59 protein-coding genes, 1 rRNA gene and 2 riboswitches (1 of these 62 cut by a window edge) are annotated in these 57,250 nt (G+C 44.0%); of the genes, 51 read left to right on the top strand and 9 right to left on the bottom strand.

Annotated features, from left to right (window positions below):
• From U2P91_RS10550 to U2P91_RS10485, 14 genes are all read left to right on the top strand, one after another.
• Window positions 1-1,189, top strand: partial view of a hypothetical protein gene (locus U2P91_RS10550; RefSeq protein ID WP_111888541.1) — the 3' portion only. Its footprint begins 176 nt before the window's first position; only the last 1,189 of its 1,365 coding nucleotides appear in the window; its start codon lies beyond the left edge, outside the window; it ends in the stop codon at window positions 1,187-1,189.
• A 268-nt stretch (window positions 1,190-1,457) separates the two neighbouring features.
• Window positions 1,458-1,751, top strand: coding sequence for a metal-sensing transcriptional repressor (locus U2P91_RS10545; protein WP_242988709.1), 294 nt, complete (start codon window positions 1,458-1,460; stop codon window positions 1,749-1,751).
• A 31-nt stretch (window positions 1,752-1,782) separates the two neighbouring features.
• Complete coding sequence (locus tag U2P91_RS10540; RefSeq protein WP_111888540.1) at window positions 1,783-2,739, top strand: M14 family metallopeptidase; 957 nt, start codon at window positions 1,783-1,785, stop codon at window positions 2,737-2,739.
• Between the two features lie 116 nt (window positions 2,740-2,855).
• The gene (locus U2P91_RS10535) at window positions 2,856-3,803 is read left to right on the top strand and encodes a LysR family transcriptional regulator (RefSeq protein ID WP_111888539.1); all 948 of its coding nucleotides are present in this window, start codon (window positions 2,856-2,858) and stop codon (window positions 3,801-3,803) included.
• A 141-nt stretch (window positions 3,804-3,944) separates the two neighbouring features.
• A complete protein-coding gene (nikB, locus tag U2P91_RS10530; protein ID WP_111888538.1) occupies window positions 3,945-4,883 on the top strand; it encodes a nickel ABC transporter permease in 939 nt (312 codons plus the stop codon).
• 3 nt (window positions 4,884-4,886) lie between these two features.
• Complete coding sequence (gene nikC, locus U2P91_RS10525) at window positions 4,887-5,774, top strand: nickel transporter permease (RefSeq protein ID WP_111888537.1); 888 nt, start codon at window positions 4,887-4,889, stop codon at window positions 5,772-5,774.
• Entirely contained in the window at window positions 5,771-7,327 is a 1,557-nt protein-coding gene (locus U2P91_RS10520) for an ABC transporter substrate-binding protein (RefSeq protein WP_111888536.1), read from the top strand. The genes nikC and U2P91_RS10520 overlap by 4 nt, the downstream gene beginning before the upstream one ends.
• A 69-nt stretch (window positions 7,328-7,396) precedes the next feature.
• Window positions 7,397-8,182: an ABC transporter ATP-binding protein gene (locus U2P91_RS10515; protein WP_111888535.1), complete on the top strand. Its 786-nt coding sequence runs from the start codon at window positions 7,397-7,399 to the stop codon at window positions 8,180-8,182.
• 3 nt (window positions 8,183-8,185) lie between these two features.
• Complete coding sequence (locus U2P91_RS10510) at window positions 8,186-8,941, top strand: ABC transporter ATP-binding protein (protein ID WP_322519601.1); 756 nt, start codon at window positions 8,186-8,188, stop codon at window positions 8,939-8,941.
• A 177-nt stretch (window positions 8,942-9,118) separates the two neighbouring features.
• A riboswitch (cobalamin riboswitch) is annotated at window positions 9,119-9,314 on the top strand.
• Between the two features lie 212 nt (window positions 9,315-9,526).
• Window positions 9,527-11,122 carry a nickel ABC transporter substrate-binding protein gene (nikA, locus tag U2P91_RS10505; protein ID WP_111888533.1) on the top strand — a complete coding sequence of 532 codons (1,596 nt, stop codon included), beginning with the start codon at window positions 9,527-9,529 and terminating at the stop codon, window positions 11,120-11,122.
• 40 nt (window positions 11,123-11,162) lie between these two features.
• Entirely contained in the window at window positions 11,163-12,089 is a 927-nt protein-coding gene (opp1B, locus tag U2P91_RS10500) for a nickel/cobalt ABC transporter permease (RefSeq protein ID WP_111888532.1), read from the top strand.
• A 1-nt stretch (window position 12,090) separates the two neighbouring features.
• Window positions 12,091-12,987: a nickel/cobalt ABC transporter permease gene (gene opp1C, locus U2P91_RS10495; protein ID WP_111888531.1), complete on the top strand. Its 897-nt coding sequence runs from the start codon at window positions 12,091-12,093 to the stop codon at window positions 12,985-12,987.
• Window positions 12,984-13,817 (top strand): ABC transporter ATP-binding protein, encoded by an 834-nt coding sequence (locus U2P91_RS10490; protein ID WP_111888530.1) that lies wholly within the window; start codon window positions 12,984-12,986, stop codon window positions 13,815-13,817. The genes opp1C and U2P91_RS10490 overlap by 4 nt, the downstream gene beginning before the upstream one ends.
• On the top strand, window positions 13,810-14,574 hold the full coding sequence (locus tag U2P91_RS10485) for an ABC transporter ATP-binding protein (RefSeq protein ID WP_111888529.1): 765 nt from the start codon (window positions 13,810-13,812) through the stop codon (window positions 14,572-14,574). Before U2P91_RS10490 ends, U2P91_RS10485 begins: the two co-directional genes overlap by 8 nt.
• Window positions 14,575-14,634: 60 nt before the next feature.
• Here the strand turns inward: U2P91_RS10485 and U2P91_RS10480 are convergent, their stop codons facing one another.
• Entirely contained in the window at window positions 14,635-15,438 is an 804-nt protein-coding gene (locus U2P91_RS10480; protein WP_111888528.1) for an HAD-IIA family hydrolase, read from the bottom strand.
• Window positions 15,439-15,658: 220 nt separating this feature from the next.
• Between U2P91_RS10480 and U2P91_RS10475 the strand changes: the two genes are divergently transcribed.
• From U2P91_RS10475 to U2P91_RS10455, 5 genes are all read left to right on the top strand, one after another.
• On the top strand, window positions 15,659-15,943 hold the full coding sequence (locus U2P91_RS10475) for a hypothetical protein (RefSeq protein WP_111888527.1): 285 nt from the start codon (window positions 15,659-15,661) through the stop codon (window positions 15,941-15,943).
• Between the two features lie 158 nt (window positions 15,944-16,101).
• Entirely contained in the window at window positions 16,102-16,296 is a 195-nt protein-coding gene (thiS, locus tag U2P91_RS10470) for a sulfur carrier protein ThiS (RefSeq protein ID WP_111888526.1), read from the top strand.
• Window positions 16,297-16,377: 81 nt separating this feature from the next.
• Window positions 16,378-17,142, top strand: a complete 765-nt coding sequence (locus U2P91_RS10465) for a thiazole synthase (protein ID WP_111888525.1) — start codon at window positions 16,378-16,380, stop codon at window positions 17,140-17,142.
• 1 nt (window position 17,143) lies between these two features.
• Window positions 17,144-18,298, top strand: coding sequence for a 2-iminoacetate synthase ThiH (gene thiH, locus U2P91_RS10460; protein ID WP_111888524.1), 1,155 nt, complete (start codon window positions 17,144-17,146; stop codon window positions 18,296-18,298).
• Between the two features lie 72 nt (window positions 18,299-18,370).
• Window positions 18,371-18,955 carry a thiamine phosphate synthase gene (locus tag U2P91_RS10455; protein ID WP_111888523.1) on the top strand — a complete coding sequence of 195 codons (585 nt, stop codon included), beginning with the start codon at window positions 18,371-18,373 and terminating at the stop codon, window positions 18,953-18,955.
• Between the two features lie 65 nt (window positions 18,956-19,020).
• On the opposite strand, the gene U2P91_RS10450 is transcribed toward U2P91_RS10455, so the two are convergent.
• The 3 genes from U2P91_RS10450 to U2P91_RS10440 all read right to left on the bottom strand — a co-directional run bounded on the left by U2P91_RS10450 (window position 19,021) and on the right by U2P91_RS10440 (window position 21,858).
• Entirely contained in the window at window positions 19,021-20,763 is a 1,743-nt protein-coding gene (locus U2P91_RS10450; protein WP_322519600.1) for a putative bifunctional diguanylate cyclase/phosphodiesterase, read from the bottom strand.
• Between the two features lie 9 nt (window positions 20,764-20,772).
• Window positions 20,773-21,090 carry a hypothetical protein gene (locus U2P91_RS10445; protein WP_111888521.1) on the bottom strand — a complete coding sequence of 106 codons (318 nt, stop codon included), beginning with the start codon at window positions 21,088-21,090 and terminating at the stop codon, window positions 20,773-20,775.
• 123 nt (window positions 21,091-21,213) lie between these two features.
• Window positions 21,214-21,858: a cache domain-containing protein gene (locus U2P91_RS10440; RefSeq protein ID WP_162624509.1), complete on the bottom strand. Its 645-nt coding sequence runs from the start codon at window positions 21,856-21,858 to the stop codon at window positions 21,214-21,216.
• 159 nt (window positions 21,859-22,017) lie between these two features.
• Window positions 22,018-22,133, top strand: a riboswitch (FMN riboswitch).
• A 173-nt stretch (window positions 22,134-22,306) separates the two neighbouring features.
• On the opposite strand from U2P91_RS10440, the gene ribD reads away from it, so the two are divergent.
• The 4 genes from ribD (at window position 22,307) to ribE (ending at window position 25,909) form a co-directional block, all read left to right on the top strand.
• The gene (ribD, locus tag U2P91_RS10435; protein WP_242988708.1) at window positions 22,307-23,374 is read left to right on the top strand and encodes a bifunctional diaminohydroxyphosphoribosylaminopyrimidine deaminase/5-amino-6-(5-phosphoribosylamino)uracil reductase RibD; all 1,068 of its coding nucleotides are present in this window, start codon (window positions 22,307-22,309) and stop codon (window positions 23,372-23,374) included.
• 4 nt (window positions 23,375-23,378) lie between these two features.
• Window positions 23,379-24,041, top strand: coding sequence for a riboflavin synthase (locus U2P91_RS10430; RefSeq protein ID WP_111888518.1), 663 nt, complete (start codon window positions 23,379-23,381; stop codon window positions 24,039-24,041).
• 26 nt (window positions 24,042-24,067) lie between these two features.
• A complete protein-coding gene (locus tag U2P91_RS10425) occupies window positions 24,068-25,270 on the top strand; it encodes a bifunctional 3,4-dihydroxy-2-butanone-4-phosphate synthase/GTP cyclohydrolase II (RefSeq protein ID WP_111888517.1) in 1,203 nt (400 codons plus the stop codon).
• Window positions 25,271-25,441: 171 nt separating this feature from the next.
• The gene (gene ribE, locus U2P91_RS10420; RefSeq protein ID WP_111888516.1) at window positions 25,442-25,909 is read left to right on the top strand and encodes a 6,7-dimethyl-8-ribityllumazine synthase; all 468 of its coding nucleotides are present in this window, start codon (window positions 25,442-25,444) and stop codon (window positions 25,907-25,909) included.
• Between the two features lie 45 nt (window positions 25,910-25,954).
• Here ribE and U2P91_RS10415 read toward each other — a convergent pair whose 3' ends face one another.
• Both U2P91_RS10415 and U2P91_RS10410 read right to left on the bottom strand, forming a co-directional pair.
• Window positions 25,955-26,584, bottom strand: a complete 630-nt coding sequence (locus U2P91_RS10415; RefSeq protein WP_111888515.1) for a DUF975 family protein — start codon at window positions 26,582-26,584, stop codon at window positions 25,955-25,957.
• Between the two features lie 83 nt (window positions 26,585-26,667).
• Entirely contained in the window at window positions 26,668-27,042 is a 375-nt protein-coding gene (locus U2P91_RS10410) for a hypothetical protein (RefSeq protein WP_111888514.1), read from the bottom strand.
• Between the two features lie 109 nt (window positions 27,043-27,151).
• On the opposite strand from U2P91_RS10410, the gene U2P91_RS10405 reads away from it, so the two are divergent.
• The 13 genes from U2P91_RS10405 (at window position 27,152) to U2P91_RS10345 (ending at window position 41,071) form a co-directional block, all read left to right on the top strand.
• Window positions 27,152-27,412, top strand: a complete 261-nt coding sequence (locus U2P91_RS10405; protein ID WP_242988493.1) for a DUF1653 domain-containing protein — start codon at window positions 27,152-27,154, stop codon at window positions 27,410-27,412.
• On the top strand, window positions 27,402-28,667 hold the full coding sequence (locus U2P91_RS10400) for a Sapep family Mn(2+)-dependent dipeptidase (RefSeq protein WP_111888513.1): 1,266 nt from the start codon (window positions 27,402-27,404) through the stop codon (window positions 28,665-28,667). The genes U2P91_RS10405 and U2P91_RS10400 overlap by 11 nt, the downstream gene beginning before the upstream one ends.
• Before the next feature lie 55 nt (window positions 28,668-28,722).
• Window positions 28,723-29,988, top strand: a complete 1,266-nt coding sequence (locus U2P91_RS10395) for a Sapep family Mn(2+)-dependent dipeptidase (protein ID WP_111888512.1) — start codon at window positions 28,723-28,725, stop codon at window positions 29,986-29,988.
• A gap of 316 nt (window positions 29,989-30,304) precedes the next feature.
• Entirely contained in the window at window positions 30,305-30,991 is a 687-nt protein-coding gene (locus U2P91_RS10390; RefSeq protein WP_111888511.1) for a class I SAM-dependent methyltransferase, read from the top strand.
• A gap of 37 nt (window positions 30,992-31,028) precedes the next feature.
• Window positions 31,029-32,048 carry an ABC transporter permease gene (locus tag U2P91_RS10385; RefSeq protein ID WP_111888510.1) on the top strand — a complete coding sequence of 340 codons (1,020 nt, stop codon included), beginning with the start codon at window positions 31,029-31,031 and terminating at the stop codon, window positions 32,046-32,048.
• Window positions 32,015-32,920 (top strand): ABC transporter permease, encoded by a 906-nt coding sequence (locus U2P91_RS10380; protein WP_111888509.1) that lies wholly within the window; start codon window positions 32,015-32,017, stop codon window positions 32,918-32,920. The genes U2P91_RS10385 and U2P91_RS10380 overlap by 34 nt, the downstream gene beginning before the upstream one ends.
• A gap of 42 nt (window positions 32,921-32,962) precedes the next feature.
• On the top strand, window positions 32,963-34,549 hold the full coding sequence (locus U2P91_RS10375) for an ABC transporter substrate-binding protein (RefSeq protein WP_111888508.1): 1,587 nt from the start codon (window positions 32,963-32,965) through the stop codon (window positions 34,547-34,549).
• Window positions 34,550-34,642: 93 nt separating this feature from the next.
• Window positions 34,643-35,662: an ABC transporter ATP-binding protein gene (locus U2P91_RS10370; protein WP_111888507.1), complete on the top strand. Its 1,020-nt coding sequence runs from the start codon at window positions 34,643-34,645 to the stop codon at window positions 35,660-35,662.
• Window positions 35,659-36,582 (top strand): ATP-binding cassette domain-containing protein, encoded by a 924-nt coding sequence (locus U2P91_RS10365; protein WP_242988492.1) that lies wholly within the window; start codon window positions 35,659-35,661, stop codon window positions 36,580-36,582. The genes U2P91_RS10370 and U2P91_RS10365 overlap by 4 nt, the downstream gene beginning before the upstream one ends.
• Before the next feature lie 309 nt (window positions 36,583-36,891).
• Complete coding sequence (locus U2P91_RS10360; RefSeq protein ID WP_204355402.1) at window positions 36,892-37,830, top strand: glycosyltransferase family 2 protein; 939 nt, start codon at window positions 36,892-36,894, stop codon at window positions 37,828-37,830.
• Window positions 37,831-39,318 (top strand): hypothetical protein, encoded by a 1,488-nt coding sequence (locus tag U2P91_RS10355; RefSeq protein ID WP_111888506.1) that lies wholly within the window; start codon window positions 37,831-37,833, stop codon window positions 39,316-39,318.
• A gap of 104 nt (window positions 39,319-39,422) precedes the next feature.
• Window positions 39,423-40,400 carry a biotin--[acetyl-CoA-carboxylase] ligase gene (locus U2P91_RS10350; RefSeq protein WP_111888505.1) on the top strand — a complete coding sequence of 326 codons (978 nt, stop codon included), beginning with the start codon at window positions 39,423-39,425 and terminating at the stop codon, window positions 40,398-40,400.
• A gap of 86 nt (window positions 40,401-40,486) precedes the next feature.
• Complete coding sequence (locus U2P91_RS10345; protein WP_322519599.1) at window positions 40,487-41,071, top strand: biotin transporter BioY; 585 nt, start codon at window positions 40,487-40,489, stop codon at window positions 41,069-41,071.
• Window positions 41,072-41,143: 72 nt separating this feature from the next.
• On the opposite strand, the gene U2P91_RS10340 is transcribed toward U2P91_RS10345, so the two are convergent.
• Both U2P91_RS10340 and U2P91_RS10335 read right to left on the bottom strand, forming a co-directional pair.
• Entirely contained in the window at window positions 41,144-42,502 is a 1,359-nt protein-coding gene (locus tag U2P91_RS10340) for a sensor histidine kinase (RefSeq protein WP_322519598.1), read from the bottom strand.
• A complete protein-coding gene (locus tag U2P91_RS10335; RefSeq protein ID WP_322519597.1) occupies window positions 42,499-43,218 on the bottom strand; it encodes a response regulator transcription factor in 720 nt (239 codons plus the stop codon). The genes U2P91_RS10340 and U2P91_RS10335 overlap by 4 nt, the downstream gene beginning before the upstream one ends.
• A 227-nt stretch (window positions 43,219-43,445) precedes the next feature.
• On the opposite strand from U2P91_RS10335, the gene U2P91_RS10330 reads away from it, so the two are divergent.
• From U2P91_RS10330 to U2P91_RS10320, 3 genes are read left to right on the top strand one after another with little or no spacing between them, the layout of a single operon-like run.
• Window positions 43,446-44,360, top strand: a complete 915-nt coding sequence (locus U2P91_RS10330; protein ID WP_111888502.1) for an ABC transporter ATP-binding protein — start codon at window positions 43,446-43,448, stop codon at window positions 44,358-44,360.
• On the top strand, window positions 44,357-45,109 hold the full coding sequence (locus U2P91_RS10325) for an ABC transporter permease (RefSeq protein ID WP_322519596.1): 753 nt from the start codon (window positions 44,357-44,359) through the stop codon (window positions 45,107-45,109). Before U2P91_RS10330 ends, U2P91_RS10325 begins: the two co-directional genes overlap by 4 nt.
• Before the next feature lie 3 nt (window positions 45,110-45,112).
• Window positions 45,113-45,847, top strand: a complete 735-nt coding sequence (locus tag U2P91_RS10320; RefSeq protein WP_322519611.1) for an ABC transporter permease — start codon at window positions 45,113-45,115, stop codon at window positions 45,845-45,847.
• 127 nt (window positions 45,848-45,974) lie between these two features.
• Here the strand turns inward: U2P91_RS10320 and U2P91_RS10315 are convergent, their stop codons facing one another.
• Complete coding sequence (locus tag U2P91_RS10315; RefSeq protein ID WP_322519595.1) at window positions 45,975-47,066, bottom strand: ComEC/Rec2 family competence protein; 1,092 nt, start codon at window positions 47,064-47,066, stop codon at window positions 45,975-45,977.
• A gap of 211 nt (window positions 47,067-47,277) precedes the next feature.
• On the opposite strand from U2P91_RS10315, the gene U2P91_RS10310 reads away from it, so the two are divergent.
• The 12 genes from U2P91_RS10310 to U2P91_RS10255 all read left to right on the top strand — a co-directional run bounded on the left by U2P91_RS10310 (window position 47,278) and on the right by U2P91_RS10255 (window position 56,896).
• Window positions 47,278-48,258 carry a lipoate--protein ligase gene (locus U2P91_RS10310; RefSeq protein ID WP_322519594.1) on the top strand — a complete coding sequence of 327 codons (981 nt, stop codon included), beginning with the start codon at window positions 47,278-47,280 and terminating at the stop codon, window positions 48,256-48,258.
• A gap of 26 nt (window positions 48,259-48,284) precedes the next feature.
• The gene (locus U2P91_RS10305; RefSeq protein ID WP_111888498.1) at window positions 48,285-48,524 is read left to right on the top strand and encodes a biotin/lipoyl-containing protein; all 240 of its coding nucleotides are present in this window, start codon (window positions 48,285-48,287) and stop codon (window positions 48,522-48,524) included.
• A 13-nt stretch (window positions 48,525-48,537) separates the two neighbouring features.
• On the top strand, window positions 48,538-49,392 hold the full coding sequence (gene lipA, locus U2P91_RS10300) for a lipoyl synthase (protein ID WP_242988490.1): 855 nt from the start codon (window positions 48,538-48,540) through the stop codon (window positions 49,390-49,392).
• Window positions 49,392-50,372 carry a lipoate--protein ligase gene (locus tag U2P91_RS10295; RefSeq protein ID WP_322519593.1) on the top strand — a complete coding sequence of 327 codons (981 nt, stop codon included), beginning with the start codon at window positions 49,392-49,394 and terminating at the stop codon, window positions 50,370-50,372. Before lipA ends, U2P91_RS10295 begins: the two co-directional genes overlap by 1 nt.
• A 255-nt stretch (window positions 50,373-50,627) precedes the next feature.
• Window positions 50,628-52,127 carry an arylsulfotransferase family protein gene (locus U2P91_RS10290; RefSeq protein ID WP_322519592.1) on the top strand — a complete coding sequence of 500 codons (1,500 nt, stop codon included), beginning with the start codon at window positions 50,628-50,630 and terminating at the stop codon, window positions 52,125-52,127.
• Window positions 52,128-52,141: 14 nt separating this feature from the next.
• Window positions 52,142-52,513, top strand: a complete 372-nt coding sequence (locus U2P91_RS10285) for an arsenate reductase family protein (RefSeq protein WP_111888495.1) — start codon at window positions 52,142-52,144, stop codon at window positions 52,511-52,513.
• A gap of 104 nt (window positions 52,514-52,617) precedes the next feature.
• Entirely contained in the window at window positions 52,618-52,818 is a 201-nt protein-coding gene (locus U2P91_RS10280) for a hypothetical protein (RefSeq protein WP_111888494.1), read from the top strand.
• 326 nt (window positions 52,819-53,144) lie between these two features.
• The gene (locus tag U2P91_RS10275; protein ID WP_322519591.1) at window positions 53,145-53,738 is read left to right on the top strand and encodes a TatD family nuclease-associated radical SAM protein; all 594 of its coding nucleotides are present in this window, start codon (window positions 53,145-53,147) and stop codon (window positions 53,736-53,738) included.
• 32 nt (window positions 53,739-53,770) lie between these two features.
• Window positions 53,771-54,490: a UPF0489 family protein gene (locus U2P91_RS10270; protein ID WP_322519590.1), complete on the top strand. Its 720-nt coding sequence runs from the start codon at window positions 53,771-53,773 to the stop codon at window positions 54,488-54,490.
• 57 nt (window positions 54,491-54,547) lie between these two features.
• Window positions 54,548-55,336, top strand: a complete 789-nt coding sequence (locus U2P91_RS10265; protein WP_322519589.1) for a hypothetical protein — start codon at window positions 54,548-54,550, stop codon at window positions 55,334-55,336.
• Window positions 55,337-55,577: 241 nt separating this feature from the next.
• Window positions 55,578-55,694: ribosomal RNA gene (rrf, locus tag U2P91_RS10260) — 5S ribosomal RNA — on the top strand.
• Between the two features lie 359 nt (window positions 55,695-56,053).
• On the top strand, window positions 56,054-56,896 hold the full coding sequence (locus U2P91_RS10255; RefSeq protein WP_322519588.1) for a pirin family protein: 843 nt from the start codon (window positions 56,054-56,056) through the stop codon (window positions 56,894-56,896).
• The last annotated feature ends 354 nt before the right edge of the window (window positions 56,897-57,250 follow it).

The following is a 57,250-nucleotide window of genomic DNA, read 5'->3' as shown; positions in this document are numbered from 1 at the left end:
AGAAAGGATTCCTTTCGATGCCAATGGAAAAATTGTTTCGGTGATGGAAATTAAGGCTATTGGCACTGTAACTAGAAACTATTATGATGGTAAAAGACTTGCTGTCAACTGGACCCCGGTTGAAGAACGAAAAGAGTGGTACTTCTTTACCTTTATTAGAAGTATCTGGAAAATTAAGCTTAATCCTAAAAATTGGATGACCCGAGATTTGATTGCGTTTACCTTTTATGATGAACCTCAGGATATTAAACGGTTTATGAAAGAGCCCTATTGGAAGAAACGCTTTATGAAAGAAGTTTTATATGTTGATGAAATTGTCGATGTTTTAAGACAATTGAATGGAGAAGCGCATCTATCTTATATTCAGGAAGAAATCCGCAAAAGAAAAAAAATAAAAAATCTGAAGAAAAACCCAAATTGGCGAGCAGAGATCCGTTTTACATTACAAAAATTCAGCAGTGATTCTAAATCTTTTGTTAATGGAGAGGATTTATTTTATCGAAAATCATTTTCCAGCGAGGTTTGGGGCCTCCGGGAAATGGCAAAAAGAAAGTGCGAAGCATACTCAGAAGAAACATTTCTGGCTGAGACTTTTTTGGATCTGGAAAAATATAAGGAAATAATTAGAGTTCTAAAAGAAGAAAAAAGTATCATGCTAAGAGGAACAGTGTGTAAAAGCTTTATGGCTAAAAAACTGGCTTATGTGTTATTAAAAGAAAAAGAAGAAGAGCGTATTTTGTATGTTGATCTGGAACAGGATGAAGTGAATAAAGTTTTAAAAAAAAATCCCGACGATAGTGACAAGGATCAAAATAGTAATTTATTGATTGAACAATGCGGGTTTATGGGGTTTTGTAAAAAGGCCTCCGAAGACCATCGAAACGATTATTTTTTTATCATCGATGAAATAAATCGTGATAACTTAACTAAAAATATGGCCGATCTGCTACTTTTATTTAAAAAAAGGAACAGGATGCGAAAAATGGAGAAAAACATAACAAAAAAAAGTAATAACTTTATACCAGAAAATCTCTATATTATTGGTATGATGGATATTGGTGATCGTTGTTTTAGACTCATTGATGAGATACTCAAACAGCATTTTAAGTTTGTTGAGCTGGAGCAAGCCTTTAAAAATCAGGGGTATTCGATAGCAAAAGAAAAAACAGTGAAGAACTCAACGTGCTAATTAGATCGGTTAGAGTATCTGAGACAAAGTAATAGCTGATCAATTAAGCGATTTGAAATAGCAGCAAACAACGAATGTTTAAATTGACAGAAACAATCGAGTGTGAGAAAATATAAAAATAATTAATGAGGTCATGAAGGCTTAATTCGATCAGAAGATCGATTTATTTCGTCATGATTTTTTTTGTTTCACGATAAACTAAAAGTTTAAGGAGTCAGGCATGAGCGGGGTTATGAATCATAGCCATGGAATCGATAATGTCCATGAAATGAAAACGACGAATCATTTTGAACAAAAACACCCGCATACCCATTCAAAAGCTATTGTAAACCGTTTATCAAAGGCCATCGGTCATTTGGAATCGGTGCGAAAAATGGTGGTATCAGGGAGGGATTGTTCAGAGGTGTTGATTCAATTATCGGCAGTAAAGGCAGCCATTAACAATACCGGGAAAATAATCCTTCAGGACCATATTGAAAACTGTATTGTTACGGCCGTTAAAGAGGGTGACCATCAGGCCATCGAAGAACTCAATAAAGCAATTGATCGGTTTATCAAATAATTGGTAAAAGATAAAAAGTAAGGAGAAAGATATGACGATAAAGGTTGGAAATCTGGTGGCGGAAGCAGGGGAAAAGGTGAGCGGTTATGTTTCGGTTCCGGAAACGGTAATCAAACTTCCGGTAACTCTGATCAATGGAAAAAGAGCGGGGAAAACCGTATTAATAACCGGGGGAATTCATAATGCCGAATACACCGGGATTGAAACGGCGATCCAATTAGCCGAAGAACTTATTGAGGATGAGATTACCGGGTGTCTGATTCTCATTCATCCGGTGAATATCAGCGGGTTTGAAAATAGAACCATGAGTGCAGTAGCCGAGGACGGGAAAAACCTGAACCGACTTTTTCCTGGAAATCCCAGTGGAACCGTGGGTGATAAGATTTGTCACTTTCTGGTAACTGAATTTCTAAGCCAGACAGATTTTTACATCGACCTCCATGCCGGGGATGGATATGAAATGCTGACCCCTTATGTTTATTATCTGGGCGCAGCAGCGCCGGAGGTGGTGAAACAATCTAAGGCTATGGCTCAAAAAGTCAATGTTCCCTATATGGTCAAGTCCTTTATCACCACTGGTGGTGCCTACAATTATGCAGGTTCCTGCGGTATTCCCAGTATTTTAATCGAACGCGGCGGCGAGGCTAGATGGTCAGAAGCGGAAGTATCGCTGTATAAAGCAGATGTAAAAAATGTACTGCGGTATTTAGCGGTCCTTGACGGAGAAGTAAAAGCAGTTGCAACGGAGTCGGTTGATGTAGATGATGTCGTCTACGAAAATGCTTGTGTTACAGGGTGTTGGTATCCCCGGAAAAAAGTCGGGGAGAAGGTCAAAAAAGGCGAAGAATTAGGGGTAATCAAAGACTACTTTGGCAAGACCCTGGAAAGCTGCGTAGCCAGATTTGACGGAGTGGTTCTTTATCAGGTTAGCTCTTTATGTATTTTAAAAGACGGTCCCATGATAACCTATGGTAAAATTAAATCTTAAAGATAAGATCGGTTTGCCGTGGTTGGTAATAAAAGTACAACCGATTTCCGCCGGATAAAAGATAAAGATGCGAGACATCAATTTAAACAGCCATCAGAAAGAGAAGTTTAGTTCAGATGAAAGATAATCGATTTAAAAAGGTTTGTGATATGGTTGAATTAAAGCAATTAAAGTATTTTGTTGTCAGTGCCGACGTCGGTTCTTTTAGTAAAGCCGCAGAGATATTATACACCACTCAACCTAACGTCAGTAAGGCGATTAAAGCACTGGAAGACCATTTGGGCTTTGATCTGTTTTTGCGAAAAAGCCGTGGAATTCTTCTTTCTACCCGGGGAAAGCATGTTTATGAGTATGCCTGCAAGGCCATTGAAAATATCGAAATGTTAACCTCATTTTCTCAGGTCGATCGGATTGAGACCCTACAGATATCCAGTAACCCCAGTGCCTGGATGGCAAAAATATTTGCGGATTTTTATAATCAATTTCATGTGGAACGGCTTCATTTTCAACTCTATTCCGCTTCGGTGGAAGAAATCATCAAACGGGTGGCCAGTTATCAGGATGAACTTGGTTTTGTCTATGTCATGCATAATCAGAATACCGCCTTCCAATACGCGTTGGGCAGAAACCACCTGGAATTTGTAGAACTTAAAAAAACTCAGGTGGTGCTTTATCTGGGACAATTGCATCCGCTTTATAGGGAACAGGAAATTGCTGAAGATGAATTAAAAAAACTGAAACTGGTTCAGTGCTATGAGGATGAATTTGACCTCAACAATTACTGGAGAATAACCAATTCTCAGGGCAAAGATATGCCCACTTTGGAAAGTGTCGTTATTACGAACAGCGATTGTGTGATGCAGCAGCTTCTGCAGACCACCGATCTGGCCAATATCAGCAGTGGCTATATCACCGATCAGGTTGATGAAAAAAAGCTCAATGGAATTCCCCTCTATGAAAAAGAGAATGTGGTGATGTTTGGCTATGTGCGACGGAAAAGCGAAGATCTCAGTGATTGGGGTCAGCAATTCATCACCTTTATCAGTGAGAAATTGAAAAAATAATTTTAGTTAAAAGTGGGCGGGAATGCGAAAGGATGCTAACTTGGAATGGCCGAGGAACCCCCTGGAGAGGTTGTAAGGCTATTTTTTTGATGATAAAATATTAACAAGCGAATGAGCTATGCAAGAAAGGTATAACAAAAAATGAAAAAATATATTGGCAAACGATTATTGCAGCTGATTCCGATTATTCTGGGGATCACCTTGCTGTCATTTACCCTGATGCAGACAGCCGCCGGTGATGCGGTGGATGCCTTATATGATAATGCCAGCGGCGGGGTTTCCGAAGCAATAAAAGCACAAAAGCGGGAAGAGCTGGGATTGGATCAGCCTTTTATAGTTCAATATACATCCTGGTTAGGTGGGGTAATCAGCGGAAATATGGGTGTTTCTTATATTTCAAACAAACCGGTTTTTGAAACCTTTGTGTCAAAACTGCCGGCAACCATGCTTCTGACTCTGACTTCGATTGTTCTCACTGTTTTGATTTCCATCCCCTTGGGGATTGTGTCGGCAGTCCGCCACAATCGATTTACGGATTATCTGATACGTTTTTTTAGTTTTATCGGAAATTCTCTGCCCGGTTTTTTTGTTTCACTGTTGCTCATTTATTTTTTTGCCCTAAAAATCAAGTTGTTCCCAGTGATGGGAAGTGGCGGCTGGAAGAGTATTGTTTTACCAACCCTAACCCTGGCAATAGCGATGTCTTCTAAGTATACTAGGCAGGTGCGGACAACGGTTCTGGAAGAATTAAACAAAGACTATGTGATGGGGGCCCGGGCAAGAGGGATAAGGGAGCCGGTGGTACTTTATGCAAGTGTGCTGAAAGCCGCGATGCTGACGATCATTACGCTGTTAGCACTATCGATCGGGTCACTGCTCGGCGGTACCGCCATTATTGAATCCATTTTCATGTGGGATGGGGTCGGTAAACTGGCTGTGGATTCGATTATGATGCGCGACTACCCGATGATTCAGGCTTATGTAATTTGGATGGCGCTTATTTATGTCGGGATCAATTTGGCAACCGATATTCTCTATCATTATCTGGACCCCCGAATTCGACTGGAACAGGAGGCCTGAGCCATGGATGTAACAACTATCCGTTCTGCTTCGGAGCGTGTTCACCATCAGAAAAAAGACCGAACCATGGTAAAATTTTATATTTTTCTGACCTTGACTCTGCTGCTTTTGCTAATTGCCGCCTTTGCGCCAAAGATTGTACCTTACGATCCCTATGGACAGGATCTGAACATTGCACTGCAGTCTCCGAGTTCGAAACATCTGCTGGGAACTGACCGCTATGGCCGGGATATGTTATCCCGGGTAATTATGGGGGGGCAAACTACCATTTACTCCGCCTTGCTACTGGTTGGCATCGTCATGGTTGTCGGAACTCTGGTGGGGTTGTTTTGTGGCTATAAGGGTGGAAAAGTGGATTCCTTCATTATGCGGGTGTCTGATATATTTCTGGCCTTTCCCGGGATGGTTTTTGCCATTGCGGTGGCCGGCGTATTAGGCGGTGGGATCATCAATGCGGTGGTGGCACTGGCTTGTATTTCCTGGCCAAAGTTTGCCAGGCTGGCCAGGGGACAGGTTTTAGGCATTAAAAATATGCCCTATATAGCTGCGGCAAAGCTCAGTGGTTCGCGACCGACAAAGATTGTCTTTAAACATATATTACCAAATATCACCGGCCCAATTCTGGTCACTGCGACCCTGGATATTGGCACCATGATGATGGAGCTGGCTGGTTTATCCTTTTTAGGGCTTGGCGCCATGCCGCCGATTGCTGAGTGGGGTTCAATGATGAGTGACGGGCGGAGTATGCTACAAACAGCGCCCTGGGTAATTCTAGCACCAGGTTGTGCTATTTTTATAGCGGTAATGTTATTTAACTTACTGGGGGATACGTTCAGAGATGTGATGGATCCCAAATCAAAAAAAGCGAAATTGAATTGGAGGAAAAAATGAAAATGAAGAGCAAGGTATTAACCTTAATGTTAACCGGTGTTTTGGTTGCCGGGATGTTGTCCGGTTGTGGAACCGCCGGCAGCACCAAAAGTGCGGAAGAAAAGGTCTTTAATTACGGAACGGTGGCCTACAGTGTGGGTAATTCGAATGTGGGAATGAACCCCCATGAATCATATATCGGCTGGTCGACACTGCGTTATGGTGTCGGTGAAACGCTGTTTAAATTCAATGAAAAGATGGAACTGGAACCCTGGCTGGCTACCGATTTTGAGCAGCTGGACGATGTTACGGTAAAAATTAATTTAAGAGACGATGTAACCTTTTCGAATGGCAAGAAAATGACAGGCGAAGCGGTTAAAGCCTGTCTGGATAATCTGATCGCTGTTCATGATCGAGCGCCCAAAGACTTGCAAATCAAATCCATTAGCGCTGATGGTCAAAGCATTACGATCACAACTGCAATCAAGTCTCCGGCATTGGTCAACTACCTGTGTGACCCTTATGGATGTATTATCGATATGGAAGCCGGCGTTACTGCTGATAAAAACGTGGTCGGAACGGGTCCCTATGTGGCAAAAACAATCACCGATACGGAAATTAATCTGGTAGCCAATATGGATTACTGGGGTGGAAAACCAAAGGTTGGTACTGTCAATGTCAAGAGTATCACCGATGGCGATACCCTGACGATGGCTCTTCAAAGCGGCGAAATTGATGCGGCGCAGGGTCTGCCTTATGCCAGCCTGGAATTGTTTCAGAATAACGATGACTATACCATTAGCTCAACCAATACTTCAAGAGTTTACCAGGCGGCTTTGAATTATAATTCAGCCGTGATTAAGGATGATGCTGTTCGTCAAGCGATGGCCATGAGTATCGATAAAGATGGCTTTACTTCAGTGTTACTATATGGAAACGGAACACCGGCGGTTGGGCCATTCCCAGCTAACTTCACCTTTGGTGGTGATGCAGTTAAGGACGCCAGCTATGATATCGAAGGGGCCAAGAAAGTTCTGGATGCAGCTGGCTGGGTTGATTCCGATGGCGATGGTATCCGGGAAAAGGATGGTCAGAAACTTTCGATTAAATGGCTGACCTATACCTCCCGACAGGAATTGCCGCTACTGGCAGAATCGGTTCAGGCAACCTATAAGCAAGTCGGAATCGACGTTTTAGTCAATGCGACTGACAGCTATAAGGATTTCTTAAAAGCCGGTGACTATGATGTTTTTGCCAATGCCTTTGTAACCGCACCAACCGGAGACCCACAATACTATTTCACCACCCATGTTGTTGACAATTCTGATTACAACCGCGGCCATTACCATAATGATACGGTTGAAACCCTGGTTGCTGAGCTGCGAAATGAATTTGAGGTCGAAAAACGCAGTGATTTAGCCACTCGAATTGCACAACAGATTTTAAATGATAACGCCTATATTTATGCATCGCATTTAAAAATGTCCTTCGTTATGAAAAAAGGAGTGACTGGTTTTACTGCCCACCCATCCGATTACTACGAAATTACCGCCGATTTGGATATCACTGAATAAAAAATGCGAGCATAAAAAATTGAGCATAAAAAACTCCGAGAAAAAAATTCCGATCAAAAGGATAAAACGATGCAGCAACCATTATTAGAACTTCAAAATGTAGAAATTTCCTATGACGGACAGCCGATGGTCACCGGTGTTAACCTGAAGATGAAGCAGGGCGAGATTCTGGGGATAGTGGGCGAATCGGGAAGCGGAAAAAGCACCCTGATCAGGGCGACGATGGGCTTATTGGACTGCGCCGGCCGGGTTAATCGTGGCGACATTTTTTACAAAGGCCAGAACGTGATTGACCTCGATGCTGAAGCGCTCAGAACCATGCGGGGACCGGAAATGGGCATGATTTTTCAAAACTGCGGCAGTGCCTTGTGCCCGATAAGAACGATCGGTGAGCAGCTTTATGAAACCATGGAACAACATGGTTTTAAGGACCGTCAAGAGGTGAGGAGGCGGGCGGATACCCTGTTTAACAAGATTAATCTCAAAGATAGTGAGCGTATTTTAAACAGTTATCCCTTTGAGTTATCGGGCGGTATGAATCAGCGGGTGGGGATTGTGATGGCGATGATTCTGGAGCCCGATCTGCTCTTTGCCGATGAGCCCACCTCGGCTCTGGATGTGACGGTTCAGGCTCAGGTTGTCAAAGAGATGATGGCGCTACGGGATGAATTTGGAACCGGAATTGCCATTGTCACGCATAATATTGGGGTGGTTTCTTACATGGCCGATAAGGTAGCGGTGATGTGTCAAGGTCGTCTGGTGGAGTATGGAGATACCCGGGATGTCATCGATGATCCCCAGGAGGCATACACCAGAGCGTTGATTCAGGCCGTCCCAAGAATTCGGAGAAGGTGAAAGATGAGTGAGCTTTTAGCAGTTAGCAACTTAAGTAAAACCTATCATAAGGGAAAAATAAGCATTCATGCAGTTGATGATGTCAGCTTTCATCTTTGCAAAGGGGAATGTCTGGCTCTGGTTGGGGAAAGCGGTAGCGGGAAAAGCACCGTGGCAAAAATGATTACCGGTCTGGAAGCGGCTGATAAAGGCGAAATTCGACTGGGTGGAAAAGACATTATTGGTCTGAGCGGGAAAGCCCAGCGGGAGGTCTATCGGGACATTCAAATGGTTTTTCAGATGCCAGTGGATTCTTTTAATCCCCGGATTAAACTGGGAGATGGCATCATGGAGAGTATGATCAATCAAGGGATCAGTCGTGAGGAAGCCCGGGTGAGAGCCATTAAATATCTCAACATCTGTGAATTAGGCCCTGAATTTGCCGACCGCTATCCCCATCAGGTCAGTGGCGGGGAATGTCAGCGGGCTTCCATTGCCAGAGCCATTGCCATCAAACCCCAACTACTGATCTGTGACGAAGCAACCAGCGCCCTTGATGTGACGGTTCAAGCCCAAATTATGAAACTGCTGACGCAATTAAAAAAAGAGTTGGGAATGTCACAACTCATGATCTGTCATGACCTGGCCCTGGTCCAGGAAGTCTGTGATCGGGTTCTGGTGATGCATCATGGTCATGTGGTGGAAGAAGGAACGCCGGATGAGATTATCATAAATCCTCAACAGGATTATACTAAAAAACTCATTGAGTCAATCTTATAGGTAAACTTCTCTGGCATATAAAGGTATTCTTAAAAAGAATATCATATCGGTTTAAAAAGATTGCGAAAGCAGATTAAACGTGTTAAAATGACAAACAGAAACAATGAAAGACAAGTGATTGTTTCTGTTTTTTAGTGTTTTGATTATTTTTTATTAAAACACCGGCTTATAATTAAATTGAATATTAATAAAACAGGTGCCGGCAGTAATCCAATGTATTACAGGTCGGTGAAAAGGGAAGATGGGTGAAAATCCCACGCGGTCCCGCCGCTGTATGAGAAGAGTTCCTCCAGGAATGCCACCATGATATGGGAAGGCAGGAGGTAATGTTGACGCTTTAGCCAGAAGACCTGCCTGCTTTAATTACTCAATCTCTACGTGTGATAGAGGAGGTGTTTTTTTTAGCAGGCTTTTTTTGCAACCTCACTATCTTTTCTGAGATGGTGGGGTTTTTTTATGGAAAAAATTCCTCAAAAATACAAATCTTTAATGTTGTGATAAAGCTCAGGTTCTTTGCTACAAAAGACAATGGCATGAAACTGGAAGTTGATCAAATAAAACAAGTAGTTTAGAGGAGAAAAGAAAATGAAGTTAAAAAAAGGTTTAGCGGTACTTGTCGCCGCGGTGCTGTGTACCGGTATTTTTGCAGGATGTAGCAGCACCTCGGCAAACTCTGATGTTTCCACTAAAGAAGCATTAAATTATGCCTGTACCAAGGATATCCGGGACATTAACCCGCATCTGTATTCGGGTGAGATGTCAGCTCAAAACATGGTTTTTGAAGGTCTCACGAAAAATGAAGACGGCGAAGTGAAGCCGGCACTGGCGGAAAGTTGGGAAATTTCTGCGGATGGACTGGAATATACCTTCCATTTGCGAAAAGGAGTTACCTTTACGGATGGTGCGGCCTTTAATGCCGAGGCAGTCAAACTGAATATGGATGCCATCGTCGGAAATCTGGAACGGCATGCCTGGCTGGATATGGTCAATGAGATCAAGGAAAATGTGGTAGTCGATGAGCACACTTACAAATTGGTATTAAAGCAACCCTATTACCCCACCCTGGTGGAGTTGGGTCTGACCCGGCCGTTCCGATTCATTTCACCCAATTGTTTTGTTAATGGCACCACCGAAGAAGGCGTGAGTGGTTATATTGGCACCGGTCCCTGGGTTTTATCCGAGCATGTTGATAACCAGTACGCTACCTTTACCCAGAATGAAAATTATTGGGGCGAAAAAACGAAGATAAAAACCGTTAACTGGAAGGTCATGCCAGATCCTCAGACAATTTTATTAGCCCTTCAGAACGGCGAAGTAGATTTACTCTTCGGAGCAGATGGTGATCAGGTTGATCTGGATTCGTATAAAAAACTGGAAGATGAAGGCGCCTACAAAACCTATATCAGTGAACCGATAGCGTCCAGAGCGATTCTCATCAATAGTAATTCACCGATTACCAAAGATATTAAAGTTCGGGAAGCGATTGAATATGCGGTCAATAAGGAAAATATCATTCAGGGAATTTTAAACGGATCTGAAGATCAGGCGGATACGCTGTTATCAAAAGAGGTCCCCTATTGTAACATTGATTTAAAAACGATTTCTTATAATCAGGAAAAGGCTAAACAATTATTAGATGAAGCCGGCTGGAAGCTGGGAACTGATGGGGTTCGCGAAAAAGATGGCCAAAAATGTGAAATCACCCTTTCCTATAATTCCAAAAATGCCCAGGAAGGTACTATTGCCGCCTCGATTCAAGCCGATCTGGCCGCCGTTGGCATCAAGATGAATATTCTTGGAGAAGAAAAACAGGCCTTCCTGGATCGTCAGAAAACCGGCGACTTTGATCTTCAATATTCTTTGTCATGGGGAACCCCCTACGATCCCCAATCTTATGTTTCATCGTGGCGAATTCCCGCCCATGGCGATTATCAGGCTCAGGTTGGACTGGAAAAGAAACAGTGGCTGGATGAAACCATTACCAAGATCATGATTGAAGCTGACGACACCAAACGGGCCGAGATGTACAAAGAGGTGCTAACCTATATTAATGACCAGTATGTGTATATACCGATTTCTTACTCAAAAACCAAAGCGGTGGCCATCGATGGTTTAAATGGGGTAACCTTTAACGATTCTCAATATGAAATACCATTTGAAAAAATGTACTTTTCCAAGTAGTTATGAATAACAAACTGGAAAAATAAAGGGGAGTAAGACCATGAAGCATTACATTGTCAAAAGGCTCCTGTGGATGATTCCGATTTTAATCGGAATCTCCTTTTTTGCCTTTATATTAATTAATTTAAGCCCCAGTGATCCGGCCGAAGTCGCCATTCGGGTCAATGAGGTCACCCCGACCGCAGAGAATATTGCCCAGATGCGGGAGCAATTAGGACTCGATGACCCTTTTATGACCCGCTATCTGACTTGGCTTAGCAATGCCCTTCAGGGTGATTTTGGTAACAGCTATGCCAATAACAAACCAGTCGGTGAAGAAATCGCCAAGGCATTGCCGCCGACTCTTTATCTGGCCAGTGTTTCGCTGTTGATCATCGTTATTATCTCGGTGGCAGCCGGGGTGTTATGTGCTGTGAAAGAGAATAGCATCACGGATAAAACGATGCGGGGGATTGTTTTTGTGGGAACGGCGATTCCGGGCTTCTGGGCGGGCATTCTGCTGATGTGGCTTTTTGCCGTGAAGCTTAAATGGCTGCCGACCAGTGGGATGACGTCTCCGGCTTCGGTGATTCTACCGGCGGTGACCTTGTCACTGGGATATATTGCCACCTATGTCCGGTTGATTCGGAACAACATGATTCAGAACAAGCGGGAGAATTATGTGCTTTATGGTCGGGTACGGGGTTTAAAGGAACAGACGATAATGAAACATGTCTTTAAAAATTCCCTGCAAACCTCCTTAACAGCCCTGGGGATGTCGATTCCCAAGCTGATTGCCGGGACCGTCGTGATTGAAAACATCTTTGCTTGGCCGGGAATCGGCCGGCTCTGTGTGACAGCAATTTTCAATCGGGATTTTCCGATGATTCAGGCCTATGTGCTGATCATGGCGGTGTTATTCGTATTTTGTAATTTACTGGTAGATCTGGGATCCGTTTGGATTGATCCGAGAAGAAGGGAGACGTGAGATGGCAGGATTTTGGAATCGGTTCAGAAAGGACCGCCTAGCGATGGGGGTTAGTTTTTTTCTCTTACTGGTGATTGGTCTGGCTGTTCTGGCACCCTTGGTAGCGCCCTATGACCCTACCGCTCAGAACATCATTGATAAGTTTCAGGGCCCATCGCTGGCCCATTTATTTGGCACGGATCAATTGGGCCGGGATGTTTATTCCCGGATTTTATATGGCGGCCGGGTGACGATCCTCGTTTCGGTGCTGACGATGATTGTCACCATTCTGATTGGTACTGTCCTGGGGGTCATTGCCGGCTATTTCAGAGGAACGGTTGATGATGTGATTATGCGGATCTGTGATATCATGTTATCCTTCCCCAGTGAGGTGCTGATTCTTGCGATTGTGGGGATTTTGGGAACGGGGATCACCAATATCGTTCTGGCAACGGTGATTGCCAAATGGGCCTGGTATGTGCGGATGATTCGCTCGATTGTCATTTCGTTTATGGATAGCAACTATATCCGCTTTGCCAAGGTCGCCGGTTGCTCAAATTGGCACATTGTCAGAAAACACCTGTTAGTTGGCGCTATTGGTGATATTGCGGTGCTGGCCACCTTGGATACAGCGGCGATTATTCTAAATATTTCGGCGCTTTCCTTTTTGGGTCTGGGGGTTCAGCCGCCGACAGCCGAATGGGGGATGATGCTCAATGAAGCTAAAAATGTCATGACGACCAATCCCGGCCAGATGCTGGCACTGGGGATGGCCATTTTTCTGGTGGTGGCCGCCTTTAATTTTCTCGGCGACAGTATTCAGGAGGCCCTAAATCCCAAAATCAATAAGGGATTTAGTACAAAGCGATATTCTTTGCTTGATTCCCTGTTTGCCCGGAAAAAGGCGGTGACCCAATGAGGGTATTACTGGATGTAAAAAATCTCAGCGTTACCGATTTACGGGATCAGGATGAAATCATCCATGATGTCAGCTTTTCTGTGGTAGAAAACAGTTGTCTGGGGATTGTCGGTGAGAGTGGCAGTGGTAAATCGATGATTACCAGAGCCTTGCTGGGAATTACCAATCCCTGGCTCAAAAGTCAGGGCGCCGCTGTCTTTAAGTCTCAGGACAGCGAAAGGGATCTGTTGCAAGAGGATGAAAATACGATGCGAAAGATCCGCGGCAAACAGATCGCAATGATCCTTCAGGATGCCATGTCAGCCTTTGATCCGATTGCAAAAATCGGTGATCAGATGGCCGAAACCTTTGTCGAGAATAAAAATCTCACCAGGAAACAAAGCCTAACACTGGCCAAAGAAGCCCTCGGTCTGATGAATATTTATGATCCGGAACAGGTGGTTAAAAAATACCCCCATCAGCTCTCCGGAGGGATGCTGCAGCGGTGTATGATTGCCACTGCCCTAGCAATGGAACCCGATCTGATTATCGCAGATGAACCGACCACCGCCCTGGATTCGATTAATCAGGGACAGGTGGTGGAGGAGTTTAAAATGATCCGGCAAAAAATGGGAACCGCCCTGATCTTTATTTCGCATGATCTGGGGGTGGTTAAACATCTGTCGGATCGGCTGCTGGTGATGAAGGATGGGGCTGCGGTGGAATATGGCGATGCCGGTGATATTTTTAGAAATCCCCAGCATGCCTATACCAAATATCTCATTGACACCCGGCTGGAACTGACCGAGTCGTTTAAAAAGGCGATGAGAAAAGGAGACCACAATGGCTAAGCTGATAGAAATAAAGGATTTGGAAAAAAGTTATCTAAAGGTGGGGGTCAATTTTGGCGGCTCCCGGGTAAAGATTTTAAACGGGGTGAACATGACCATTGAAGCGGGGGCCTGCGTCGGGCTAATTGGTGAAAGTGGCAGCGGAAAAAGCACCCTGGCCCGGCTGATCATGGGTCTGGAGAAGCCGAATAAAGGCAGTATTTTATTTGAAGGATTACCGGCAAACCAATGGATTAAGAACAATAAGGGGAAAATGTCGGTAGTGTTCCAGGATTACACCGCTTCGGTAAATCCCCGCTATACCGCGGCGGAAGCGATTGCCGAACCCCTTTATGCCAGCGGTGAAGTTAATGATTTGGATCGGCACATTGAAAGACTGTTGGCAAAGGTGGGGTTGGAGCAAGCGGTTAAAAACCGTTACCCCCATGAACTTAGCGGCGGTCAGCTTCAGCGGGTGTGTATCGCCAGAGCGATTGCTACCAATCCCCGGTTTATTGTGCTGGATGAAGCAATCAGCTCTCTGGACGTTTCGGTGCAATCGCAGATCCTTAAATTACTTCATCAGTTGCGGGTCGAGATGAACATCACCTATCTCTTTGTTGCCCATGATCTGCAGGCAGTATCTCATCTGTGCAATAAGATACTTTTTTTGTATCAGGGAAAGATTGTCGAAGAGCTGCAAAGCGGCGAATTGGCGATGGCCAAGAACCAGTATGCCAGGGATTTACTGGCATCGGTGATTCCGTTTGAGGTGTGAAAATGAGGTATAAAAAAAGAGGCGTCTAAAATGACGTCTCATTGATTTTCTATTCCTTTTCTATTGAAGTCCCAGTCCATCAACAATCTCATCAATACCGGTGAGGATATAATTGGGGCGGTAGGGAAAATCATCAACGGTTTCCCGAGTGGACACACCACTGAGAACTAAGAAGGTGGTGAGGCCAGATTCGATACCAGCAATGATATCGGTGTCCATGCGATCGCCAATAATTAAGGCATCATCACTGTGAACACCCAGACGCTTGATCCCGGTACGCATCATTAGTGGGTTGGGTTTACCGATGTAATAGGCTTCCTTGCCGGTAGCCAGCTCAATCGGTGCCACAAAGGCTCGACAGGCAGGAACAATACCGTCTTCGGTGGGGCCAGTTAAATCTGAATTGGTGGCAATCAGTTTGGCACCTTTTTGAATCAGTTTTACGGCTTTTAGCACCGAGTCATAATTATAAGAACGGGTTTCGCCAAAAACGACATAATCCGGGTCCACATCATTCATCGTAATCTGGACGTCATAAAGAGCATTAACCAATCCTGCTTCACCAATCACATAGGCCGAACAGCCTGGCGATTGATCCTTTAAAAATTTTGCGGTTGCCAGAGCACTGGTGTAAAAATGGCTCTCATCAATTTCCAGACCCAACCGGGCCAGTTTTTCCTTTAGTTCAATGGGTGAACGTTCGCTGGAATTCGTCAGGAAGAGAAAATTTTTATCGGTAGCATAAAGCCAATCCACAAATTCCTTTACCCCTGGTAAAAGTCTGTTACCATGGTAAATTACACCATCCATATCACAGATGAAGCCCTTTTTATTTTTAATCAATTCTAATAATTCTTCGTTCATGTTTGTTCCTCCAATTAATTTTCAGTTATTTACATTATTATACCCCATTTAATCATGATTCATCTTAAAAATAAGGGCAATTTATGTAAAAAAATGTAAATAAATGTAAAAATTTGATATAAATCACGATTGGCAAAAATTTTTAGACTTCGCATAATTATTTACATGGGCAACTGTGATAAACTAAAAATATACTATTTCAGAAAGGCAAGGAACCCAAATGGATACAATCTTAAAAAACTATGATGATATGCGTGTGATGCGGATGATAAAAAAAGAACTGATCAGCTGTGAAGCCAATCTGGAAATGCTTCGAAAAGAATATGAGGAAAAGGATGATCAGCTTTTGGCATTGGGGATAAAAAAAGAAGTGACGAATCGCTTCGTTGATGAAGCGGAAGTCGGCGCTCTGACGGAGCGACTTGAAGCCTTAAAAAAAGAAATCCTGGAAATTGAAGAAGATAAGAGTAAAATGGCGTCTTTTAATGCCTACACCAGAAGTTAGGAGAACACCGCTTTAAACGGGGCTTGACTTTAGCGATGTGATGTAATAAAATCAGAATATTAAGAGTTTAATAGAAGTACAAAATGGGGTGCACCACCGAAAGGGTGTAATCGCGTTTTGTGCTTTTTTTGCGTTTAAAAACAGTGAAGGAGAAAAAAATGAGAGTTAATGGAAAAGAGATGAGCCTGGATAGCAATCAAAATCTGTTGCAGTTTTTAGTTGATAATCAGTTTGATGTCGCCACCCTGGCGGTGGCAAGAAACGGCGAAATCGTCCCGAAACCGACCTATGATGCGGTAATACTTTGTAATGAGGATACCCTGGAAGTGGTTCGCTTTGTGGGCGGGGGTTGAGCTAAACTAAGAAACGGAAAGATCGGTAACGACTGTAGAAACAATGGGGTTAGTGGCAATAAGGTCACAAAGGAGAAAAAAATGACAGGTCAATTAGTAATTGGTGGACACAACTTTAATTCCCGGTTTATTCTGGGTTCCGGCAAGTTTTCACTGGAAATTGTGAAGGCGGTGGTTGAGAATGGTGGCGCAGAAATGGTGACTCTGGCGCTGCGGCGGGCAAATCTGGGTGGCGAAGAAAATATTCTGGATTATATTCCCAGGCATATTACCCTGCTGCCCAATACCTCTGGGGCCAGAACGGCTGAAGAAGCGGTAAAAATCGCCCGGCTGGCCCGGGAAATTGATTGCGGGAATTTTGTCAAGGTGGAAGTTATTAGGGATTCCAAGTATTTGTTTCCTGATAACTATGAAACCATTAAAGCGACGGAGATCCTGGCGAGAGACGGCTTTGTGGTAATGCCCTATATGTACCCGGATTTAAATGTGGCACGGGATTTAGTCAGTGCCGGGGCGGCGGCAGTCATGCCTCTGGCTTCTCCCATTGGCAGCAACAAGGGCCTTTGCACCCGTGATTTTATCGAGATTCTAGTGAGTGAAATCGCAGTTCCAATTATTGTCGATGCCGGCATCGGGCGGCCATCTCAGGCTTGCGAAGCGATGGAAATGGGGGTCGATGCAGTGATGTGCAATACCGCGGTAGCAACGGCTAAAAATATTCCGCTGATGGCCAGAGCCTTTGGTCAGGCCATTGAATCAGGCCGAAATGCCTATCTGGCCGGGCTGGGCCGAGTCTTAACTCAGGGGGAAGCATCCAGTCCCTTAACGGGATTTTTGGAGGACTAAGATGGAAAAAAAACGAACAGATCCGATGGCATATCAACCGGGTATGGAGAGAATCACTTCGGAGATTCTGGATAAGGTCCTAAAAAATGTGGATAACTATGACTATTTAAAGGTTACATCCAGGGATGTAAAACAGGCGCTAAAAAAAGATCATTTATCAATAGAAGACTATGGAGCCTTATTATCACCAGCCGCGACACCTTATTTAGAAGAAATGGCAAAAAAAGCTATTCTTGAAACCAGAAAGCATTTTGGTAACAGCATCGGTCTGTTTACGCCGCTCTATATTGCCAATTATTGTGAAAATAACTGTGTATACTGTGGATTTAATTGCAAAAATAAAATCCGTCGGGGAAAGCTTAGCCTGGCTGAAATGGAAGAAGAATTAAAAGCCATTGCCAAAACGGGCTTAAAAGAAATTCTGATTTTAACGGGCGAATCCCGCCATCATTCCGGAGTTGACTATATTGGTGAAGGGATTAAGATGGCAACAAAATATTTTTCTACCGTGGGGATAGAAATTTATCCTCTGAATGTTGATGAGTATGCCGATCTAAAAAAATGCGGCGCCGATTTTGTCTCAGTCTATCAGGAAACCTATAATCTTGGCAAGTATGAACAGGTTCATTTAAGCGGTTCCAAGCGGGTCTTTCCCTATCGATTTGATGCCCAGGAGCGGGCTTTGATGGGGGGCATGCGCGGGGTCTCTTTTGGGGCGCTGCTGGGGTTGGATGATTTTAGAAAAGACGCCTTTGCGACCGGGTTGCATGCTGCTTTTATTGTGCAGAAATACCCCCATGCCGAAATCGGCTTTTCTACCCCACGGCTCAGACCCTTTATTAACAATGCCGACAACAATCCCAATGATGTTCATGAGCAACAACTGCTGCAGGTGATGTTGGCTTACCGCTTGCTGATGCCCTTTGCGGGGATCACGATTTCAACCCGGGAACGGGCCGGATTTCGTGATCATGTGATTGGGATGGTGGCGACAAAAATTTCCGCTGGCGTTCGTGTCGGGGTGGGCGGCCATGAAGAGGAAGAAAAAGGTGATGAACAGTTTGAAATTTCCGATCCCCGAAGCGTCAGCGAGGTTCATCAGATGATTTTAAATCGCGGGCTCCAGCCGGTTTATACCGACTATATTCGGGTATAAATCGATTAAATTGGCGGTTTTCTTTTTCCCCAAATATGATAGACTAAGAATAAGAAAAGGAAGGAGCCGAATATGCTCATTTGTATAACGAACCAGAAATTATGCACAGACGATTTTGAAAATCGCATCGATAAAATTGCCAGCGGGAAGCCTTATGCCATTATGCTAAGAGAAAAAGAATTAAGTGAAACAGATTATCAAGAACTGGCTATAAAAGTAAAAGAAATTTGTGAACGACACCAGGTAAACCTGATTATCAATCAGGATATTGCGACAGCACAGCGGTTAAATGTGGGCGCTGTTCAGGTATCCATTGATGAGATGAGAAGACATGGTGAAATGCTAAAAAAATTCGACCGGGTGGGGGTATCGGTTCACACAGTCGAACAGGCCCGCGAAGCGCAAGCATTGGGAGCCGATTATTTAATCGCCGGTCATATTTTTCCCACCGAGTGCAAGAAAAATCTGCCGGCGCGGGGACTCCGTTTTTTAAAAGAAGTATGCGATGGTGTCACCATCCCAGTTTTTGCTATCGGTGGCATTAGCGAAGTCAATTACAAAATCGCCTTGATGGCTGGCGCCAAAGGGGTTTGCATCATGAGCGAAGCGATGACCACCGATCATCCGGAAACCCTGGCTCAGCGATTTATCTTTTAATGAATTGTTTTTAATAACACCACCATAATTGAAGCGATCGGGTTTAAACAAAAAAGGGATATGGCTTAGCCATTATCCCTTTTTGATTTTTCCATAAAAGCTAGCAGTTCGTCCTCATCAAGCGGTTTGGCGTAGTAAAAGCCCTGGGCAATGTGACAATTGTTTTTGAGTAAAAAGTCAATTTGTTCTGGGGTTTCCACCCCTTCGGCAATGACCTGGAGATTGAAATTGCCGGCCAGTTCAATGATGACCTTGGCAATGGTGCCGTTGTCGTAATGGGGAATGCCTTTTATAAAGGAGCGGTCGATTTTAATCTTATCGACGGCAAATTTTTTCAAGTAACTCAAGGAGGAGTAGCCGGTTCCAAAATCGTCGATCGATATCTGAATCCCCATCGCATGGAACTGGCTAAGGATGGATTCACATTCATCCTCGTTATCCATGAGGATACCCTCGGTGATTTCCAGTTCCAGCAGTTCCGGCGGGAGGTTGGTTTTAGTCAGGATCGATTGGAGCAGATCGCCAATATAAGGTGACTTAAACTGAAGCATCGACAGGTTAACGGCAATCGGCGTTTGATAACCCAAGGTGGCCAGTTTTTTTCCAAATTCACAGGCGTTTTCCAGCACCCATTCGCCAAGCGGAATAATCAGATTTGATTCTTCGGCAATGGCAATAAAGCTTGCTGGGGGAACCATGCCATTGGCGCTGTTCCAGCGGATCAATGCCTCCAGGCCAACGATCTGATTGGTGGCCATATTCATCTGCGGCTGGTAGTGAAGCACAAACTCCTGGTTGCTCAGGGCATTGCGCAGTTTATTCTGGAGCTCGTATTTTTGAATCGAGAGGGTGTTAATTTCTTTGTCATAGAATTCAAAACGGCGGCCCTTATTAGCTTTTACGTTATTAAGGGCTGAAGCGGCCGTTTTTAACAGTTTGGGATAGTGGTTGGCATCATTGGGATAGAGACTGATACCCATGCTGACGTCAACAATGAGTTCTTCGTCATTGATGGCAATCTGTTTTTCCAAGGCCTTGCTTAAGCCCAGGATATATTCATACAAATTTTCATTGGAAGCAACATGCGCTTTCAGGATGCCAAACTCGTCATTGCCCAGACGGGCTAACACATCCTGATCACTGATTAAGGTTTTAAGACGATTGCCCAGAGCAATCAGGACCTTGTTGCCGAAATCAAAACCTTTGGCCTCATTGATGATTCTGAAATTATCGATATTGATCAGGATTAGGGCGTGATTGCCAACATTATCAGTGTCACCACTGATGAGATTTATTCCTGATTCATCCAGAAACACCTTATTGTTCAGTTTGGTCAGATTGTCAAAATATTTCAGATAGTAAATATCTTTTTCAATTTGTTTATGGGCTGTGAGATTGGTGATATTACCGATATAGTAATCATCCTCGCCATTTTTTACCTTACTGATGCGCAGGAAAAGAAAGAGGATCTCTTCTTTAGTCAGGCTATATTCGATTTCACCGGACCAGATCGGATTCATTTGCAGGCTGTCCACCAGTGGTGCATTGATAAGAATATTGTTCTCTGACAAGTTTAGAGTCGGGATTGCTTCTTCTGGAATACCGATAATTCTGGAAAAGGCCGCATTATTGTAGATGCAGAAAAACTCATTATTCAGGATAAAGATCCCTTCGTCGGTGCCGGACAGTAATTCCAGAATCATTTCCAACTGGGATTGAACGCCCTGACGTTTATCAATTTCTTTATTTAGGGCAATATTGTTGGTCTGGACCGCTTCGATATACTCCGTAATCCGGCGGCTCATCATCTTAAGACCTCAGGATAAAATGCCAATCTCATCCTCCCGGCGATATAAACTGTCCGGTAGATTGATTTCCTGATCACCCTGGCTGAAGGTTTCAACCGAGTCGGAAATGGTCACAATCGGTTCTGAAATAAGCCGGGTCATCTGTCTGATAAACAAAGCAATCAAAAAAAGCAGAAGCAGCGAAATAAAGAGCAAACTAACGATAAACTGATTCAGCGGGGCCAGGACTTCTGATCGGGGTATCACGGTTGCCACCGTCCAGTTGGAAGACCGGGTAGGAACGTAGGCAATGTATTTGGCATTGTTTCCCTGATGACATTCAATCACGCCGCTTTTTCCAGAGGTGATTTCGTCGACATAATTGTCAAGATAGGAAAAAGGTTTGGGGCCATCCGCAGAATAAAATTTGAGATCCTGAGGATGGTAAAAAATACTGCCATCTTTATTAATCTAAAGGGTATAGCCGTTCTGGCCGACCTTGTAAGTATCCATCAGCTTGGAAATATCGGAGACCTGTAAGTCAATACCCATGGCACCGATAACGTCGTTATTTTTAAGGATCGGGGTAGTGATGGACACGACCATTTCTTCAGTGACAATATCAATATAGGGATTAGTAACCGTCACACCCCGGGATGTTAAGGTTTCAATATACCAAAGTCGTTTATTCAGATCATAGTCGGGTCTCGGATCAAAATCGACGGTGGAAGAAATCACATCATTGGATTTTGTGACGCCGATATAAGCCAGAGAAATATTGGGGTCCGAGGCCTTAATTGCCAGAAGTTCCTGAGACACGACGTTAAACAGGGGATGCTGTCGTTTTTCTTCCCGGGTATTGAGCGCTTCGGTAATAGCCTGGTAATCCTGGTTGGTTTTCATCTGTTCCACGATGACAATATTCTTTTCAATGAATTTATCAATTTCAGTGGCAATCTGCAAAGCATCCTTAGATAGTTCCGTTTTGCTGTGATCCTCAAAAAAATTACTCAATAATTGGATGGAAATAATCCCATAGACAGCAAAGGCAACAATAATAAATCCGATAACAATTGTCCCGATCCGCCGGATCAGGCTTTTTTTAAACCACTGCACAGGTGCTCCATCCTCTCTCTGAAGGTTCAGTCAAATTTATAATGCTGAGTGTTCGCTCGTTTCATGCTCCTATTATAAACGAAAATGAGCTTAAAGAAAAATAATTTTTAAGGTATTGACAGAAATATAGCAATATGATACAGTTTATTCAATTAAATATGAAGTCTTCAGGGCAGGGATTGTTTCCCTACCGGTGGTATAGCCCACGAACCGCAAGGTATGATTCGGTGAAATTCCGAGGCCGACAGTTAAAGTCTGGATGAAAGAAGATAATAAAGTTTTGCATGTTGATAATCTTTGTTTATTTAGCTCTGAAATGGTAACCATTTCAGAGTTTTTTTTATACAACGATAAGTAAATCTGTAAACAAACCCTTTGCCCTGAATGATGATTCAGGGTATTTTTCTTTTTTGAGAAAGGAGAACGTGTGGAAAATCATCAAAAATATATGGATCTGGCTATCGACCTGGCCAAAAAAGGTCGCGGCCGGGTAAATCCCAATCCCCTGGTGGGAGCGGTGATTGTCAAGGATGGTGTAATTATCGGCAGCGGTTATCACGAACAATATGGCGGGCTTCATGCCGAACGCCAGGCCCTGGCGGTTTGTACCCAGTCGGCGGTCGGAGCAACCCTCTATGTGACCCTGGAACCCTGCTGTCATTATGGCAAAACCCCGCCATGCACTGAGGCGATCATTGAAAACAAGATCAGTCGGGTGGTTATTGGGTCTACCGATCCCAATCCGCAAGTCAGTGGCAAGGGGATTGAGATCCTCAGGCAGCAAGGGATCACGGTGATAACCGGAGTTAGGGAAACGGCCTGTCAGGAAATGAACGCCGTATTTTTCCACTACATCAAAAACAGAACCCCCTATGTATTAATGAAATATGCCATGACCCTGGATGGCAAAATTGCCACTTATACCGGGAAATCGAAGTGGATTACCGGGGAAGAGGCCAGGATAGCCGTCCATCAGACGAGAAATGAAGTTGCCGGAATTATGGTCGGGATCAATACCATTTTAAAAGATGATCCCCAGCTGAGCTGCCGGATTGATGGCGGCAGAAACCCCAGCCGGATTATTTGCGATACCCATTTGCGCACCCCGCTGTCATCCCGGGTAGTAAAATCGGCCGATAAAATACCGACCTATCTGGCCACCTGTTCGCGGGATCAAAAAAAAATAAAACGGTTTGAAATCATGGGCTGTAACATTTTAACTGTTTCAAGAGAAGGCGATCATCTGGGCCTCAATGAGTTGATGCGAAAATTGGGCGCAGCGGGGATCGACAGCATTTTGCTAGAAGGTGGGGGCACCCTGAATTTTAGTGCCTTAAAAAGTGGCATCGTCAAAAAACTCCAGGTTTATTTGGCCCCTAAAATATTTGGCGGCGTCACTGCCAAAACCCCGGTGGAAGGCCTGGGGCTGGCAGATCCAGAGGAGGCCTTTCAATTTACAGACAGAAAAATAAAAATTTTCGGGGAAGATATTTGCCTCGAATATATAAAGAGGTAAGGACATGTTTACAGGAATTATCGAAGAAGTTGGCAAAATTACTGCTGTAGTTAAGGGTCAACGATCGTCCCAATTATGGGTTCAGGGTGAGCTCATCATGGACGATTTAAAACTGGGCGACAGCGTGGCGGTGAATGGGGTTTGTCTGACGGTATCCCAGCTCCGTGGAAATAAGTGGATGGCCGACGTCATGAGCGAAACCCTAAACCGCAGCAACTTGGGCGATTTAAAAGGAGGCTCGGCTGTCAATCTGGAACGGGCGATGTCGGCCAATGGCCGTTTCGGGGGACATATGGTGGCCGGCCATATTGACGGAACAGGTCACATTGTAGATATTACCACTGATGATAATGCGGTGATCTTTGAGATTGCGGCATCGCCGAAAATACGGCGCTACATCATCGAAAAAGGTTCAATTGCTATTGATGGCATCAGCTTAACGGTTATCGAAATAACCGTAGGCAGCTTTAAGGTATCGATCATTCCCCATACGGTTAAGCACACGATCCTGGGAATAAAAAAAGCTGGCGATCCGGTCAATCTGGAAAACGACCTGGTCGGCAAATATATCGAAAGCCTGTTGTTAAGTCCACCTTCAAAAATAGATTGCAGCCAGGAAAAATCCAGTGGTTTGACCTTTGATTTTCTGACTGAGGCCGGGTTCTAAAACTAATAAAATTAAGAGAGGGTACTATGTTTAAATTTAACACGATTGAAGAAGCACTAGAAGATTTACGAGCGGGCAAGATTATCATCGTTACCGACGATGACGACCGGGAGAATGAAGGCGACTTTGTCTGTGCGGCTGAATTTGCCACGACCGAAAACGTCAACTTTATGGCCGTTTATGGAAAAGGGCTGATTTGTATGCCGATGAGCGAAAAACTGGTGCAAAAATTAGCCGTTCCCCAAATGGTGATGGAGAATACCGATAACCACGGTACCGCCTTCACCGTGTCAATTGACCATGTCGATACCACCACCGGTATTTCCGCGGCAGAACGTTCCGTCACCGCCATCAAGTGTGTTGATGAGAATGCCAGACCGGAAGATTTTAGGCGGCCCGGACATATGTTTCCACTGGTGGCCCGGGAAAACGGGGTTCTGGAGCGAAATGGCCATACTGAGGCGACGGTCGATCTGGTCAAACTGGCCGGGCTGAAAGAATGTGGCCTGTGCTGCGAAATTATGCGAGACGACGGCACCATGATGCGCACCCCGGAGCTGATCGCGTTTGCCCAGACCCATCAGATGAAATTCATCACCATTAAGGATTTGCAGAACTATCGCAAACAAAATGAAAAACTGGTGGAACGGGTGACGGTCACCAAAATGCCCACCAAATACGGTGAGTTTATCGCCTATGGCTATGTCAATAAGTTAAACGGCGAGCATCATGTGGCCCTGGTAAAGGGCGATGTAAGCGGCGAAAGTCCGGTATTGTGTCGGGTCCATTCCGAATGTTTAACCGGCGACGCTTTTGGTTCGATCCGTTGTGATTGCGGCGATCAGTTTGGCGCGGCGATGACCGCCATTGAAAAAGAAGGCCGGGGCGTGCTGCTTTACATGCGTCAGGAGGGCCGGGGGATTGGTCTGATCAACAAATTAAAAGCTTATGCCCTTCAGGATCTGGGCATGGATACGGTTCAGGCTAATATTGAACTGGGATTTCCGGAAGACCTGCGGGAATATTATATCGGCGCTCAGATTTTAAGCGATTTGGGCATAAAAAAGCTGCGGCTGCTAACCAATAATCCTAAAAAAATGGACGGTTTGTCAGAATTTGGGCTGGAAATGGTCGAGCGGGTTCCCATCCAAATGGAAGCATCCAGCCACGACCTGTTTTATTTAAAAACCAAACAGGAAAAAATGGGCCATATTTTAAATTATAACTAAAACCTAGTGATAAACTGCCGTACCGACCAATTGTTAATCTGTTGTTTGCTGCAGACTCGGACAGGCTTGGGCCGTGTCCGCTCTGATGCAAACAACATGATGTAACAATTGTCGGTACTAGGTTATCGTTTTGAAAGTTAGATAACAAAAATTATTATAGAGGAGAATATAATGAATGTATATGAAGGTAAGTTAGTATCAAAGGGAATTAAAGTGGGGATTGTGGTGGCGCGGTTTAATGAGTTTATTGGTTCTAAGTTGTTGGGCGGAGCCATTGATGGCTTGAAGCGTCACGATGTGAAGGAAGAAGACATCGATGTGGCTTGGGTACCGGGAGCCTTTGAGATTCCCCTGATTGCAGCCAAAATGGCTAAGTCAAAAAAGTATGATGCCGTTATTTGTCTGGGGGCAGTAATCCGCGGTTCCACTACCCACTATGACTATGTCTGCAGCGAGGTGTCAAAGGGCGTGGCCCATGTTTCGTTGCAGTCAGAAATCCCGGTGATCTTCGGGGTGCTGACCACTGAAAACATTGAACAGGCCATAGAGCGGGCCGGAACCAAGGCTGGCAATAAGGGCTATGATTGTGCCCTGACAGCCATTGAAATGGTTAATCTGATTAACGAAATAGCAAATTAAAAAAGAAGGGGCAGGAAAATTCTGCCCCCCCTTTTTAGATAAGTTTTAAATGAGTTCATCCAGGCTGACGACGCCGTTTTGAAGTGCTAATTCTTTAAGATCTTCATATTGTCCAGCCATGCTGGTAAAGAAGTAGGGGTTCACATAGAAGATACCAAGAATACCAAAGGTAAATCCGTTAAGGATAAACCATCCCAGGAAGCTGAGTGACATCACAAAAATATCGCCCTTATGCCCCTCGGTCATTCGCATCGAAATTTTAACGGCCTCAGTAGCCGGTACATTGGGGTATTCGGCCAAAATATAAGGTGTAAAACTATAAGCGAGGGACTTTATAATACCGGGTATAACAAAAAGCAAAGACCAGAGAAAAACAAATAATTCCATCCAGAGCATGCCACCAAGTTTCCGTCCAAAATCAGAGAAACCGGTTTTAAACATGTCTTCAAGGGTTGGAGCGGGGAGTTCGCCGCGGTAAATCCAAAGTGAAAAAAACTGTAGACCGACCATCATGGGCCCCCAGATAATCAGACCACCTAATCCTCCAATAAAGGAAGTGATGGCGGAAGCCGCACCAATAACAACCAATGCCAATATGGTTGCGCCAACACAGATCCAGTAATTCTCAGAAAAGTTCTGCTTGGCGATGGCTTTAATTTCTTGTCTCGTTTTCATAAAATCTCCTTTAATATTTATTTTATATAAACAATAAAAATGCGAACAAAAATTATTAAGGCACCTTTATTGGAATTTAAATATCAGGATTCCCAGGTAACGAAATAAACGCCGTCCGCTCTTTTTTGACCCTTACCGAGTTCAGCGTGTCTTAAAACGCTGAGATCAGCACTGACTTCTTCGGCTGTCAGACCAAATTTTTCGACAAACTGGGGAATGGTGACCCCGTTGTTGGCAACGATGTATTCATAAAATTCTTTTTGACGGGGGGTCAGGCCCTGGGTTCCGGTGTGGCCGGATCGTTGTCGATCAAGTTTGGCACTGAGAACGGCACTGGGATCGCAGGTTTGAACCAGTTTATGCTGACCTAAGGCGCAGTCATCACAAAAAATCTTACCTTTTACTTCGTAGATATCATCCTCTTTAAGTTCAATTCCGCAGGAAAAACATTTTTGCATAAGAAACTCCTTTATCCATAAAATTTGATTTCAGCTTAAGAAAATTTTGGTATTCTCTTAAGAATCTTTGTATATAATATCACGATTTACGAGAAGAAGAAAGTGAAAGTTGAGTGATCTAGTAGTGAAACAAGATATTATCAAACCCGGACGTTATCGACATTATAAGGGCAATGAATATGAAGTCATCGGAGTTGGAACCCATAGTGAAACATTAGAAACCCTGGTGATTTACCGGCCCTTGTATGGGGAAGGTGGACTTTGGGTTCGGCCAGTCACGATGTGGGACGAAATCATTGAAAAAGATGGCGTCATCATGAAACGTTTTGAATACATTGGAGAGGCATCATTAAAAAAAGATGAACGATAAACTAAAAGTTAAAGACCTGTTAAACGACCTGAAAGGGTTGCTACAAATCGATTCGACCAATGCCGATGCCGGACCTGTTATACCAGAGGCACCCCTAGGCATTGGCATTAACGCGGCAATCAACTATGTGTTAAATCTGGGCGAGCGCTTTGGCTTTAAAACCAAAAACTGTGACGGCTATTGCGGTTACATCGAAATGGGTCAGGGTGAAGAAATGATTGGCATTCTGACCCATGTGGACACGGTGCCGGTGGGGGATGGCTGGTCCGTTAATCCCTTTGATCTGACCATTGACGGCGATAAGGCCTATGGCCGGGGAACCATTGACAATAAGGGCCCCACCCTGGTGGCGCTTTATGCCATGAAGGCTTTGGCAGATAGTGGAGCACTTTTGAATAAACGGGTTCGTCTGATAATCGGTGGTGATGAAGAAGGTGAACAGTGGCATTGTATGAACCGCTATAAGGCCACCGAAGAAGCGCCGACTTATGCTTTTTCACCGGATTCCGGGTACCCGGCCATCTTTGCTGAAAAAGGCATTCTGAATGTCTGTATCAAAAAAAATCTGGAGCCCACCACTTACAACCTGGGCTTTTTTAGCGGTAATCAGATCAACACCGTTCCCGATTATGCCAAGGCCATTGTCAGTGATGCCGTTTATGAAAGCATCGGTAAGCCAGCTCATGCATCTCAGCCCCATGAGGGGGTTAATGCGATGTTTTTATTGGCCAGTGAGTTAAGAGTGCTGGGGTTGGAGCACCCCTTTCTGGATCTTATCGACATCGCCACCTCCGAAGGACTGAATATCGATTTTGAAGATGAAATTTCCGGGAAACTCACCATCAATCCATCGATTGCCAAGGTTAATCAGGACAAGGCGGTGCTAAAGTGCGATATCCGTTATCCGGTCACCATGAAGGGAGCGGACATCCGGGACCACATTGAAAGAGCCGTTACCCCTCTGGGTTTTACCGTTAACATCAATTATGATCTGCCACCGCTCCATATTGAGAAAGAAAGTTATCTCATTGATGCGCTTCAAAAAATTTATGAAGACTATACCGGCGATACCACCGGTCCCAAGGTCATCGGCGGGGGAACTTACGCCCGGGCCTTTGATAATGCCGTGGCCTTTGGGGGACGATTCCCCGAGGAACCCAACACCTGTCATCAGACCGATGAGTACTGGAGTATTAAAAGCATGAAGAAGAATTTTGATATTATCACCAAAGCGCTGGAAAGTCTGGTACAATAATAGCAGGGTGGCCATGCGGTAACCCTAAATCGTAGCGATAGAAATGGGGAAAAAGATGACCATTCATTTTGATAAACAAGCAGTCTTAGAGGCCTTGCGAGGCCTGTTACAAATAAAGTCGGTGAACGCCAACGCTGGAGCGACCACTTCAGAAGCGCCCTTGGGAACTGGGATCAATGCGGCCATTAATTACGTTCTGGAGTTAGGTAAAAGTTTCGGTTTGACCACTAAAAACTGTGATGGCTATTGCGGTTACGTGGAATTTGGCGAAGGGCCAGAAATGGTGGCGGCCATCACACATGTTGATACGGTCGAAGTGGGTGACGACTGGACCGTGCTGCCCTTTGACTTAACCATTGATGGCGATAAAATTTATGGCCGGGGGGTGCTGGACGATAAAGGACCTACCATTGTCTCTCTGTTTGCCTTAAAAGCCCTGAAAGAGGCCAAGGTACCGATTAATAAACGGATTCGCCTGATTATTGGCGGTGATGAAGAAGGCGGCAACTGGGCCTGTATGAAACGCTACAAAGAAACTGAAGAGATCCCCACCTACGCCTTTTCGCCGGATTCCGGTTTCCCGGTTATTTTTGCGGAAAAGGGCATCATGAATGTGATTCTTAAAAAAGAATTGGATAATGGCACACCCGTACTAAACTTAAGTAGTGGTAAACAGATCAATTCGGTTCCGGATTATGCTAAAGCGACTTACAACGGCCAGACCTACGAAGCCAGGGGCAAATCCGCCCATGCTTCTGAGCCACAAAAGGGTGACAACGCTCTGATAAAACTGGCAGACGAATTACGGGCGGCGGGTATAAAGCATCCGATTCTGGAGCTGCTTAAGCGGGCGACCCCGGCAGGTTTTGGGATTAACCTTTCTGATGCGGTATCCGGGGATCTGACCCTTAATCCGGCTATCGCCTTTGTAGATGAGAATATCGCCGTGCTTCGATGTGATATCCGCTACCCGGTGACCATAAAGAGCAGCGAGCTCTGTAAAACCATCCTGAAAGCCATCGAAGAGCTGGGCTTTTCTCTGGAAATGGATCATGAAACCCTACCTCTGCATGTCGATCAGGAAAGTTTTCTGGTCACATCGCTGCAAAAAGTATATGCCGACTACACTGGCGATACCAGCGGTCCGATTGTCTCGGGCGGCGGAACCTATGCTCGGGCCTTTGATAACGCCGTGGCCTTTGGCGGCGTTTTTCCCGGTGAAACCAACACCTGTCATCAGACCGATGAGTCCTGGAGCATTGACAGCATGGCGAAGAACTTTGATATTATTGTGAAGGCTTTGGAAGTGCTGGCGCAATAGAAGTAAGTCTAATTCCTAAAAGAGAATCGCGGGAATCAGATGACTCAAAAAAACAATATTGATTGTTGTGATAAAGGATAAAGTGAAGCGATGATATGATTATCTAAATTCACTTTTATTAAAATAATGATTGACAAATCGATTTCACTGGAATAACATATCTACAGGTATATACTGCCAAAAATAAAAATAGTGAAAGACTTGTCTGAAAACTTATTTTAAAATTTAATCAATTAATTTAGCCATGAAGGTTGAGTGTTCTATCGTAGATAGAAATCAATTTTCGTGGCTTTGTTTTTTTTGAAAGGGGTTAAAAATGGAAGTAGTTGGAGTAATAAAAAAAATTGAAGCGTACTGGGACAAGCGTTCTGATTCGTTTGATGCTGATCATGATACGGAGGATTTGCAGGCATGGATGGAGGCGCTTAACAATCTTTTAGGGACGAATCAGAACAAAAATGTTCTGGATCTGGGAACCGGAACCGGATTTCTGGCAAATATGACGGCAAAGCTGGGTCATTCAACCATCGGGATTGATATATCAAGAGAGATGATGAATTATGCAGTTAAGCATGCAAAAACAGCAGCGTCGGATGCTGTTTTTATGGAAGGGAGCGTTTTAGAGCTGCCCTTTATGAACGAAACCATTGATTTTATTATCAATTCCCGGCTGATCTGGACACTGGTTGAACCGGATCTGGCAATCAGAGAATGGCTGCGAATTTTGAAACCAGGGGGAAAAATTATGTGTTTTAACCGGATGAAGGAGGGCGTTGGACTAAATATTGGCAAGGTTAATATTTATGAAGATGAAGAAGTGGATAACCATCTGGTAGTAAAGAGCGCTCGCATGGAAGAACTGAAAGAGCTTTTGGAAAGAAACGGTCTTGTTGAAGTGCAGATACAGAAGTTACCGGGTTTGACCCGTCCGGGATATGATTATGATCCATGGTTTGTTCTGATGGGAACAAAGGTATCAGAAACGGGTGTGCTGATTTCATGAAGGACGCAATTAAATCCATAAGTGGGGAGTGTGAGGATTGAACAGCAAATCGATATTAATTGAGAAAATAGTCAAACGAACCTTATGGTTTTTGCTTTCGATGCTGCTTTTATCAATTGTGGTTTTCTACTTTGCCCGTCTGGCTCCAGGTGATCCGCTACAATCATATTATGGCGATGCAGTCGAGTCGATGACATCCTCTGAACTGGATGCTGCAAGAGAACGATTGGGATTGGATGGTTCCATCGCACTCCAATATGTTAAATGGATCAGCAATGCTGTGCAAGGTGATTTTGGGATGTCGTTAAAATACAAAATGCCAGCATTGGCTGTGATTGCCCCGTTAATCGGAAATACCCTGATTCTGGGGGGCACTGCCTATATCCTGGTATTTGTGCTGGCAACGATTTTGGCATTATTTTGTGCTATGCATGAAGACACCTGGATTGACCGGATTATCTGTAAGGTGGGAACGGCGGCTTATTATATCCCGTCATTCTGGCTGGGAGTTGTATTGGTATTGATTTTTAGCATCAATCTGGGATGGCTTCCCAGTAGTGGCGCTTATGATATTGGTAAATCGGACGATCTTTTTAACCGCATCCAGCATATGATTTTGCCCCTAACAGTAATGATACTTAGTCATCTCTGGTATTACGCCTATATGATCCGAAACAAATTGCTGGATGAAATCCGAAAAGAATATGTGCTGCTGGCTAAATCAAAAGGATGTACGAAGTCGGAGATCGTTTTGAAACACTGTTTTCGAAATGTGGCACCAACCATTGTCAGCATTATGGCGATTTCCATTCCCCATGTTCTCAGTGGGACCTTTATTGCCGAAGCCGTGTTTAATTATCCGGGGATTGGAGCGCTGTCGGTTACCAGTGCCAAGTATCATGATTACAATTTACTGATGTTAATTGTTCTCATTACCGGCATTATGGTTGTTTCCAGCAGTATTATTGCCCAGTTTATCAATGAAGCCATCGATCCCAGAATGAAATTAACGGAGGTGAGCACATGGCAGGAAACGCCACAGACCCCTTTGTCCTAGTCGGGACGAATTACAAAACATACGAATCGGCAGAGAAAAGGATTTCCTTCTGGCAACGGATAAAAGGGATGCCGATCCTGTCAATGGTTATTCTTGGGATTATCATTCTGGGCTGTGTTTTTGCGGAACAGGTTTATAATCATGATCCGACCGGTTTTTATCTACAAAATCTTAATCAACCGCCAAACTCAGAATTTTATTTTGGCACCGATTCCCTGGGAAGAGATATCTATTCGATGATCTGGTATGGCGGTCGGGTATCCATTCTGATCGGTTTATTGGGGATGGCGATTATTACCGTGATTGGTGTTATCTATGGCTGTGTCAGCGGAACCGCTAATTCCCGGGTTGATTCAATCATGATGCGAATTCCCGAGCTGATCAACAGTATTCCCAACCTACTGTTGATTTTATTGCTGACATCGGTCATGGGAACCCAGAATATTGTCAAAATATCATTTGTCATTGGGGTGACCGGATGGTGTGGTCTGGCAAGAATTGTCCGGAGCGAAGTCAGACAGATCCGCAGTAGTGAGTATGTCCTGGCGGCGCAATGTATGGGGAGTGGCTTTTTTCATATTATGATAAAACACCTGATTCCCAATTTTATCTCCACCATTATGTTTGTGGTCGTCTCCAGTATTGGACTCAGCATCTCCATGGAATCCACGCTCAGCTTTCTGGGTTTGGGGTTGCCCGTTGATGTCGTTTCCTGGGGCAGTATGCTGTCTCTGGCAAATAAGGCGTTGCTGTCAAATTCATGGTGGGTCATTATCTTTCCAGGCGTATTTCTGATTACCACCCTGGTGTGTGTTACCAATATTGCATATTATTTTAGAAAAGAAACAAATAAACGAGAAAGTTATCTCTGATTTTTGAGATAGCGTTTAGATAATTTTAGAGGAGAAAAGTTTATGAGGGTAAAGAAAAAGATTGTTAAATTATTGGCAGGGGTACTTTGTTTAAGCACCATGGTAAGTTTTACCGGTTGCTCGTCAGCATCGGCTGATAAAAAATCATCGACTGGGTCGGATTTGTCAAATACCCTGGTATACGCTGGGGAAACCGCAGATTCCATTAACCCGATTATTAATGAGGGCAGTGAATTGGTTGGGATCATTTTCTCAGGTTTGATGAAGTATGATGCATCAGGCAAGCCAATCATCGATTTGGCTGAAAGTTATACCTATGATGAGGGTTCATTAACATATACCTTTAAATTGCGGAAAGGGGTGAAATGGCATGATGGCCAACCGTTAACAGCACAGGATGTCGTTTTCACCTACGATAAGCTGACAAAAGATACCACCTTATCGGCCAGTGTATTAAGTAACTATACCGACATTACCAGCGTGACGGCAATTGATGACAACACCGTGGTGATTACGCTTTCCCAATTCAACGCCGCCATGCTGGATAATTTTACCATTGGAATTGCGCCGAAACATTTATTGGATGGTCAGGATTTGACCACCGCATCCTTTAATCAGGCGCCTGTGGGAACCGGTCGCTATAAATTTGTCGAGTGGGATAAAACTGGGGGAACCATCACCCTGGAAAAGAATGCCGATTATTACGATAAGGTGCCAAATATCGATCGGGTGGTTTATAAAACCGTTGCGGTAGAAAATACTAAAGCATTGATGCTTGAATCCGGTGAAGCCGATCTAGCCTGGCTGAACGCAAACTATGCAGAAAAATTCCGAGGCAAAGATGGTTATCAAAATATTGATTTTACAACCGCCGACTATCGGGCGATTTCAGTGGATAACCGAACCGATTTCTGGATAAAAAACAAGGATTCTGTTGGGGTTCTCAACGATGCAATTGATAAAGAGTCCGTGGTTAAGAGTGTGCTCAATAATCAGGGAAGCTCTGCATACAGCCCGATTCAGTTAAATGCCTTTGGTGGAAATACTGCCGCTGATATTTATACATTTGATCTGAATAAATTTGCCCAGGAAATGCAGGCATTAGGCTGGACAAAAGGCGCTGATGGCATTTATGAACGAAATGGGGAAAGATTCCATTTTACCATTCAAGTTCGGGATTATGAAGAAGAACGAATTGACATTGCCAACATTGTTTCAAAACAGCTAAAAGAAGCCGGTGTGGATATGGAAATTGTTCTGGTTACAAAATTTGACTGGAAATCTGGATACAATGGATTCTTATCAGGCTACGCTGTTGAATTTGATCCAGATGCACTTTATGCCCAATTTACCACCGCTGGTAGTTCCAACACCATGAAATACTCAAACCCTGTCGTGGACGATTTATTGACAAAGGCCAGACATGAGAAAGATGTCGCGGCCAGAAAAGATTTATATGGCCAATTTGAAGTAGCGTTCGCAAAACAACCGGCCTCAGTACTGATTGCCTATCTGGATGGAAATTATGTCAGTATCAGTGGACTTGAAGGGCTCAATACCGATCGCGTTCTTGGTCATCATGCCGTTGGTGTGATGTGGAATATTGAAGATTGGACGCTTAACAAATAATAAGCGCAGAAGTAAAAGGCTGTAAGGCATTCTTTGTTTGCCGGATGTTTAGTTGAGCATCCGGCATCTATCGATAGAATAGGAGGGCAATAGATGGAGGAACCGATTTTACAATTGAAAAATTTATCAGTGAGTTTTGATACGAAAAATGGTGAGGTTGAAGCGGTTAGAGATGTCAGTCTGACACTGAAAAAAGGCGAAATATTAGCCATTGTTGGAGAATCCGGCTGTGGAAAAACGGTGATGAGCCAAGCCGTTCTAAAACTGCTACCGAAAACATCCAGAATCAAACAAGGGCAAATCATTGTCGAAGGCGAAGACATTACCGACTATAAGGAAAAGGAAATGAGAAAACTGCGAGGTGGTGTTATGTCGATGGTTTTTCAGGATCCAATGACCACCCTCAACCCGACAATTCCGATTGGTAAGCAGATAACAGAGGCTATTGTTAAACACAATAAAGTCAGTAAGGAAGAGGCAAAAAAACGGGGAATCGAAATGCTCAATTTGGTGGGGATTAACAGAGAGGAAGAGATGTTTTCGTTGCAGCCACACTTTTTTTCTGGCGGAATGAGACAGCGTTGTGTACTGGCAATCGCCTTGGCATCAAATCCCCAAATTCTGTTTGCCGATGAAGCAACCACTGCGCTTGACGTAACGGTTCAGGCAAAAATATTAGATTTACTGTTAGATATCCGTAATAAAACCGGGATTTCTATTGTATTTATTTCGCATGATCTGGGCGTTGTTGCCAGAATTGCCGATCGCGTGGCAGTAATGTACGCCGGAAAAATTGTGGAGATTGGAACCGCAGAAGATATATTTTATAACCCCAGACATCCCTATGTATGGGGACTGATGTCGGCTTTGCCGGCACTGACTAAGGCGGGTGATTCGTTGGCCACCATTCCCGGAACCCCACCGATTATGCTAAATCCACCCCCAGGCGATGCGTTTGCGATACGAAATCGATATGCTCTCGCCATTGATTATGAAGAAATGCCCCCGATGTATGAAGTCTCACCCACCCATTATGTGGCGACATGGTTGATGGATGAAAAAGCACCCAAAATTAAACCACCAATTTCATTGAAAAGGATGGAAAAAGAATGATGAACTCAGAGTCGATTTTAAGTGTTTCAAATCTGCAGCAGCATTTTCAGATCAATAAAGATTTAACAATTAAAGCCGTCAATGGCGTCGATTTTGAGGTAAAAAAAGGCGAAGTGGTTGGTTTAGTTGGTGAAACGGGATCGGGTAAATCGACAGTTGCCCGAACCATCATGGGTATTTATCCGGCAACAGCGGGCGAAGTCTATTTTAAAGGAAATCTGATTTCGGACAAGGGGGTGTATCGAAAAAACAAAGGCGATATTAACAAAAATATGCAGATTATCTTTCAGGATTCAGCAGCAGCACTTAACCCCAGAATGACAATTGAAGAAATTATAACGGAACCAATTGTTGTAAATAAATTGCTGCAAGACAAAAATAAAATTCAGGAAAAATTGGACACCCTTTTAATGGAAGTGGGACTAGATCACACCTTTAAAAAGAAATACCCAACCGAAATATCGGGTGGTCAGCGCCAGCGTGTTGCGATTGCCCGGTGTTTGAGCACAAGTCCGGATTTAATCATTGCTGACGAACCGATTGCATCACTGGATGTTTCCATACAGGCTCAAATAATCACCTTATTTCAGCGGTTGCAACGGGAGCATGGGTTTTCGTTTCTTTTGATAGCCCATGATCTTTCAATAATTAAATTTATCTGTGACAAGGTAGCAGTGATGCTCCATGGAAAGATTATGGAAATTGGACCAACAGAAGAAATTTTCACAAGACCGGCCCATCCCTATACGCAGTCCTTATTATCAGCAGTACCGGTGCCAGATCCACTTTATGAACGAAATAAAATATTAATTGATTATGATGAAAGAAGTGCGATAGAAGAAGCCGAAATGGTGGAGTTATCACCAAAACACCGTGTTTTTAATAATTTCCCCAGCCTGGTACTTCAAAAATTATATTAACCGACTGGGGTCAGTTTCAAAATCGATTATCGGCCATTATTTTTAATGGCGATAATCTTTTTTTAGTTAGAGTTCGAACAGCACTAAAAAATCTCGTCAAAGCAGTTATGATTTGGGAAAAAATCTAGAAAACACGGGCTTTTTTGATTCGTGAAGCTGATTCGTGGTATATATAAAAAATAGCAGTTAAAATCCTGTCTTGAAACCCGAGGGAAAATCAAAGACAGGATTTTATTTTTTAAAAGCATTTTTGTGTTTTGAGAGGTTTTCTGTTCTTGAGGACGTACTAAGATAATGTGAGGGTGAAGAATGATGGAGAAACAAACAATAAGTATGGTGATTCCCTGTTATTGTGAAGAAGAGGTCATTCCCCTTTTTTATGATACGCTGGTGAATGGGGTTATCACTCAGATGCCCACAGTAGATTTTGAGATTCTGTTTATTGATGATGGTTCGAAAGATAAAACCCTGCCGATTATAAAAAAGCTTAGTGAAAAGGATTGTCGCGTAAAATATGTATCTTTTTCCCGGAATTTTGGTAAAGAAGCGGCTATTTATGCTGGGTTAAGTTATGCCTCCGGGGATTATGTCGGAATTATGGACGTTGATTTGCAGGATCCACCAGCCTTAATCATGCCCATGTATGAGGCTCTAATTAATGAGGATGTTGACTGTGTGGCAGCCTGTCGGGCAAGCCGCGCCAAAGAATCCCGTATTCGTTCGTTTTTTGCCAAACGCTTTTACAAACTGATCAATCGGATGACGGGCATGGAAATTGTCGAAGGGGCACGAGATTTTAGACTGATGAAGCGTTTTGTGGTCGAAGCTGTTCTGGCGATCGGTGAGTATAATCGCTTTTCAAAGGGAATTTTTGAGTGGGTTGGTTTCAAGACAAAATGGCTGCCTTATCAGGATGTTGAGCGGGTGGCCGGAAAAACCAAGTGGTCTTTCTGGGAATTATGCCTATATTCAGTGGAAGGGATCATCGGTTTTTCAACCGCACCGTTGGCCTTTGCATCAGCCACCGGCCTACTTTTTTGTATGCTATCGTTTGTGGCCATTGTGGTGATCATTATTCGGGAAATATTATGGCATGGTTCCGCCTATGGGTGGGCTTCGCTGGTGTGTTTGATTTTTCTGATCAGTGGGATTCAGTTATTCAGCATCGGGATTTTGGGTCAATACCTGGCCAAAACGTATTTAGAAACGAAAAAACGGCCTATTTTTATTGTCAAGGAACGCAATTAAATGAAGATAGATAAAAATTCGCTTCTGGACTATGGCATTCTAGTTTTAATGGCCGTTCTTTTTCTACTGGTGTTTGCTTATGGAACCAGCCCCCTCTTTATTGATAATTATGGCATCTCAGACTCGGCGATATTCTTACTGATTGGCAAGGGCATCACCGCTGGCTACATTCCCTATGTGGATTTATTTGATCATAAGGGGCCGGTGATGTTTTTTATCGAGGCCTTGGGCTGGTCGATATGGCCTAATCGTTTTGGTAACTTTTTGGTGCAATGGTTTTTTATGGGTGTCAATCTGATTTTGATTTTTAGAATGGGGCGATTGTTTTTAGCAAAAAAGTGGTGTTGGATTCCGGTTGTTTTCTTTTTGCTGATTCTGGCCGCCACCTTTGAAGGGGGAAACTTAACCGAGGAATATAGTTTACCGTTATTATTTCTGCCGCTATACCTGGCCACAAAATATTTTAAGTTAGAACCCCTGGGAAAAGCCAAGCATCCACCAATCTATGCGCTGGTGTATGGGATCTGCTTTACGTTAATCCTCTTTATTCGCTTAAATAATAGCGTATTTATTGGTGCGATCGTCTTAGTCGTGATGATCCAATTGCTGGTGAATCAGTCGTTTCGCAATTTTTTTGATAATGCCCTGACATTTCTTAGCGGTTCGTTTTTTGTCTGTTCGTTAGTCGCCATTTATTTTTTAGCGAATCATGCTTTTGGCGATATGATTTATGGAACCTTTCTGTTTAATCTCAAATATGCTGGGGGGATGTCAGGGATATCAACACCAGAGGAATTTGTAAAATTTGGTTACGCCATTACTCCGGTGATTTTTTCCTTTAGTGTGGGGATATACTATTTGCTGAAAAAAGTTAGCAAAGAAATTGCCTGGTTATTGATCACCGGTTCGTTGATCACCTTTTTTTCACTGCTGCTGGGCGGGGTTTTCTACCATTATTTTATCTTAACGGCCCCGTGCTTTGTTTTGGCCATTATTTTACTGATTGAGCTCTATCTAAAAGATGGGAAAATGCTGATCCAGGAAAACTATCGCGTGATGCTTGTCGGGGTATTGGCGCTGCTGCTGATAACGGTGGGCAGCTACCTGAACTTTGCAGATCAGACGGTGTGGGAAATGATTGAAGAACAACCGAATAACAGCTATTATGAAGACGCCATGACGATTAAAAATTTAATCCCGGCTGACGATTTAGACAGCGTTTTAGGTTATTCGGTTCCCGCCGGATGGTTTCTAAAGGCGGATATCACACCCTGTTATAAATATTTTACGATGCAGGAATGGTGGGGGCGCTACGATCCGCAAGTGCTTGTTGATACCAATAAGCGATTAGAAAATAATCCGCCTAAATGGATTGTGTTAAACAATGATCCCCAACAAAACCAGACGCTCTATGCTGTTCTGGGGAAGAAATATGAATTAATCACAAAGGATACGGTCATTTCTTTGTACCATCTCAAAAGTGACTAAATAAAACTGATAACCAGGATAAAAAAAACGATTGTCGACCATTTAAGTAAAAGTGGTTGACAATCGCTTTTTTTTTGGTTAGAATACAGCAAGAGGTGAAAAAAATGTCGACAAAACAAAAATTATTACAAACCTTGGAAGAAAATCGCGAAACCTATCTTTCAGGAGAAGTGCTGGCCAGCACCATGGCGGTCTCCCGCTCAGCCATCTGGAAGGCCATCAAAAGCTTAAAAGAAGCGGGTTATGAAATAGAGTCCACCACCAACAAGGGCTATCGGCTAAAAAGTGAATCGGACCGAATGTCGGCGGAAGGGATACGCCCCTGGCTGTCTCCAACCAATCAGGCGCTTCCACTGATGGTCTATCAAACCCTTGGTTCCACGAATCAGGAAGCCAAGAAATTGGCACTGGAAGGGGTAAAAACGGGAACTGTTATTATTGCCGAAGAGCAAACAAAGGGACGGGGTCGAATGGGCCGTTCCTTTTATTCACCGCCCAAAAGCGGGATTTATTTAAGTCTGGTATTGCGACCCGATGTGGCCGCCCGGGATGCAGTGCTGTTAACCACCGGCGCATCGGTGGGGGTTTGTCGGGCGATTAAAAAAGTGACAGGCATTGATACCCAGATCAAGTGGGTCAATGATATTTTTATGGGCGACCGAAAAATTGTGGGGATTCTCACCGAGGCGGTGACTAACTTTGAGAACGGACAGTTCGAGTTTGTGATCATTGGCATCGGGGTGAATTTTAAACAGCCGGAAACAGCCTTGCCCAAAGAACTGAAAGACATTGTCGGGACCTTGTTTAATGAAAAACCGGATGCCCTGACCCGTAATCGGCTGGCAGCGGAAATTATCAACGAGGTCTTAACGATTTGTGACGATCTGACTAATCGGGATTTTTTAGAGGAATACAAAACCCACTCGATGGTTTTGGGAAAACAGATTAAGGTTTTTAGGAACGATGAGTGGGAAGTGGCAACCGCCCTGGACATTAGTGACGAAGGCGGATTAATTATCAAAAATCAATTTGGACAAACAGAAACCCTGAACAGCGGGGAAATTAGTATCAGAAAGATCTAGATAATTAATAGACGGTCCTGAGCTTCGCTGCCAGTTAACATCAAACAATTTTTACAGGATGGAAAATTAGAAGAGGATGGAACGAAATGATTGAAAAAAACGTGATTAATAAAAATACCCTCAGTATTAGAATGCTGGTGTTGTGCGGATTATTTTCCGCATTGATTGTGGTAGGAGCGATGATTAAAGTGCCCCTGCCGGGAATACCCTTAACCCTCCAGACGATGTTTGTACTTCTGGCCGGGTTGCTGCTGGGGTCCCGAGGGGGGCTGATTGCGGTTTTAGTTTATATTTTTATGGGTCTGGTAGGGGTACCGGTATTTACCGGTGGCGGCGGCTTAATGTATGTTTTAAAACCGACCTTCGGCTATATTGTCGGCTTTGCGCTGGGGGCATTTGTTACCGGGTGGTTGGCTGAAAGAAACCCTGATCACTCAACAAAGCAGCTAATTCTGGCTGCGGTTGCAGGAACAGCGGTAATCTACGCCGTGGGATTACCATGGTATTATGTGATTCTCAATTATTATCTGAATACGCCAGTGGGAGCGGCAACGGTCATGATGTCAGGATTTGTGATGACCCTGCCAGGGGGGATAATCAAGATTGCGCTCAGCGTACTACTGGCCAAACGACTGGCACCGGTGATTGGGCGAGGGATGCTCACAAAATGATTTTGACAAAACGTATTGATTCAGATCGATCATAGTTGTTAAGACAACATGATAACAAAGATAAAAGGCATTCTAAGAGATAAAAACAAGTGAAGCCGTACAGCCCCCATCGGGCAGATTTTCAAAAACAACCTTCCCGCCATGAATTTTCATGATCCGACGAACAATGATCAGACCCAAACCGTGGTTTCCGAGTAATAGTGATTCATCCAGTCCCCCTGAATTTTTTATAAGTTCAGGGGGATAGCCTTTGCCATTGTCACTGACCTTAATCACCAGGCCGGTCGTTAGATTAGTTACCGAAAGCGTAATATTACAGCCCCGGGGATTGTGCCGGATGCTGTTGTCAATCAGGTTGGTCAGCGCCCGGTGAAGCAGGGCCTGGTCGCAGAGTAAAATCGGGCTGTTGGTTTCTTCGGTTACATCGACGGAGAGGGAATAGGGCGCGGTGAGGCCATCATTGATAAAATTGACCGCTACACCTCGGATTAATGCGGCGGGCGAAACCCGGCTAAGCTCCATCGGTTGGGCATGATACTCCAGTTTGGAAGCCAGGTTTAAATCATCGATCAGGGACTTAATCCGTTGACTCTGCTCTCGGATGATCCGGGCCTGGTTTTGTTCGGCGGCAGGCAGGCGGGGGTTAATTTCCAGTTCGCTGGCGTAGCCCATCACCATCGACAGCGGGGTGCGGATATCGTGGGAAACTCCGGCAATCCATTCCGTCCGGGCCTGATCCCGGTGGGCCAGTTGTTGTTCCTGCTGAAAAAGAATCACCGATGTTTCATTGAGAATCCTAGCCACTTCCCCGGTAACACCGCCGGTGGGCAGTGTCAGGGGTTCTTTTTTTGGTAGGGCGGTAATGCCGTTATAGAGCGGCTTTAGCTTACGGTAGAGCCAGAGTCCCAGAAATAAAGCCAGTGCCAAAGCAATCAACACATTAAGGAAAAAAAAGCTCACAATAAAACCGGGAATATGGGCGATGGTGTTTTCGGTAGAGGTGATGTTGTATTTCCAGGTGCTGTTTTTGGGTTCACCTAAAACCAGCAGGCCGTCGGGATGCTCCCAAACGGAGACCGGATAGTCGTTGAGATACCAACGGCTAAAGGAGGCTACATCGGCAAGGGTGTATTGCAGCGGCACATCTTCAGGCAGGTTTTTGTTCCAGATCACCTGACCCTCCCGGTCAATCAGCATCGCCCAGACAAATTGCTTACTCATCAGAATGGTGGCAGAAGAATTAAGCTCATAAGTGCCATCGTTGTTTAAGAGACCATCGGAAATATCGGAGATCGCATATTTAAGTGGCTGGTTACTAGAATATTTCATCATAAAGCTGGTCAAAAATGAGAGATTGATGGTGACCAGTAAAAGTGCAATCGCAGCCGTCAGCAAAATCGAACGGGTGATGATTTTTCGCAAACTTTTCATGGCTTGGTTTCCTTGGCCAATTTATAGCCCATGCCCCGGATGGTCAGCAGGTATTGCGGTTGGGAAGGGTCCGCCTCGATTTTTTCCCGGAGCCGCCGGATGTGGACCATCAGGGTATTTTCATAACCGTAGAGATCGTCATCCCAGGCACTGCGGCAGAGGCTGTCAGCAGTGACGATATTGCCCTGGTTTTCCCAAAGCTTTTTCAGCAGGGCATGTTCTTTGGCGGTGAGGTTTTTTTCACCATAACCGGTCTTAACGATGCCGCTTTTAAAATTGACGGTCACCGCCCCCAGTACCAGAACTTCGTCCTGGTTTGGCGGAGTCAACAGCGGCTGGTAAACCCGCCGCAAGATCCCGCTTAAACGCAGCACCAGTTCCCGGGGCAGAAAGGGTTTGGTAATATAGTCATCGGCACCCAACCCCAGCCCCAGGAGACGATTCTCATCCTCGTCCCGGGCAGACAAAAACAGCATCGGTACATTTGACTGCTGCCGTAGTTCCTGCATTAGAGAAAACCCGTCGCCATCGGGCAGCGTCACATCAAAAATTACCCCATCGGGCTTTTCTAAAGCAAAAAGCGCCCGCGCCTGCTGGCAGTTTTCGGCACTGATAATCTGAGCAAAGCCTGCCTGGTGAAGGATTGTTTTTAATAAATTGATAATTTCCGGTTCGTCATCCACAACCAGAAGCTTTGCTTCGAAAATTGTTTTCATTCGAATCACCCCCAGGTTATTATACCCGAAAAAATTGTTGGTGTTAGCACAAGCGATCAAAATTAAGGTAAAAGTAAGGCCGGGGACAACCCGCCGTAAGGTTCATCGGCTATCATAAAGGTGTAGAAAAACTGCCGTGAGCTTTGTGGAAACTGAACCCAAAGCAATAATTGTTCGATGTTTTGTTTTACAGTTATAAGGGCATTATTAAGAAGGAGAGCGTGGTTATGAGCAATATTATCGAGACTGAGGGTCTCAGCAAACAATATGGAAATGTTTATCGGGTTAAAGATGTTGATCTGTCGGTTCCGGAAGGCGCTATTTATGGTTTTCTGGGGCCCAACGGCGCTGGAAAATCGACAACGCTAAAGATGATTTTGGGGTTGGCGAAACCTACGGAAGGAGAGATCGCGGTCTTTGGAAGGCGGGTTAATAGCAAAAACCGTCTAAAAAATCTTAAGAATGTCGGCTCTCTGATTGAGTCGCCCAGTTATTATGGGCATCTAACCGGCGAGGAAAATCTGCAGATCTTTCAAACCCTGCGGGGGGTACCCAAACAAAACATTGCCGAAGTTTTAAAAATAGTTCGGTTGGAGAATCAGAAAAATAAAAAAGTCAGTCAGTATTCGCTGGGGATGAAACAGCGGCTGGGGCTGGCCAGTGCGTTGCTCGGGTATCCCAAGCTGCTGATTTTGGATGAACCAACCAATGGGCTGGACCCGGCTGGGATTTCGGAAATGCGGGAACTGATTCAGTCGCTGCCACAAAAATTTGGCATGACCGTGGTGGTCTCCAGCCACCTCCTAAGCGAAATTGATCAGTTAGCCACCCGGGTAGGGATTATTCGTGAAGGGGAGTTGGTTTATCAGGACAGCCTGACCAAGCTGCATCAATACAGTAAACAGCACCTGGCGGTACGAACCATGAATAATGAGGTGACCAAATCATTTTTCAGTCGAAACGGCGTGGCCTGGGAAGCCGAGGATGATTATCTGATTATCCCACAGTTAAAGGACACGATGATGGCCGAAATCAGTAAGACGCTGGGGCAAAATAATATTGGCCTGGTCCGGATCGAAGAACGCAAAAAGAGCCTGGAGGATATTTTCCTGGAGCTGACCGGAACGGCGGTGAGTTTATGAGTGCCGCAATTGGGATGGAGGTCTTAAAAACAAAGGGTCGCAAGATTTGGCTGGTGGTGGCAGTGATGATGGCTGTTCAGCTGCTCTGGGCGGGCTGGGCTATTTCGAATAAAGACGCCAATGACCTGGTTCAGGGCTGGATGTTTTTTCTTTATCAGTTTCCGATGCTCAACTGCATCATTATGCCGGTAATCGCGGCAGTAGTGGCTTCGCGCCTTAGTGATGTGGAGCATAAGGGCCAAACCTTTAAACTGCTGGAAACCATTATTCCGGCCCAGCGGATCTTTGCGGCCAAGTTTATCTGGGGTAGTGTCTATATGTTTGGGGCTGCCCTGGGACAATTGCTTATCATGATTGGTATGGGTCTCTTCCTGCATTTTGGCGGCCCAGTGCCCTGGGGGGCCTTGACGAGTTATCTGTTTTTCACTCTGGTGGTGAGCTTAACCATTTATATTTTTCAACAGGGGGTATCGATGCTTGTTATCAATCAGATGGTGCCGATGACTCTGGGGCTCGTTGGCGGTTTTATTGGCTTGTTTAGCATGTTTTTACCTCAGAGTTTTCAAAAGCTGGTTTTGTGGAGCTATTATGGGGTGCTGATGCAGGTTGGCATGAACTGGGATGAGGTCACCCGGGTGGCAGATTTCTACTGGAAGGGCACGGATTGGTCGGGGCTCGGCCTGATTTTGGTTTTCTTTGTGCTGATTTACGGTATCAGCCGGATTTTATTTGTGAGAAGGGAGGTCTAGATGATGCTTAAACGGGTTTTAAAAGCAGAAATGATCAAGATGCGACATAGTCCGGTGTGGATGGCTTTTTTACTGATTCCCATTATTCCGGCCTTTATGGGTACCTTTAATTATCTCAACAACCTGGGAATGTTGGAGAATCAGTGGTATAGCTTGTGGACTCAGCATACCCTGTTTGCCTGTTACTTTTTCCTGCCGGTATTGATTGGGATCTACGCGTCCTATCTGTTGCGGCTGGAACATGCCAACCACAATTGGAATGCGGTAATGACCACCCCGGTTCCGATATCCCGGTTGTTTCTAGCTAAACTGATAATGGGCTGGCTGATGGTGATTTTGACCCAGATCTGGATTGGACTGTTGTTTATTATTTCCGGATTGCTGGCGGGGCTTTCGGGACCGATCCCGCCGGAATTACCAGTCTGGCTGTTGTTTGGAGCGTTGGGCGGCATGGTCGTTTGCGCCCTGCAGCTCTGTCTATCACTGGTGATTCGCAGCTTTGCGGTACCTGTCGGAATTGCTCTGATGGGTGGCGTTGCCGGGTTGGCACTGTTGTCTAAAGGTTATGGGCTTTACTTTCCCTATGCCCTAATCACCCTGGGCATGCGGGCCAACGATCCGGCGGCACCGATGTTGGTAGGCGAAGCTGCTTTTCTGATCGCCTGCGCTGTATTCACCGCTGGACTTTGTTTATTTGCCATCACCTGGCTAAAACGGCGGGATGTGGTGACGGGTTAATCAATAGCGGTCCAACATTAAACAGAAGAACCGTAAAAACGAAGTGAAAAATCAAAGCAAAAAAAGAGGCCAGTGTTTAGCAGCGACGATTATTGCTAAACATTGGCCTTATTCGTTTCGTACTGTTTTAACTTGGCGGCTTGCAGACGCCACAGGGAGTCAGACCCAGGGAATGAACTTCTTCCAGATTTTTTAAGTAGATCCGATTGGATTCCTTTGGTAAACTGGAGCAGCCAGGTAAATGGTAAACCTTGGAGTTTTTATTGCCAATATAGGCGGCCGTTTCCAAAGTGGCTGTGTTTGCCGGTGTTTCTGGGGTAGCTGCGAGCCCGTTGTCCACTTCCTGATAAGGTTGGGTTGGGGGAATCCCGGTTTTATTAAAGCTCAGTTGATCACCCTCACTGGTGGCAATAATGGTTCCCAGTTGGTCGGTGCGAAAAATGGTGGAGCCGACGTCGTTGAGACGGCTCATGGTTTCTTCGTGCGGGTGACCGTAGTCGTTGTTTAATCCACAGGAGATTACCGAATAACGGGGGTTCACCGTTCGTAGAAACAGATAGCCAGTGGATGAATAGCTGCCATGATGACCAACTTTAAGGACATCGGCCTCCAGATCGAGGTTCTGGGCTAAAAGTTCCTTTTCCGCCACTTCTTCCATGTCTCCGGTAAATAGAAAACGATGCGCACCATGGGTGACTTTCATGACAAGTGAATCATCGTTAACATCGTCATGAACACTAAGGGGTCCAAGAAAGTTGATTGTTGAGCTGCCAAAAGACAGGGTAGTTCCCGGGCTGGGGGTAGAAATAGGAATGTTCTTACTTTTTGCTTCAGCGGTCAGGTTTCGGGAAGCTTTGTTTTCCTCGGAATTGGTCAGGTATAGATTGTCCACATCCAGTCTGGCCACCACATCGGTTAACCCACCGGCATGGTCATTGTGGTTATGGGTGGCCACCACATAGTCGAGTTGGGTGATCCCCAGATCGGTCAGATAGGTAATGATCGCCTCGCCGTACTCCGGGTTGCCGCCATCAATGAGCATGGTGTCGTTGTTGTCCACCAGCAGAATGGCATCGCCCTGGCCCACATCCAGATAGTGAACCACCAATGAATCATGAGGGGTAAAGCTGGTTTGGGTTCCAGATAATAATTGACAGCCTGTGAAGATAAATAATAAGCTTAAAATAAAAGCTGTAATAAGCAAACGTTTTTGTTTCATATCAGTTCCTCCGTGGTTATATTTTATCATATTGAGGGAGAAATTACTTGTTATTTTAGGCCATCAAACCGACAAGAACGAATGTTTTTTTGAAAGATTGGAAAAGTGTTAAAAATAGAGTAGACGATAAAGCGGTTCTCAGGTAAAATTAAAGTCATATTTCAAGACAACGAAAGCATGAAGTTGATATACATCAGAGAGGAGACCGCCTGTGAAGGTTTTAGACAGCATCAATACAGACGTTTATTTTAACCTCGCCATGGAAGAATACTTGTTTAAAAACAATCTTGATACCGAGTATCTGTTGTTATGGAAAAATGATAACAGCATTGTCCTGGGAAAACATCAGAATATTTTTGAGGAAATCAATCTAAAAGCGGTGGAACAAGCAGGGGTGCCAGTAGCGAGAAGAAACACCGGAGGAGGTACGGTATTTCATGATACAAACAATCTAAACTACTCATTTATTACCAATCAAGGGGATGTCTTTGCCGATTATGATCAGTTTTTAAACCCCGTCATTGCCGCCCTCAATGAAATGGGGGTTCCGGCCAGAAAGCGTCGTACCAGCGATATTGCCATTGGCGAACAAAAAATATCGGGCTCGGCTCAGACGGTAAAAAAGGGACGGGTGCTCCATCATGGCACCTTACTATATGATTCGGATCTCAGTTTATTAAAAAATTTACTAAAGACAACCACGGGAAAGATCACATCCAAGTCCGTAAAATCGGTGAGAAGTGATGTGACCAATATTAAAAAACACTTAACCGACCAAACAATGAGTCTGGAAACCTTTAAAAACACCTTACTGGTAACCTTATTTCCGGATGGTGTTGAAAAGGTAAGCTTAACAAAACAAGATATTGAGGCGGTAGAGGCATTAGTTAATGAAAAATACGCCCAATGGGAATGGAATTACGGTCAATCACCAAAGTTCTCATTTGAAAAGGATTGCACGATCCTAAACAAAAAAGGGAAGGAAATACAGCTTGCGGTTAAGCTAGAAATTTATAAAGGTTGCATTGCCAAGTGTGAAGTGATCGTCGATGGTTTGGTAAATGCCAAATTGAGCGAGAGGCTTACTGGGCTCAAATATAGTTATGGAGAAATTCTGCATCAATTGGAGGGGATCGGGTTTACAAAAGAAAACGAACTAAGAGTGGATTGCTTAACGGATTGTTTTCTTTAAAATACAAATACAAGGAGAAAATTAAGATGAAAAAAAACATTCAAATGCCAAGACTAAGCGAACAAATGGAAACCGGGGTGCTGGCGGCGTGGAACAAAGAAGCCGGAGATGTGGTAAAAAAGGGTGAGGTACTTTTCGAAATTGAAACCGAAAAGGTCGTCAGTGAGGTCGAATCGATGGAATCCGGAGTTTTGGAAGAAGTATTTTTTGAAGCCGGTGATGAAATCAAGGTGGATGATGTGATTGCCGTCATCAACTGTGATTGATCAAGAGGGCAAAATGGAAAAGAAACCAGAATGGTTAAAGGTTAACTATAATAAGGAAGCCGTGGAAGAAGTCAGCCGACTGATGGCCAAGCTAAAACTGAACACAGTTTGTAAAGAAGCCAATTGTCCCAACCTGGGTGAATGTTATAAAAAACGGACGGCCACCTTTATGATCCTGGGGAACATTTGTACCCGTCACTGCCGTTTTTGTAATGTCGGCAGCGGGGTAGTGGAAGCGGTGGATCCAAACGAACCCCAGCATTTGGCTGAAGCCGTCAAGGAATTGGATTTAAAGCACGTGGTCATCACCAGTGTCACCCGGGATGATCTGGCAGACGGCGGAGCCAGCCATTTTGCCAATACCATTAAGGCCGTGCGAAAGTTAAACCCGGGAGTAACCGTTGAGGTGCTGATCCCTGACCTGCAAGGCGTTTCGGAACACCTGGACATTGTCATAGCAGCCAACCCCGATGTGATTAATCATAATGTCGAAACCGTCCGGGAATTTTATCCTGAGGTCCGGCCGGAGGCGGACTATGATCGATCGATGCAGGTGCTTTTATATGTTAAGACAAAGGCACCCCAGATCAAAACGAAAACCGGGATTATGGTCGGCCTGGGGGAGACGGATGAACAAGTTTTTAAGGTCATGGATGATAGTCTGAAAGCCGGCTGTGATATTTTCACCATCGGCCAGTATTTGCAACCATCACCACAACACATCAAAGTCAAAGCTTATGTGACCCCGGAAAAATTTGAAGAGTACAAAAAAATTGGCGAAGCCAAAGGCTTTCATTATATTGCCAGTAGCCCCCTGGTTCGTAGTTCCTACCGGGCGGAAGAAGCACTTGAAGGAGGAAAAAGCTGATGATTTATATCGAAAACAATTCCACCGATCCTTTTTTTAATTTTGCCCTGGAATACTACCTGATTACCGAAAAGCAGCTGCCCGAGGAGCAGATCTTTATCTTTTGGCGAACCGAGCCAACCCTGATGATTGGCAAGTATCAGAACACCATCGAAGAAATTAACGAAGACTTTGCCAAAAAAAATGGCATCAAGGTGGTGCGGCGCATCACCGGTGGCGGTACCATTTACACCGACATGGGGGGCTGGCAGTTCAGTTTTATCACCAGAGGTCTGGCAGAAACGATTGATTTCAATAAGTACATTGGCCCAGTGATAGATGGACTTAAAAAACTCGATGTTCCGGCCGAATTCAATAGCCGGAATGATCTGGTTATCCACGGCAAAAAGTTCTCTGGCAACGCTCAGTGTATGTTAAACGGCTATACCCTTCATCATGGATCGCTGTTATTTAATACCGACTTTGAACAGATGGTCAAATGCCTGACTGTCGATGATTACAAAATTATTTCCAAGGGCATCAAATCCGTTAAGGAACGGGTCACTAATATTTCAGAACATTTGACAACACCGATCGATACCGACACCTTTAAAAAGCTGATGGTTGAAAGCATTATGCAGGGTTTGGCGGCAGAATATAAACTGACGGCGGCGGATCGGGAACGGATCGAGGCCATTGCCAAAGAAAAATTTGAAAGCTGGGAATGGAACTATGGAAAATCGCCGAAGTTCAACATCACTAAAACCGGCCGCTTTGATGGCGGAAAAATGGAATTTAAACTGGATGTGAACAAGGGCAAAATTATGGACTGTCATATTTATGGTGATTTCTTTGGAACCATGGACATCACGGTGCTCAGTGATGCTCTGATTGGCACGGCCTACGAAAAGGAAAGCATTAAAAAAGCCATTGAAGCCTGTGACATCAAACAAGGTTTCTACAATATTAATGTGGATGAACTGGCTGAGATTATTTGTTAAGTTGCAAATTAAAAGTATTCACCCCATCTTTTCATTGAGGTGGGGCTTTTTTTGTCATCGCATTGGGAAATGACCAGGCCCTTACCTTTTGGTGGAATGCATGACAACAGGCGGATAGTTTATTAAAAAACTGTAATTAGAACCTACATGAAACTTTAAAGAAGCTGTGATACAATCATCCCCATGCTTAAATACAAAGGCGTATTAAGGAAGTCGGGAAGATGAAATGATTGGAGATCAGAAGGAGATGAATTTATGGATAGTTCAAGAAAATTTATTATAATATCGATCAGTGCGGCAATATTATTAATTATTTTAGTCAGTTGTACATTGGCTTATTCAGGGCGGGATAATACCCTGATGTCTGATAAAACGCTGAGCTTAGAAATTAACGGATTTAATGTGGAGTTACCGCTTTCGGAAAACAACGCGGTATTTGACGCCGTTAGCTTAAGCAGTGTTACTGAAAACAGAATAAAATTACTTAATGAGGTTGGCGCTAACGTTAAGATAAATGGGAAAGGCATCGGCGTCGGAACAACCATTGATTTAAAACTGGATACGCTTTCGTCGGGCGAACGGATAAAAATACAGGTGGATAACGAAAAGGATGAGCGGGTGATTTATTTAAGAACGCTGTCATCCCAGCTTCCTGAAATGATTGCGGCTGGTGAGAGCAGTTATGATGGGAATTACTTTGCTGCCATCGCAACCGGAGGCGCTGCCCTTTATGAGCTTAACAAACAGGGCGAGGTGGTGTTTTACATTGCCAAGTCACCGGAAGAATCCAACGGTGAATCCTATCGGGATTTTAAAAAGCATGTTTTTGAAAATGGAACGATCCGTTACAGCTATCAGCGGGTTAACGGCGACAGTAATGACATTGGCTATGCACCGGGCGAACGGGTTATTCTGGATGATCGGTATCAGGAAATTGACACCATTACCCTGGCTCAAAGTGAACTGGCAAAAGCGGGCGATTTGGTGGATGGTCGGGACTTTATCTTAATTGATGACAACCATTATATTGTGGAAGCCTCACAATTAGTATTGGTTCAGAATGTGCCAGACGGTTTGGGTGCCAATGTGATGGGATCAAAGGTGGTCACAACGCTGATTCAGGAAGTGAAAGACAATCAGGTGGTCTTTGAATTTACCACGGATTCCCATCCGGAATTTTATGGACTCAGTGTTAGTGATAATGATTACAGCAATACCATCAGCCAGAGTCCGGATTATTCGGGCTTTAACCGGATGATCATTGATCCGGAGGATGACAATCTGATTGTATCCTTTGGTAATATGAATACGATTATGAAAATTGATCGGGAAACCCAGGCGGTTATCTGGAAATTATCGGGAAGTGGCGATGAATTCGGGATGTCTGCGGAACAAAAAACCTCCGGACAAACGGATTTGGCCATCACCGCTGAAGGCTATCTAACGGTCTTTGACAATGCCTTGAGCTCTGGTCAAACCCGTATCCTGAAGATAAAACTCGATGAAGTCAATAAAAAAATACTGGGCTATCAGGAATACAAAATCCCGGGAAAAATCTCCCTGGCTTATGGAAGTACTCAAAAAATCGGAGATAACATTGAAGTATATAGTATTGGCTGGGGTCTGCTAAAAGAGGGTAATGTGGCAATTTCAGAGATTGATTTTAATACCGGCAAGAAGTTATTTGAAGTGACGCTTCCCCAGGGCGTTGCCAACGATCGGGTTCAAAAATCGAAATTAGAGATGATACAATAAAAGTGAGGTAAGCAATGAGACCAATATTTTTATGCTACCCTAAATGCTCAACCTGTCAGAAGGCTAAGAAGTTTTTGTTAGAAAACCAGATTGATGTTGAAGAACGGCATATTGTGGAGGATCGTCCCCAAAAAAATGAGTTGGTTGAGTGGATGCAACGGTACCAGGGTGATGCTAAAAAGTTTTTTAACACCAGTGGTCTGGTCTACCGGGAAATGGCCTTAAAAGATAAGGTTAAAACAATGACGCCGGATCAGATGGCTGAGGTGTTGAGTACCAACGGTATGTTGGTGAAACGACCGTTGGTGATTCTAGAAAACGCAGTGCTAATCGGTTTTAGAGAAGAGCAGTGGCGAATGGCATTATTGACCAATAAGCAGGATTAATCCACAAAGTGGGCGTTATTTTTTCCTATAAATGATTTGTAAGCTCAGAAGTGATGGTCTATAATGGAATGAGGATTATTAATCGAATACAAAGGAGAAATTAAATGTCGCGAAAAACCATTGAAAAATTCAGAAAACAACCTGAGACGGATGGGGTAGAAATACTTGAAATGGAACTGACTGAATATACTTACCCCAAAAGCGGAATCGGTATCTGCCCCCAATGTGGCGGAAAGATGAATGGCGTTGGACTTGATTGGAGCTGCGAAGGCTGTGACTTAAAACTGGTGGGTCCCGTATTTTAAAAAGACAAAAAGCACATTTATCGATTAATTGATAAATGTGCTTTTTTATCGGATTAATGACCAACGATTTCATTATTTACCAAAAATGAATCTTAAATATTTCCAAATAGCAAGAGGAATAATTGGTGATGTTCATAGAAAATAATGATTTTACGTGACATCATGGTTAAATATGGTAAAATGTTGATAACTTTTTATAGTTTTGCTTGAAAGCATTAAGTAAATCAAATAATTAGACCACCTGCCCACGGTCTTGTAAATAGTCATAAAGACAGATGGATAGCAAAGTGGAATAAACGATAAACAGATCCCTGGAGGAGAATAAAATGACGATTACCTATGAATTAGGGAAGTCTTTATATGTGAACATAACGAATCGATGTAGCAACGCCTGTACGTTTTGCGTAAGAAAAGATGAACCCACAGTCAACGGAGTTGATGATCTCTGGTTGGAGAGAGAACCAACCCAGGCAGAAATACAAGAAGACATATTAAAACGTAATCTGGATCACTATGAGGAGCTGGTTTTTTGCGGATATGGCGAACCAACATACCGTTTAGATGAAATATGCGCCATTGCCAAAGAAGTCAAGAAGATCCATACCATTCCCATTCGCCTAAATACAAATGGTCATGGCAATCTGATTTATAAAAAGGATATGACGCCCCTTTTAGAAGATACCATTGATGTGGTGTCGATCAGTTTAAATGCTAAAAACAAAAAAGAATATGATGAGTTATGCCGTCCTGTTTTTGAAGATGCCTATGAAGAGCTGTTGGAGTTTGCCCGACTGGCCGGAAGATATACCAAAGTGATCTTGACCATTGTGGATATACTGCCCATCGAGGATCAGGAAGCCTGTCGACGAATTAGTCAATCGGTAGGAGCAGAATTACGGATCCGTTCATATATTGACTAAAATTGCTGGTGGCCGGGAGTATGGACTGTTAAATGAGTAATAATAATTTAAAACCCCGATGCCTGAGTATTGGGGGCAAAGATATTTTTGTGGTGGATGATCATCACTATGTGCTCCTGATTTGGGGACGCTTATATAAAACCCGAAAGCACCCGATGGTGTTGGTGAGTATTGATTATCATCCGGACACCAATCCACCGTTCTGGCTGTGGGCCTATCAAAAAGCGATGGCCATTGACCCTGATCGGGAAGTGGAACTGGTGGCGAAATTTCAGCAAAGAATGATGATTACCATAGAGCCCCTCAATTTGGACAGTGTCCGGAAGGCTATCGGTCAGATGCGTAATGACGAGCAGATCAATACCGCCATGGCATTGGGGTATCTAAGTGATTACCATATGATCAATTGTATGGAAAAACATACCTATTCAAAAGGCAGTCACTATCTGGTTCCGAAAACTCAATTTGGAAGTCTTGAAGACGCCATGTTTAAAAACATCAAACTGCCGCTTAAAAAGATCGGTGCCGAGGATCTGATTCTTGATATTGATCTGGACTATTTCTTGCGTCAGGAAAATTTCGAGCTGGATCTCGATCAAAACAGAATTTTTGCAGATTTGGTCAGGCAGGCCCAGATCATCACGGTGGCCCGTTCAAAAAGTTATTTTGATTTTTTAAGAACCGAAGAATTTACGATTAAAAGCTGCGAAGAAAAACTCATCGGCCTACTGGAAAAAATTATCTGCAGGTAGTTGATAAAATAACACATCTAAGAAGAAAAGCGAGGATGCGCATGGGAGATCGACCTTATGGGAAAACACGGTGAAGAAACCCAAGTCATTAAGCGGTCAAAAGAGCAGTGTGAAGAACGCTTATTAGCCTTTGATACCAGTAAATATGATTTGAAAAACCATATCGCTGACAAAGAAGAAAGTTTGGTTGTTTTTCAAACAAAGATTGTTTTTGCCGCCAATGGCCAACGGATTACGGTTAAACTCAAAAAAGTTGATGATCTCAGGACTGAAGTCACGGTCCGCTCGGAACTGATTTCAAATATTCAGACGAATGATCGCGGTGTAAATAAAAAAAATATTAATGCCATCTATCGCTATCTCTATGATGAAAAGGGAGCTGATCAGAAACCGGAAATTATCGGAAATAAGCAAGGGATAAAAAAGAAATTTTTTCCCTGGGGGAAAAACACTTCCACTGTAAAAATGTCGATCATGGCCAGTTATCTGGGTGGGTATAAAGAATTTAAAAAATCAATTAAAGGAACCCTGGAAATTCAGGAAGCCGGCATTGACTTTGCCGTCATGGGTCCCAAGTTTAGTATCCCATTCCTGGAGATGAGATCCGCAACCATTGCATCAACCTTTGATATTGAGAACAATCAGGCCTGGCAGACGATTTGCTTTAAGGATGAACTCAAAAAGGATAAAACTGATTATGAAAAAGCAAAGAAAAACAAACTGGTCGTCGACTATCAGAACGAATCGGGACAAACCGCGTGTATTTTTAGAGCCGACACTTCATTTGAGGTAGAAAAGAGCCTTTTAAAAGCGCAGACATTGATACAGGAATTGATGGGAAATTAGAATTAAGAAATAAAATTGAAAAAAGGCTTGACAAACTGATTTGTGCGACGTATAATAATAAAGTTGAAATAAACAAGAACTGAATATACATAGCAAGTAGGGACAAGGAACACCAATTTTTTCAAAAATCTCTTATGAAGAAGTAGAAGATTTCTGCAAGAATTGATGGCCAATTTAGCCGGTTTGACCGCTAACGCTCCTTTAAACCTATTTGTTTTTTAGTAAAACAAAGCTAAATAAGTCTCGCGACGATGGCGGAAGGGCCACACCTGTTCCCATACCGAACACAGAAGTAAAGTCTTCCAGCGCCGAAAGTACTTGGTGGGTAACTGCCTGGGAGGATAGGACGTCGCGGGACTTTTTATAATGAAGCCGTGCAAAAAAATAGATATATGAATATTGATTCAAGTTCACTTGAAAATCAATGTTCATATATCTATTTTTTTATGGGGCGAAGCCCCAAACGGAGGCGTAGCGTGAGCTACGACGGAGTTGCACGGCTTCATTAGACGGCAGTAATTTTTAGCGTTGTTTGATACGAACGCACCAGCGGTTACCGGATGTTAAGGTCTGCTTTACGGAATACCGTTGATCGACCGAAGATAGAAAAGCACCGTCATTTTTTGTTTCAAAATGTTTAATTAAAGTTTTGGGCGGTATAATTTCAAGTAATGAGAAACAAGTTGTGAATAGAAGAAAAAGAAAGAAGGCGTTTTTATGAAAGAAAGAAAAGTCATCCAAGTTGTTCAGGGGGCTCGTGCAGTCGATGGGGCCGGCGTTCATTTGACCCGGGTCTTATCCCACTCAACCGTAAAAGCATTTGACCCCTTCTTAATGCTCGATTCCTTTGATTCTGAAAATCCTCAGGATTACATCAAGGGTTTTCCTATGCATCCCCACCGGGGAATTGAAACGGTCACCTATCTGGTTGAAGGGCTGATCGAACATCAGGACAGCCTGGGAAATAAGGGCGCTATTGAATCCGGATGCTCCCAATGGATGACCGGGGGAAGTGGGATTCTCCATCAGGAGATGCCTCAGGCCTGTGAAAGAATGCTGGGTTTCCAGTTATGGCTGAATCTGCCGAGGTCAGAAAAAATGACGGAGCCAAAGTATTTTGAGATCAGAAAAGAAGATATTCCTCTATATAAAGGAGATGGTTTTAATGTTGGTGTTATATCGGGTTCCTATGAAGGCGTAAAAGGTGCCGATCCCCATCACATCCAGGCGATGATTTTAGATGTGGCAGTTGACGCTGAAAAATCAGTCAAGGTGCCAACACCCAAAGGAGAAACCGTATTTGCGTTTCTAATTGAAGGTCAAGGTAAGGTCGCGGGAGCCGTATATAAAGAGAAATCGGCATTGTTGTTTAGTGAAGGGGAGTATATTGAAATGACAGCCGCTGAAAAGCCGCTTCGACTGGCCGTGTTTTCGGCGCCTCCGCTGAATGAACCGATCGCTTGGGGCGGTCCCATTGTGATGAATACCGAGGAAGAGCTACAACAGGCCTTTGATGATTTGAAAGAGGGCAGTTTTATTAAAGCGTTGCCACAATTGTAAGGGTCCAGGATAAAATTGATCTTCTCTAAGTAGCTTGAGAGTGTTAAAAATAGGGAGAGCGAATCAATGCTGTAGATTGTCAGATACACAATTAAATCAAAACGCAACAATGACTTATGCTAAATTATAATTAGAACAAGACCAAAGATGCTTCGATTCATCCTCAAGCATCGTTGGTCTGGTATAATAAAAAGCTTGGTGTATCATTAAAGTCATGTCAGAAATACCGGTTTATCAATTAAAATATCTTTCAAAGAAAACCTGAAAAAAACTACATAAAAGCATTGACAAGAAGGAACAAAGAGCGTATACTAATGAAGTTGTCTCGTAACAGAGGCGGCGGACATTGGGCTG

Source organism: Acetobacterium sp. K1/6, from assembly GCF_034438075.1.
Classification (GTDB): domain Bacteria; phylum Bacillota; class Clostridia; order Eubacteriales; family Eubacteriaceae; genus Acetobacterium; species Acetobacterium carbinolicum.
The sequence above is the reverse complement of the archived record's forward strand: the minus strand, read 5'-3'. Positions and strand labels throughout refer to the sequence as shown.

Bases quoted from the DNA above. Each gene is read 5' to 3' on its own strand.
- U2P91_RS10545 (WP_242988709.1), top strand. From the start codon at position 1,458: ATGAAAACGACGAATCATTTTGAACAAAAACACCCGCATACCCATTCA.
- U2P91_RS10540 (WP_111888540.1), top strand. From the start codon at position 1,783: ATGACGATAAAGGTTGGAAATCTGGTGGCGGAAGCAGGGGAAAAGGTG.
- U2P91_RS10535 (WP_111888539.1), top strand. From the start codon at position 2,856: ATGAAAGATAATCGATTTAAAAAGGTTTGTGATATGGTTGAATTAAAG.
- nikB (WP_111888538.1), top strand. From the start codon at position 3,945: ATGAAAAAATATATTGGCAAACGATTATTGCAGCTGATTCCGATTATT.
- nikC (WP_111888537.1), top strand. From the start codon at position 4,887: ATGGATGTAACAACTATCCGTTCTGCTTCGGAGCGTGTTCACCATCAG.
- U2P91_RS10520 (WP_111888536.1), top strand. From the start codon at position 5,771: ATGAAAATGAAGAGCAAGGTATTAACCTTAATGTTAACCGGTGTTTTG.
- U2P91_RS10515 (WP_111888535.1), top strand. From the start codon at position 7,397: ATGCAGCAACCATTATTAGAACTTCAAAATGTAGAAATTTCCTATGAC.
- U2P91_RS10510 (WP_322519601.1), top strand. From the start codon at position 8,186: ATGAGTGAGCTTTTAGCAGTTAGCAACTTAAGTAAAACCTATCATAAG.
- nikA (WP_111888533.1), top strand. From the start codon at position 9,527: ATGAAGTTAAAAAAAGGTTTAGCGGTACTTGTCGCCGCGGTGCTGTGT.
- opp1B (WP_111888532.1), top strand. From the start codon at position 11,163: ATGAAGCATTACATTGTCAAAAGGCTCCTGTGGATGATTCCGATTTTA.
- opp1C (WP_111888531.1), top strand. From the start codon at position 12,091: ATGGCAGGATTTTGGAATCGGTTCAGAAAGGACCGCCTAGCGATGGGG.
- U2P91_RS10490 (WP_111888530.1), top strand. From the start codon at position 12,984: ATGAGGGTATTACTGGATGTAAAAAATCTCAGCGTTACCGATTTACGG.
- U2P91_RS10485 (WP_111888529.1), top strand. From the start codon at position 13,810: ATGGCTAAGCTGATAGAAATAAAGGATTTGGAAAAAAGTTATCTAAAG.
- U2P91_RS10480 (WP_111888528.1), bottom strand. From the start codon at position 15,438: ATGAACGAAGAATTATTAGAATTGATTAAAAATAAAAAGGGCTTCATC.
- U2P91_RS10475 (WP_111888527.1), top strand. From the start codon at position 15,659: ATGGATACAATCTTAAAAAACTATGATGATATGCGTGTGATGCGGATG.
- thiS (WP_111888526.1), top strand. From the start codon at position 16,102: ATGAGAGTTAATGGAAAAGAGATGAGCCTGGATAGCAATCAAAATCTG.
- U2P91_RS10465 (WP_111888525.1), top strand. From the start codon at position 16,378: ATGACAGGTCAATTAGTAATTGGTGGACACAACTTTAATTCCCGGTTT.
- thiH (WP_111888524.1), top strand. From the start codon at position 17,144: ATGGAAAAAAAACGAACAGATCCGATGGCATATCAACCGGGTATGGAG.
- U2P91_RS10455 (WP_111888523.1), top strand. From the start codon at position 18,371: ATGCTCATTTGTATAACGAACCAGAAATTATGCACAGACGATTTTGAA.
- U2P91_RS10450 (WP_322519600.1), bottom strand. From the start codon at position 20,763: ATGATGAGCCGCCGGATTACGGAGTATATCGAAGCGGTCCAGACCAAC.
- ribD (WP_242988708.1), top strand. From the start codon at position 22,307: ATGGATCTGGCTATCGACCTGGCCAAAAAAGGTCGCGGCCGGGTAAAT.
- U2P91_RS10430 (WP_111888518.1), top strand. From the start codon at position 23,379: ATGTTTACAGGAATTATCGAAGAAGTTGGCAAAATTACTGCTGTAGTT.
- U2P91_RS10425 (WP_111888517.1), top strand. From the start codon at position 24,068: ATGTTTAAATTTAACACGATTGAAGAAGCACTAGAAGATTTACGAGCG.
- ribE (WP_111888516.1), top strand. From the start codon at position 25,442: ATGAATGTATATGAAGGTAAGTTAGTATCAAAGGGAATTAAAGTGGGG.
- U2P91_RS10415 (WP_111888515.1), bottom strand. From the start codon at position 26,584: ATGAAAACGAGACAAGAAATTAAAGCCATCGCCAAGCAGAACTTTTCT.
- U2P91_RS10410 (WP_111888514.1), bottom strand. From the start codon at position 27,042: ATGCAAAAATGTTTTTCCTGCGGAATTGAACTTAAAGAGGATGATATC.
- U2P91_RS10400 (WP_111888513.1), top strand. From the start codon at position 27,402: ATGAACGATAAACTAAAAGTTAAAGACCTGTTAAACGACCTGAAAGGG.
- U2P91_RS10395 (WP_111888512.1), top strand. From the start codon at position 28,723: ATGACCATTCATTTTGATAAACAAGCAGTCTTAGAGGCCTTGCGAGGC.
- U2P91_RS10390 (WP_111888511.1), top strand. From the start codon at position 30,305: ATGGAAGTAGTTGGAGTAATAAAAAAAATTGAAGCGTACTGGGACAAG.
- U2P91_RS10380 (WP_111888509.1), top strand. From the start codon at position 32,015: ATGGCAGGAAACGCCACAGACCCCTTTGTCCTAGTCGGGACGAATTAC.
- U2P91_RS10375 (WP_111888508.1), top strand. From the start codon at position 32,963: ATGAGGGTAAAGAAAAAGATTGTTAAATTATTGGCAGGGGTACTTTGT.
- U2P91_RS10370 (WP_111888507.1), top strand. From the start codon at position 34,643: ATGGAGGAACCGATTTTACAATTGAAAAATTTATCAGTGAGTTTTGAT.
- U2P91_RS10365 (WP_242988492.1), top strand. From the start codon at position 35,659: ATGATGAACTCAGAGTCGATTTTAAGTGTTTCAAATCTGCAGCAGCAT.
- U2P91_RS10360 (WP_204355402.1), top strand. From the start codon at position 36,892: ATGATGGAGAAACAAACAATAAGTATGGTGATTCCCTGTTATTGTGAA.
- U2P91_RS10355 (WP_111888506.1), top strand. From the start codon at position 37,831: ATGAAGATAGATAAAAATTCGCTTCTGGACTATGGCATTCTAGTTTTA.
- U2P91_RS10350 (WP_111888505.1), top strand. From the start codon at position 39,423: ATGTCGACAAAACAAAAATTATTACAAACCTTGGAAGAAAATCGCGAA.
- U2P91_RS10345 (WP_322519599.1), top strand. From the start codon at position 40,487: ATGATTGAAAAAAACGTGATTAATAAAAATACCCTCAGTATTAGAATG.
- U2P91_RS10340 (WP_322519598.1), bottom strand. From the start codon at position 42,502: ATGAAAAGTTTGCGAAAAATCATCACCCGTTCGATTTTGCTGACGGCT.
- U2P91_RS10335 (WP_322519597.1), bottom strand. From the start codon at position 43,218: ATGAAAACAATTTTCGAAGCAAAGCTTCTGGTTGTGGATGACGAACCG.
- U2P91_RS10330 (WP_111888502.1), top strand. From the start codon at position 43,446: ATGAGCAATATTATCGAGACTGAGGGTCTCAGCAAACAATATGGAAAT.
- U2P91_RS10325 (WP_322519596.1), top strand. From the start codon at position 44,357: ATGAGTGCCGCAATTGGGATGGAGGTCTTAAAAACAAAGGGTCGCAAG.
- U2P91_RS10320 (WP_322519611.1), top strand. From the start codon at position 45,113: ATGCTTAAACGGGTTTTAAAAGCAGAAATGATCAAGATGCGACATAGT.
- U2P91_RS10315 (WP_322519595.1), bottom strand. From the start codon at position 47,066: ATGAAACAAAAACGTTTGCTTATTACAGCTTTTATTTTAAGCTTATTA.
- U2P91_RS10305 (WP_111888498.1), top strand. From the start codon at position 48,285: ATGAAAAAAAACATTCAAATGCCAAGACTAAGCGAACAAATGGAAACC.
- lipA (WP_242988490.1), top strand. From the start codon at position 48,538: ATGGAAAAGAAACCAGAATGGTTAAAGGTTAACTATAATAAGGAAGCC.
- U2P91_RS10295 (WP_322519593.1), top strand. From the start codon at position 49,392: ATGATTTATATCGAAAACAATTCCACCGATCCTTTTTTTAATTTTGCC.
- U2P91_RS10290 (WP_322519592.1), top strand. From the start codon at position 50,628: ATGGATAGTTCAAGAAAATTTATTATAATATCGATCAGTGCGGCAATA.
- U2P91_RS10285 (WP_111888495.1), top strand. From the start codon at position 52,142: ATGAGACCAATATTTTTATGCTACCCTAAATGCTCAACCTGTCAGAAG.
- U2P91_RS10280 (WP_111888494.1), top strand. From the start codon at position 52,618: ATGTCGCGAAAAACCATTGAAAAATTCAGAAAACAACCTGAGACGGAT.
- U2P91_RS10275 (WP_322519591.1), top strand. From the start codon at position 53,145: ATGACGATTACCTATGAATTAGGGAAGTCTTTATATGTGAACATAACG.
- U2P91_RS10270 (WP_322519590.1), top strand. From the start codon at position 53,771: ATGAGTAATAATAATTTAAAACCCCGATGCCTGAGTATTGGGGGCAAA.
- U2P91_RS10265 (WP_322519589.1), top strand. From the start codon at position 54,548: ATGGGAAAACACGGTGAAGAAACCCAAGTCATTAAGCGGTCAAAAGAG.
- U2P91_RS10255 (WP_322519588.1), top strand. From the start codon at position 56,054: ATGAAAGAAAGAAAAGTCATCCAAGTTGTTCAGGGGGCTCGTGCAGTC.